Raw genomic sequence first — 57,671 nt, 5'->3', positions numbered from 1 at the left:
GCTAGTTACAGTTATCATGGTTATGTGCCTGGTCGCTTTGAGCTGCCACAAGTGGTGGAACAACCAGGACTGGGGACGAACGCAGAAGCCGCGTCTTATGCCTTGTGGACGACTTACGAAAAGTTTTTTTCTGACTCTCACGAATTTGATGGCTTAAAACTGCTGGCGTTATTTACTCACGGCCCAGGCCAAATCCATTCAAACTTCCCAGTTAATTCTCTTGCGGATCTTAAAGATAAAAAGATCCGTATTGGCGGCGGTGTACAAAGCATTATTGCGGAGAAATTTCACGTGACAACCGTGGGGGCACCTGCGCCAAAAGTCTATGAAATGATGCAACAAGGGGTTATTGATGGGGCGTTTTTACCTGCGGTAGAGCAGAAAGTCTTGCGTCTTTCTGAAGTCACTAAGTATTTGACCATTTTCCCAGATGGCCTTTACATGGGCAGTTTCTCTATGTTCATGAACCCTGATGTTTTTGAAAATCTAGATGAGGACGATCAAAAAGCGATTAATGACGCCTCTGGTGAAGTGTTATCTGTTTTAGCAGGTAAAGCGTGGGATGAAAGTGATGCCGCTGGGATCGAATCGGCGCGTGAAAATGGGGTTACTGTTACAACCTTGTCGGCGAACGATGCGCTTGTTAAGGAGGTTGACGAGACCTTGTCTGATGCCAGTGCCAGCTGGATCAAAGTGGCTGATGACAAAGGTTATGACGGCAAAAAAGCGCTGACATTTCTTCGTGATACCGCCCATCAGTACGCAGATAAGCACGGAGAATAACAATGTGGTTATCTGCGATGGTGAATAAACACCATGGAGAGTTTGGGCTAGCTAAGTGGCTAGCCTTTGTTCTCGAAGTGGTGTCGTCATTGGTGTTATTGGCCTTGATGTTATTGACTTGCTCTGACGTGATTGGTCGCTATGTTTTCAATAATTCTGTCAATGGCACTACTGAACTGACCGAGCTGGCGCTTTGTATTGTGGTATTTTGTCAGTTGCCTATCGTGACGCTGACCAGTGCTCATGTGGTGGTCGATATCCTAGATCGTGTATTGCCCGCCATGTTCATGAGAGTAAGTGGTTTGGTGATTAATTTAGGAATTGCGGCCGGCTTTTTCTTTTTGTCAGAACGAATTTGGTTTCAGGCCGCAAGGTCATTACGCCGTGGTGTTGTGACTGAGTTTTTGCACATCCCAGTGGCCTATTTTATCCAGTTTATTGCCATCATGATGTTGGTAACCGGGCTTATTCTTGTGCTTAAGGCCTTCCATTGCTTGCTTGCAAGAGCGGAGGTCTCTCAATGATCGTTTCTGCTTTTGGTTTTGCCATTCTTCTTGTGCTGATCTTAATTTTTAGAATGCCGATTGCCTTTGCCATGGGCACGGTTGGTATCGTTGGATTTGGTTATCTGCAAGGTTTGAGTTTTGATAATGTATTGGATTTCCGCTGGACTGGGCCTTTGTCTCTGGCGGCCAATCGCATTATCGATACGTCGCAAGAGTACGGCCTGTCGGTCATACCACTGTTCATTTTGATGGGGAACTTTGTCACCAAAGCCAACTTATCGGGAGAGCTCTACAAAGCATCCAATGCCTTTATGGGTCATCGAAAAGGTGGCTTAGCCATGGCAACAATTGTGGCTTGTGGAGGCTTTTCGGCCATTTGTGGGTCCAGTTTGGCGACCTCTGCGACCATGGCGAAAGTCGCTATGCCACCGATGAAAAAGTATGGTTACAGCGACGGTTTAGCCAGTGCTTCTATCGCGGCGGGATCGACACTCGGTATTTTGATTCCACCTAGTGTTATTTTATTGATGTATGGGTTGTTGACTGAGACGAGTATCCGAGAGCTGTTTGCTGCCGGTTTTCTACCTGGCCTGTTGGGCATTCTGTTGTATCTGGTGGCGGTCAGATACGTCGTTTGGCGTCATCCTGAAAAAGGACCCAGCGCAGAGCGGGCGAATTTTGCAGAACGCATGGTGGCGCTTAAAAATGTCTGGGGTGTTTTGATTTTATTCCTGATTGTGATGGGAGGCATTTATCTTGGTGTTTTCACGCCTTCAGAAGCGGCAGGAGTGGGCGCAGGTGGTGCTTTCTTAATTGCCTTAATGCGTAAATCTCTGACAGTCGAAACCGTTTTTCATGCTTTGATTGATACGGGTAGAACCACGGCGATGTTGTTTTCGGTGTTAATTGGCGCCTTAATATTTTCTGATTTTATTACCATTGCTGGTTTGCCCGCAGAGTTACTGGCTTTTGTGCAAAGTTTTAACCTATCGGCCTTTGGTGTCATTTTAATCATTATCGCTATTTATCTTGTGCTAGGAATGGTGTTCGAAAGTTTGTCGATGATTCTTTTGACGGTTCCTATTTTTTACCCCTTGGTACAGAGTCTTGGTTTTGATTTGGTCTGGTTTGGTATCGTAGTGGTTGTGGTGACAGAAATTAGCCTTATTACGCCGCCAGTAGGGATGAATGTCTTTGTGTTGAGCGCTGTGCTGAAAGATGTAAAAGCCGGAACCATCTTTAAAGGCATCACGCCATTTTGGTGTGCGGATATGGTTAGGCTTGCTTTAATCGTGTTCTTTTCATCTGTGGCTCTTTTTTTACCAGAACTGTTATATAGATAACTATTATTTAGGAGATTTTATATGGGTAAGCTGGCTTTTGCTGCAAAAATAACACACGTACCTTCTATGTATCTTTCTGAACTTGATGGTCCTCAAAAAGGCTTTCGTCAGGCTGCGATAGATGGTCACCTTGAAATATCGAAACGTTGTCGTGAACTGGGTGTTGATACCATTATCGTTTTTGATACACATTGGCTGGTAAACGCCAATTATCACATTAATTGTGCACCACACTGGGAAGGGGTTTATACCAGTAATGAACTGCCACATTTCATTAATAACATGCCATATAAACTTGATGGCAACCCTGAGTTGGGGCGAATTATTGCTCAGGTATGTAATGAGCAAGGCGTGGAAACCATGGCGCATGATGCTACTACCTTAGCACCAGAATACGGTGCGTTAGTTCCCATGCGTTATATGAACTCTGATCAGCACTTTAAGTGTATTTCGGTGTCTGCTTTGTTAACGGTTCATTACCTGAATGACTCAGCTCGTTTAGGGTGGGCGATTCGTGAGGCAATTGAAAAACACTATGATGGTACGGTGGCTATTTTAGCGAGTGGTTCGCTATCTCACCGCTTTGCACAAAATGGTCAGGCGCCAGATTTTTCGACAAAAGTATGGAGTCCATTTCTTGAAACATTAGATCATCGCGTGGTTGAAATGTGGCAAAACGCAGAGTGGAAAACATTTTGTGAGATGCTTCCTGAATACGCAGCCAAGGCTCATGGTGAAGGCTTCATGCATGATACAGCCATGCTACTTGGTGCGTTGGGTTGGTCTGATTACGATCAAAAAGTCGAAGTGGTTACCCCGTATTTTGGTAGTTCGGGTACGGGGCAAATTAATGCTATTTTCCCCGTATCGCCTCAAACGGGTGATGCGGTTCCAGGTCCTCAGGCTTCAGTGGAAAATGGTACCTTTGTGTATGGTACTAGCCGTTTGTAATAAAACTTTTTCTTAAAAGCTCCGCTCCTAATGGCTGTTTCGTATTGTCGAACAGCCATTACTTCTGAGCAAAAAATTCTGACTTTCCCAATCATCAGCACGTCATTCTTTGTCCTCTGCGAAAGAGGCCCAAATGTCCCTAAAGGGATATATAAACGATGTTTTTTTGTCGATACGATAAAAAAACATCGTTTTATCTTCTTCTAGGATAAGGCACTTAAATTACCCAGTATAGCGAACGCTAGATCAGTTTTAGTGTTACTCAAAAGAGCAGTGTCGAATGAATAATAAATGCAGTTATTTGGTTTGACCGCTCGCGTTATAACCCCTAGAAGACGTCATTATTAATATAAAAATAAACATTTTTAGAATAGGCAGCATCATGACCGACAATACCAAAATCGATTTTATTTATCTCTCTGAACCAGACATGATCAAAGCTGGTGTAACGGATATGCCAAGTTGCGTAGACACTATGGAGGAGATGTTTAAGCTTTTGTATACGGGAGATTACCGTATGGCTGGGCCTAACAATGACTCTCATGGTGCGATGATTACGTTTCCAGATGAATCGCCTTTTCCAACCATGCCAAAGCCGACCGCAGACCGTCGTTTAATGGCGATGCCGGCTTATTTAGGTGGAAATTTCCAAACATCGGGAGTGAAGTGGTACGGGTCTAATATTGAAAACCGAGAAAAAGGCTTGCCTCGTTCTATATTGATGATGATTTTGAATGATATCGATACTGGAGCGCCTTTGGCTTGTATGTCGGCTAATTTGCTTTCTGCTTACCGAACTGGCGCTATCCCAGGAGTAGGGGCGCGTTATCTGGCTCGTAAAGATTCGAAAGTAATCGGCCTGCTGGGGCCTGGTGTGATGGGAAAAACCACAGTAGCCGCTTTTATTGCGGCTTGTCCGCAAGTCGATACGATCAAGGTGAAAGGACGTGGTCAGAAGAGTTTAGACGACTTTATCGTTTGGGTAAAAGAGACCTTCCCACAAGTAACAACGATTGAGGTTGTCGACAGTGTTGAAGCAGTGGTTCGTGATTCAGATCTTGTGACTTACTGTAATTCTGGCGAGGTCGGTGATCCTTCGACTTACCCAATTGTAAAACGTGAATGGGTAAAACCGGGTGCGTTTTTGGCGATGCCGGCGAGCTGTAGTTTAGATGAAGGCATGGAAAAATCAGATGTACGTAAGGTGCTAGATAACACAGGTTTGTACGAAGCGTGGTACGAAGAAGTGCCAAAACCTGCCCATCATGTGATTCCTTTAGTTGGGGTTCGTTGTATGGACATGATTGCTGAAGGCAAGCTCACTCTTGAGGAGATGGAAGACCTTGGCAAGATTGTTTATGGTGATTCACCGGCTCGTCAGAGTGATGAAGAAATCATTATTTTATCTGTTGGCGGCATGCCAGTAGAAGATGTGGCTTGGGCTACCGTGGTGTATCGCAATGCTATTGAAAAAGGCATTGGGGTATCACTGAACCTATGGGATGTACCAGCGTTACGTTAAGTCTCTCTATTTTCAGGGCATGTTTACGGTAATAAATACAGATTTGCCAGATGCCCTGATTGTTCAAAGTAATTATTTTAATCTAGGTAAATCTCATGACAAAAATTGTAAAAGTGAAAACCGGTTCAAAATTCGAAGACATAGCAAGTTACTCTCGTGTGGTTGCCGTAGATAATTGGATTTATGTATCCAATACTGCGGGTCGTAACCCAGAAACACAAGAGATCCCTGATGATGTAATTGAACAAACAGAGCAAGTGTTTAATAACATCGAGCGAGCATTGGCGTCGGTCGACGCGACCTTGGCCGATGTGGTGATGTCTCGTGTCTTTATTCAAGATCCAGCTCATATTCACGATGTGATGGGCTATATTGGTAAGAAGTTTAAGGGGGTGAATCCTGCTTCTACTGCGACTTGTCCGCCATTAGGCTCAACGGTTTATAAGGTGGAAATTGAAGTCACAGCCTATCGCGGTGCCTCTACTGCCGATGTTGAAGAAATTCTTATCGGTCAATAATTGGTTATTCAGAGAGGTGAGATGTTAGTCTGATCTCTCTGTGTCTTTAGGAAAAAAGTTATGACAAAAACACTCGAAAAGGTTGAAACTCAAGATCAACTTCCTGATTCAGCAAGCGTTGTCATCATTGGCGGTGGGATTGTTGGCGTGACCGCCGCTCTGGCTTTAGCCGAACGAAATATCTCTGTCGTGCTTTTGGAAAAAGGGCATATTGCTGGTGAACAATCTTCCAGAAATTTAGGCTGGATTCGCAAAACGAACCGTCATTTGCATGATGTGCCTTTGGCACAGGCCGCAGATAAACTTTGGGCTGAAATGCCAGACCGAGTCGGATGCGATGTCGGTTATAAACAAGCGGGTATTATGTTTCTAGCGAAGACAGAAGCACAACTTACTATGCATAAGGACTGGTTGAAGTCGGTTGAATCTCTTTCCTTGGATTCCAGAATAGTGACACCTGAAGAGGTTGACGAGTTAGTGCCTGGTGGAAAGGGGGATTGGCTCGGTGGTATTTATACCCCTTCAGATGGGGTGGCAGAACCTTCTATTGCCGCCACGGCCATAGCCAATGCCGCCATGAAAAAAGGGGCTGTTATCGTACAACAGTGTGCTGTTCGAACCTTGTCTACGGAAGGTGGAAAAATCAGTGGCGTGGTCACCGAGAAAGGGGAAATTCGCTGTGAGCAGGTTTTACTTGCTGGTGGTGCTTGGTCACGACGCTTCTTGGGAAACCTCGGTATTTCGTTTCCAACCTTGCCGCTAATTTGCTCTGTTTTGCGAACCAAACCTATGGAAGGTCCAACCAACATTGCAGTTGGTGGGCCGGATTTTTCTTTTCGTAAACATCAAGATGGCGGCTATATCATCACGCAACGTGGCAAGTTGGATGCTCCCATCACTCTAGATCACTTACTTGTGGGCCATAAGTACCTTGATCAACTTCGTACGCAAAGGAGTTTTTTAAATGTGTCGATGGGAAGCTACTTCTTTAAAGATCTAGGGTTATCTCGTCGCTGGAACGGAAAGAGTCGTACCCCATTTGAAAAAGTCAGAACCAATGATCCGCAACACAATCCCGACTTAAATCAGCAGGCTTTAAACAATCTTAGACAGGCTTGGCCAATCTTCGAGAAAGCGGAAATTGCAGAAGCATGGGCAGGAATCATTGATGTGACACCGGACTCTAACCCAGTAATAGATCATGTGACATCTATTCCCGGTCTGACGGTGGCGACGGGTTTTTCTGGGCATGGCTTTGGCACCGGCCCCGCAGCGGGACAATTAGCGGCTGATCTAATTGCAAAGGTAGAGCCAATTATTGATCCGTCCGCTTATCGATTTGATCGTCTTTAATGGGACTTGGTTAATTTAAAAAATGAAATGTCTATAAAGGATCTTACATGGATCGAATCAATGCATTTAGTGTAATGGCTAAGCCGAGTAGTTCAGTTTGTAACATAGATTGCACTTATTGTTTTTATTTAGAAAAAGAACACCTTTATCCAAATAGAAAAAAGCAATGGCGTATGAATGGATCTACATTGGAACACTATATACGTGATCACATTCAATCTCAGCAATCCGATACGATTGATTTCATTTGGCAAGGAGGGGAACCTACGCTTTTAGGGATAGATTTTTTCCGGCAAGTTGTTGAGTTTCAAAAGCAATACCAAGGTTATAAGACCATTTCCAACTCCTTGCAAACCAATGGCACTCTACTTGATGATGAATGGGCTGTTTTTTTAAAAGAGAACCAGTTTTTAGTAGGTGTCTCGATTGATGGTGACCGCATAAGTAATGACACTTATCGCTTGTCTCGAAAAGGTAAAAGTACTTTTGACGATACACTTAGAGGGATTGAGCTACTAAAAAAACACCGCGTAGATTTTAATACATTAACAGTAATTAATGCTGAAAATGTAAAGCGACCACTTAATGTGTATGCCTTTTTGAAGCGTATTGGCAGCCAATATATGCAATTTATCCCGTTAGTTGAGCGAGAGGCTATCGTCCCAGATAAAGATGGTTTAATGCTTATTCAACCCACTTTTGAGGGTGAAGCAAACCTTGCTAAGTGGTCTGTTCCAGCCAAAGCCTACGGTAAATTTCTTAATACAATTTTTGATTACTGGGTTCATAGCGATTTAGGCAAAGTGTTTGTGATGAATTTTGAACAAACCATGAGCCAATTAACAGGGCGATCTGGCTCCTGTGTGTTTAGTGAAACTTGCGGCAACAGTTTAGCCATGGAATCTAATGGGGATGTATATTCTTGTGATCACTATGTTTATTCGGATCATAAACTTGGCAATATAAGTGAAAAATCATTAATTGATTTAGTTAATTTGCCGCAAAATCTTCAGTTCGGCCAAGATAAGTTATTAAACATTAGCCGTGATTGTTATCAGTGTGAAGTCCGTTCGGTCTGCCATGGTGGTTGCCCTAAACATAGGTTTGAAGAATCAAGTGATGGTGTGTTAAATCGGAACTATTTGTGTGATGGTTTCAAATCACATTTTACACATGTCGTACCAAAAATGTCTCGAATAATTGATCTTCTGGGGAAACAGGTTCCAATTAAAAAAATAAGATATGAAATAAAGAAGACATTTTATCGTTAAGTTTTTATAAGTTTTCTCTTCTATTAAAATGATGCATAACCTACTTTATTGAGTTATTGGCTAATATGGCTCTACTTGATATTAAGTATGAATAACTGTATTTAAAGAAAATAGGGTGATAAGTAGTATGGAATTAGAGAATAGGTCTGTTGCCCGTGCTGTTACATTAATTGAATATATATCCAACGCTTCTGAGCCCGTCACCTTGCATCAAATAGCTATTCGTACAAAACTCGATAAAGCAACTATTAAACGCTTAATAAACACTTTGTTGTCACGTAATTGGATTTATAGACGAATCAATGATGGCTGTTACTGTTTGGGCTATAAGCTGGCTGGAATTGGAGCAAGCTTGTCTAAAAATGGTGTTTTAGCTCAATTAGCGGCTCCTGAAATGCATAAAATATTTCAAAAAACGGGCTGTCCATCAGATCTGGCGGTATTTGATGGGCAATGCATGGAGATAATAGAGAGCACTAGACGGTTAAGTGATTGTATTGAACACAAAGGCATATTGGGTTTACGTGTTAATCTATTTGATTCAGCCATAGGGCGTGCTTATTTAGCAGCCATAGATCCTCTCTCTCTCGATAACGTGTTTGCCTATTTTGGTGGTAAATTTAAAAGTGATATTGGAATCAAGTACAACGAAGCCAGTATTAAGAAACTTTTATCTCATGTTCAATTGAATGGTTATGCTGTCCGTGAACCTCTTTATAATGGCGGTATAGATGACCATGAGACAGAAATTTCCGAATCAATTGCGGTGCCTATTACTCTCCAGGGAAAAGTGGTTGCTTGTATGAATTTAGTTTACCTAAATATTCATAATGATGAATTATTAAGGTTGAAGAAATTTAATATGCTAAAAAATAGTGCTGACAATATATCTAAAACTCTTCAAGTCTATTCAGAATCTTTAATGCTAAAGTAAATTTCACTCTGTGAAATGTCTGCTTGTCCAATATTTTATAAAAACATATGCTGATTTTGTAATAAATGTGCATTTTTTATTATTTAAATTGGAGGCAAGGTTGATAAATTTAAGAAAGAAATATATAGCATCTGTCGTTTTATTAGCGACATCCAGCATTATGGCATCAGCTGCAACCGTACCGCAGCAACCAAATATATTGTTGGTGGTGGCTGATGACTTGGGTTATTCCGATCTTGGTAGTTTTGGTGGTGAAATTAAAACACCTAATTTAGATTCATTAGCTGAATCAGGTGTAAAACTTACGAATTTTCATACTGCTCCTGCTTGTTCACCTACCCGAGCCGCATTGATAACGGGTGTTGACCCTCATATTGCAGGTTTAGGCAATATGGCTGAATTACTAGCACCAAATCAAAAAGGCGAACCTGGTTACGAAGGACATATTAATAGTAAAGTGGTTACGGTTGCAGAAATACTGAAAGATGCAGGCTATCGTACCTACTATACTGGAAAATGGCATCTGGGCATGTCTAAAGACAGTAACCCACAAACTCGTGGTTTTGATAACAGTTTTGCCCTTCTATCTGGTGGAGCAAGTCATTTCAGTGATATGAAGCCAGCTTATGCCCCAACGCCAGAAGTGAAAGCTCCCTATACGGATGATGGGGTTATGATCAAAAAACTCCCTGAATCTTTTCAATATTCCTCTCAATATTATTCCGATAAATTGATTTCTTATTTAAAAGAAAATCAACATTCTGAGCAGCCATTTTTTGCCATGTTGAACTTTACGGCGCCGCATTGGCCGTTACAAGCGCCGGATGAGGCAATAGCAAAATATAAAGGTGTGTATGATGCAGGCTATGATGTGCTGTATAAGCAACGGTTAGCAGCACAGAAAAAGCTGGGGATTTTACCTAAAAATGCAGAAGGGGCTGAACGTCCTCCTAAAGGAATGGCTTGGGAGAATTTAACCCCAGAACAGCGTAAAACGGAAAGTAAAGCGATGGAAGTTTATGCTGCTATGGTGGATGAGATGGATGTTTATACCGGTAAAGTTATCGACTATTTAAAAGACAGCGGACAGTACTCAAATACTCTAATTGTTTTTATATCGGATAATGGCCCAGAAGGTCATGATATTGATGAAGTATTTTCAAGCGAATTGTATCCTAAAATCCGCCATGTGATTGATAGTACGAATGACTTTAGCTATGAGCAAATGGGTCGCCCTGGTTCTTATACATTTTTAGGGCCCAATTGGGCTTGGGCTTCATCGCCAGCTTTCCGTATGCATAAAGGTTTTCCTACGGAAGGTGGAACTCGTTCAGTTGCTATAGTGAAGATGCCTAATACAAAGGGTGAAGGTCGTATTGTTGACTCTTATGCCAATGTTGTGGATTTAGCGCCAACGATTTTAGAATTTGCTAATGTATCTGCACCTAAGGGCTCATACAAGGGGAAAAAAGTAGAAGAGATGTCCGGTCAATCTTTCTTACCTGTTTTAACCGATAGGGCGACAGGTGAGGATGATCGTATTGTCGGTGGGGAGTTATTTGGTAAATATTTCGTACGCAAAGGAGATTGGAAGCTCGTTCTAATGCCTACCCCTTGGGGGACTGGTGAGGAACAGTTATATGATCTGTCTAGTGATCTTGCTGAAAAGTATGACTTATCAAAAAAATATCCTGAAGTGCTTGTAGAAATGAAAACCTACTGGAAGGAGTATGTTGCCAAAAATAACGTCATTCTTCCTGATTGGGTTGATGGCTACTAATTTAGCATCGTAATGTGGTTGATTTAAATCCTTGAATATCAGAAGGGCGAATCGCAAGGATGGATTCGCCCTTATTGGTCTCTTAGCTCGGCAGCCATGTCACCAATGATGGATAAAGGGCGACGATGGTAAGCGTTAATAGTTGCAGCAATACAAAAGGGATGGCGCCTTTGTAAATCTCTGCCATGCTGATGTTGCTCGCGGCACTTCGTATGTAAAACAGAGCCATGCCAACAGGGGGAGTCAGGAAGGATGTTTGCAAACACAGCGCCATTAGAATCGCGACCCAGACCGGATCAAAGCCAAAATTGACCAAAATTGGCATGACCAGAGGGGCGATGATCAAAACGATTTCCATCCAATCTAAGAAAAAACCCAATAAAAATATGATGAAAATAACACAGAACAACACACCTTCTGGGCTCAAAGGTAAAGCATAAAGCGCTTCTTCAATGACTTCATCACCACCGTAACCCCGTAAAACGACAGAGAAACAGGAGGCACCAAAGATAAGTGCGTATAAAAAGGCAACAGATCGACCTGTTTGATAACAGACGATACGTAAATCCTGCCATTTTAATCGACCAGAGCTCCAAGCTAAAAAGGTGGCACCAGCGGCACCAATTCCAGACGCTTCGGTCGGTGAAGCAATACCAGCAATGATAGACCCTAATACCGTCAGAACTAATATTAGTGGCGCAAATAAGGCTTTAGAAATATCTAAAATAATGTCGAACTTACTTATACCGCTGTCTTCTTCTGAGACAAGTTTCGGCATATTGGAAGGTTTAAGCAAAGCATAAATAAAGATAAAAAGTACAAAGCTGGTGGCGAGTAACAGCCCAGGAATGATGGCTCCCATAAACAGATCACCAACAGGAATTCGTAACTGATCTCCCATTACAACCAACATGATCGAAGGTGGCACCAGAATACCAAGGCAGCCTGTTGCGCCGACCGTTCCGGCACTAATCCATTTGGCGTAGCCTGCTTTAAACATAGTGGGTAAAGCGATGGTGGAAAGCAAGACCACAGAGGCGCCAATAATCCCAGTCGAAGCGGCCAGTACAACACCAATCAAAACCACGGCGATAGCCAAACCGCCAGGAGTTTTACCTAAAACACGACGCATGGCTCCAATTAAACGCTCGGCAATGCCAGAGCGATCCAGCATGAATCCCATAAAAATAAACATCGACATGGGAATGAGAGAGTAGCTTGAAATGGTGGAGAATGTTCGATTGGCGACAAAGCCAATAGTACGTAATTCTGCTACGTCGTAGATATCAAATGAAACAAGAATGCTGCCTAACGTGGCAAATAATACACCGACACCACCTAAAATAAAGGCCACCGGAAAGCCTGAAAAGAGAATGAGCATAAAGATGGAAAACAGGAGGAAAACGAATAACTCACTCATGGTGCGTCCCTTTGTTCACTGAAGTTGATGGGGCGGGTATACTGTTTGGTTGAATTAAAAAAGCGATATTGCGCAGTAGAATAGCAGCACCTTGAAGTGCTAAAAGGCTTAAGCCAAGCGCCATAACACCTTTGATAAGGTAGCGGGCGGGTAAGCCAGAAGGCATTGGCGAGCCTTCCCGTAATGACCAAGAATAACTCGTCATTTCCCATGCATGCCATGCGACAAGAATGACGTAAGGGAAAAACAAAAATAAGATACCAAGAATCTCGACCCAAGCCTGGCGCTTAGGGCTGAATCTGCAATGAAAAATATCAACGCGAATGTGTTCGTCAACTTGGTAAGTGTAAGCCAAGCAGGACATGACCACTATGGCGTTTAGATGCCATTGCACTTCTTCTAATTCGACCAAGCCGATACTGAACACGTAGCGTAATATCACATTGACCAAGATAGTCATGATAAGAATAGGCAGAATAAGAGAGCCCGCTTTACCAATGGCAACGGACAAGGCTTCTATTTTTTTAGCAATGGAGTTTATGCTGAGCATAAAGAAATACTCCGGTTCTATATGATGAGGATGGGGTAGCAAGTGTTAAAGATAAAGCCGAGAATCATTGAGTGTGATTCTCGGCTTTATTCGGTCTTAATTGCCTTTATATTCTGTCCATAAAGACACTTTTTTACGATAGTTATTGAGTGAATCTAAGGTGCGTTTGAAGTCTGCATCTTTGCTTGCTTCTTCACTCATGACTTCTTCTGTGCCTTTTTTGAAGGCGGCTAGAACGGCTGGAGGGAATGATTTAATTTCAGTGCCAGCGGCTTTGAATTTCTTAATAGCTTCAGCGTTGGCGATAGTGGTAGAAGAGACGGTCCATAGTTGAGTCTCACGGCAGGTATCTTCTATTAGACCTTGCTGTGCAGCACTCATAGAGTCCCATTTACGTTTATTAATAATGAGCTCATTGATCGCTGCAGGTTGATGCCAGCCGGGCAAATAATAATATTTGGCTACTTTTTCAAATCCCATCGCTGCATCAATGGCAGGCATAGAAAACTCTGTTCCATCGATGACGCCTCGCTCTAGATTAGGGTAAATATCACCACCACCAAGTAACACGACCGATGCGCCAGCTTTCTTCATCACTTCGCCAGCAAGTCCTGCAAAACGAATTTTTTTACCTTTTAAATCATCTGGAGTGTTGATTTCGAAGTTATACCAACCACCTGCTTCAGAATCCATTAAGCCACATGGCACAGTGACAACGCCTTGTTTGGCGTAAATGTCACGCCAAATCTCTAAGCCGCCGCCGTTATAAATCCAATCTAAATATTCTAATGCGGATGGGCCAAATGGTACGCCGCCAAAAAGCTGTAGAGCAGGGAATCGTCCGGCAACGTAGAGTGGTGATGTATAGCCAGCGTCCAGTGTTCCTTGTTGAACGGCATCAAAGATTTCGAGAGGTGGAACCAGTTTTCCAGCTGAGTAAAGTTTTACTCTCATGTCTTTTGAGGTGACTTTGAGTCTGTCAGCTAGATGTTGGGCACTTTGTCCACTGGCAGGTAGTGTAAGCGGCCAAGCGCTTTGTATATCTAGACGGACGGAGGAAGCCGATGCTTCGATGGATCCCATTACGGCAATGGATGAAAGAAATGCAGTTACTAATGGCTTGTAAGACATTGAGTGTCTCCTTGTTGGTGCTCACTATCTAGAGATAGTTTGAGCTGCATTTGGCGGTTTGATCCGCAATAATTTTTATTTGAACTTTAATTCGACTCACCTGGGAGGGAGTTATAATGCATTTTTATAGAAACACATTTTTAATTGAATGTTCAAGTAAATATTCATCCATTCAAGTATTGTGCCAAGCTCTGTTTTGTCGATTTTGTTGCTTAGAAAGAGGTGCAAAGACGTCTTTTTAATCCTCCTTGATAGCGTGGTTTTCACTTTAACTTTTTGATTTTTATTATTTTTATTTTCAGTTCTTGATGTGTTTTTTTGAGGGAGGGATGAGGGGGCGGCGTGACACTTTTTTGTGTAAAAAAATGTTTTTTTTAATATATTTCTAATTGCAAAAATGTAAGCGCACCGTATTTGAGCGATAAACTTACAGGAAATAACTTTGGTGCGTTAGGGGTGGGGATTTAGGGAATGGGATAAAGCGTTCTGTTTTTTGATTTTAGTGCTCTGGCAAATTGTGGAAAAGCTCTTCCAGCAATTTATTGAGTCTTTGTATTTTGGCTTCTGTCATGCCTTTAAAACTTTGTTTGAATAAATCTTTGGTGGCAAAACGAATATCTTCAACTGCAGAGATGCCCTTTTCAGTAATCATGACTTCTGTGACGCGTCCATCATCACTTCTTACCCTTGTATCAACAAGACCATCTTGTTTCATGCGTTGAATTATTTTTGTCACGGTGGGCAGCTTTGCAATAGCGTGCACGGCAATTTGCGAGACACTGCAGGTGCCTTCTTCTTTTAATGTGAAGAGAATTCGCCATCTAGGGATGTCAAGATTGACTTTTTTTAATGCTTTTTCGACAGCAGCACTGTAACGACCATGAACTTGATTTAACCAATAAAAGGGAAAATCTTCTTTATGGAAGTCTTCACTTGCAGGGTTAAAACGTTGACTTCGTGGTGTTCTTGGCTTGCTGCTCATTAAGAGTCCTTGCTTTTTATTGGCGTGAGAATGTACAAAAAATGACGTTTTTAGTCAATTGAATTATCAATCGTTTATATCAATAATGATTCTCAATTGCAACAAGAGGTAAGCTGTATAATTGAAAATAGCCAGCTTGTGGCTGGCTATTTTGAGGTTATTACCAGCAAGGGCCTTTCTCGGCTACCATTTTACGAACCATGGCATTGTAAAACTTGTCGGCAAAGCCGCTGTCTTTAATGAGCATTTGTGTTAGATCTGCACATTTTTTTTGTATGTCTTGTTCGAGAGGTACGTCTTCACCACCTAGCGACCCAGACGTTACTTGAATTTCCGCGGCGCGTTGTACTGTCCAGAGAAGGAAGAAGGTGCGCTCTATGTCAAACTCACCGACAGCAATGCCGTGATTTCGTAAGACGAGAATATGCTTTTGTCCTAGGCTCTCCAACATGCGGCTTTTTTCATCATCAAATAAAGTAATGCCTTCAAAATCATGATAACCCACTCGTCCATAGAGTTGTGCACCGTAAAAGCTATCATGGCTGAATCCTTGTTTTTTCATGGCCACGGCAGATACTTCGTTGGTGTGAGTGTGGATGACGCAGTGTATGTCTTCTCGGGCTGCATGAATGGCTCCGTGAAGAGCAAAACCAGCTGGGTTGCCATCGTAAGGCGAATCATCCAATTTGTGGCCGTTAACATCGACTTTGATTAGATTCTCTGGGGTGATTTCTGTGTAATTCAGTCCAAATGGATTAACCAGGTATTCACCTTCAATGTGGGGAAGGCGAGCCGAAATATGATTGAAAATCGTTTCTGTCCAGCCGAAAAAGTCTATTAAGTGGTAGCAGTGAGCTAGTTTTACGCGAAGTGCCCATTCTTCTTCGCTAATGTGGGTGGGGCGTTTTGTTGAGTTGCTCATGAATGTGTTCCTTTCATTTTGTTGGTATTAAGGATTTGCTTGGGGGTGTGAGGCAATAAAGTGGGTGAGATCCAGCAACTGTTGTGTGGCCGTCATTGGAATGCTTACTTTGTTTGCCAGTTCTAAGACGGCGTAGCCGATTGCGTCAAGCTCTAGGGGTTGGCCTGCTTCGTAATCTTGCAACATAGAGGTTTTAACTGCACCCATGCCCGCTCCTAGCTCCATGAAGGTATGTGGATCAAAACGAATTCGGCCACCATAGGCTGCGGCAACCAATAAAACTTCATCGAGTACTTTGCGCACGAGAGGTTTTAAGCGCGTGTCGCTATAGAGCTGCTCAAGTGTCCCTTTGGTTACAACGGAAAGTGGGTTAGAGGTGATGTTAGCGGCGACTTTGGTCCATATCTGGTCGCGGATATTGTCTGTGGCTCGTGCCTCAATCCCGGCGTCTTCAATGACTTTTCGGACCTGTTCGAGCCGTTCACTTATCTCGTGATTGAGTTCGCCAAATACAATGAGGTGAGGATTGGTGGAAGTGACGACGCCCGGTGAGTTTCTATACGCAGTAATAAACACCACGCAACCAATGAGGTGATTGTAAGGTAGCAATTTGCTAACACTGCCTTCAGGGTCGATGGCTTGAATGGTGTCTCCCGAAAATCGCCCCTCAATGCCTTGGAAATACCACCATGGAATACCGTTTACTACTGGAATAACAATGGTTTTTTCATGCACCATAGGAGTGATCAGCTTTAACATGGTTGGTAAGGCGGGGGCTTTGCTGCAAATAAAAATAAGATCTTGCGGGCCAATATCTTCTGCTGAGTCGGAGGCCATGACGTTGACTTGGTGTTCACCGTCTATGTCTGTGAGATGAATGCCTTTCTTTTGCAGAGTTTCAAGAGTAGCGCCTCTAGCAAGCACGTTTACATTTTGACCTGATTTGGTTAAGCGGGCGGCAAGTGTGCATCCAATAGCGCCAGCGCCGGCAATACAGATGTTCATAATTCATTTTCCCATTAAAAAATGAGAGAGCCTCAAAAAATGAGGACTCTCCCCAAGGTTGGTAAATTTTTGTCTTTTGTGTCTCTTTAACTGGAAAGCAATTCTTGGTGCTTACTTGCTAATCCTAAGTAGGCTTCGATTACTTTGGGGTCATTGGCAAGTTCTGCGGCGGGGCCTTGCATGGCAATTTGCCCCCCTTCTAGAACATAGGCGTAATCTGCAACTTTTAGAGCGGCACGGGCGTTTTGCTCTACCAGTAGTATTGAAACGCCTTGGCTGCGTAAATCGGCAAAAATACGAAAAATTTCACGTGTAATTAATGGTGCTAATCCTAAGCTGGGTTCATCTAGCATCAGAAGTTTTGGTTTGCTCATCATGGCGCGACCAATCGCCAGCATTTGTCGTTCGCCACCAGATAGGGTGCCTGCTTGTTGTTGGCGACGTTCCCATAACCGGGGGAAGAGCTCATAAATTTCGCTCAACGTTTGGTCGTAACTTTTATCTCCACGACGATAACGTTGGAACGCGCCAAGTAATAGGTTGTCCTGAACGGTCATGGTGGCGAAAAGTTCGCGGTTTTCTGGAACTAATCCGAGGCCATGACCAACCAGTGTTTCAACATTTGGGCTGATAAAATCTTGGCCGTTAAAATGAATCGTGCCTTTCGAAGGTAAAATTCCCATGATAGCCGACAAAAGTGTGGTTTTGCCGGCGCCATTAGGGCCGATAACCGTGACCAAATTTCCTTCTTTGAGGGTTAGGTCGATACCGGTAAGGGCTTCCACTTTGCCATAGGCAACATGAAGGTCGCTGACATCTAATAGGTTTTTCTCTGTCGATTGTGTCATTATTCTGCGCCTCCCAAGTAGGCTTCTAGGACCGCGGGATTGGTTTGAATTTCTTCAGGTAAGCCTTCCGCAATCTTTTCACCAAATTCCATTACTACAATTCGATCAGCAAGATTCATCACAAAGTCCATATCATGCTCAACCAATAGAATGGCAAGTCCTTCTTGTCTGAGTTTCTTGAGTAGTTCGGCAAGGGCTTGTTTTTCCTTGTGGCGAAGTCCAGCTGCGGGTTCATCGAGTAGTAGCACACATGGATCGGCACAAAGTGCGCGGGCTATTTCAAGAATGCGTTGCTGGCCGAGAGAGAGGCTGCCTGCTTCGGTGTAGAGATGCTCGCCTAGACCCACTCGTTCAAGTTGGTATTGTGCTTCTTTTAGTAAGCGCTGCTCTTCTTCGCGTTCAATGTGAAGTGCTGAGCTGATAATGCCTTTATGGCCACGCATATGAGCACCCAATGCGACGTTCTCTAACACTGTCATTGTGGTGAGTAGTTTGACGTGCTGGAAGGTACGGCTCATGCCCATATGTGCCACTTCGCGAGAGCTTTTGCCTTTCAAACTTTGGTTCAAAAATAGGACGTCACCGTCGCTTGGCGTATCGACCGCAGAAAGTTGGTTAAACATGGTGCTTTTGCCCGCGCCATTTGGACCGATTAGCGCTAGCACTTCACCGGCATGTAGTTGTAGATTCATTTGGTTGTTGGCAACCAAACCACCAAAGCGGCGAGTGACATTGCAGGCTTCAAGTATCAATTTGCCTTTTTCTGGTAACTCGCGACGATCGAGATCTTTAGCAGAGGAGGCTATTTTTATATGGTTCTGGTTGCGCCATGAGGCGGGGGTAAGTTTGACTAATAGTGGCCAAATGCCGCCGGGTGAACGCTGCATCATGAACACAATTAGCAGCCCTAGAACAATGGCTTCGTATTGGCCATTGCCGCCCATAATAAGTGGCAGCCAATCCTGCAGCCATTGCTTTAGCATGGTTAGAATGCCGGCGCCAAGTAGTGCGCCCCAGACACTACCTACTCCGCCAACCAATGCCATAAATAGGTAGTCAATACCCATACTAAGGCCAAAAGGGGTTGGATTGACAAAGCGTTGTGTGTGCGCGTAAAGCCAGCCTGAAATAGCGGCAAAAAGAGCGGAAATTAAGAAGATAATCATTTTTGAGCGGAAGGTATTGACCCCCATAGACTCCGCCATTAATTGACCGCCTTTTAAAGCGCGAATGGCACGACCTTCACGAGAGTTTAGTAGGTTGCTGGTTATCCAAACTGCGACCAACAAAATGGCCCAAATTAGGTAATAAATTTTTTCACCCTTGTCTAAAAGCACGCCAAATAGGCTCAAAGAAGGCAAGCCGCTGATGCCTGTGTGGCCGCCCATGGAACTCATGGTGCCAAATAGGTAATACAGCGAAATTCCCCAAGCAATGGTGCCTAGTGGTAAATAGTGTCCTGATAATTTGAGGGTTAGGGCGCCAAGGAATAAAGCCACAGCTGCGGTTAATAACAAACCGATCAGCAATCCAATCCAAGGCGATCCTGCCGACCAAGCGAGCCAGCTTGGTAATTGTTCTGTGGTGGTTAGGTAGGCGGTGGAGTACGCGCCCAGGCCAACAAAAGCCGCTTGACCAAAGCTGGTCATGCCGCCAACCCCTGTTAGCAATACTAAGCCCAATACAACCAGGGCATATAGACCAATATAGTTGAGTAGAGTGATCTGAAATGTGGGTAGCACTTGAGGTGCTATGGCCAGTATGACTAAGCCAATAATAATTAAATTACGCGATTTCATTTATTCTTCATCCTCTACGCTGTGGCTATTCATCGAGCGCCAGATTAAGAATGGAATAATCAGGGTGAAAACGATGATTTCTTTGTAATTACTTGCCCAAAACATGGAAAAGGCTTCAATCATGCCTACTGCAACGGCACCAATGGCTGCAATCGGGTAGCTGACAAGGCCGCCAATGATGGCGCCAACGAAACCTTTTAGACTGATAATGAAGCCAGAGTCGTAATAAAGGGTGGTGATTGGGGCGATCAAAATCCCCGATGCGCTGCCGATGAAGGCGGCCAAAGCAAAAGTGGCTTTGCCTGCAAAGACAGGAGAAATGCCCTGTAAGCGAGCCCCCATCCGATTAACTGCCGTGGCACGAAGTGCTTTGCCGTAGAGAGTGCGTTCAAAGGCGATGAACAAGGTCACAATCAGGAAGATGGAAACCAAAATGACCCATAATGTCTGGCTTTTCAGCATCACAGCGCCTAAGCGGAAGCCAGAATCAGAGAAAGGTTGTGTACGAGCCCCTTCTGGGCCAAACAAGAGTAATCCGATACCCACCATGGCAACGTGAAGGGCAATGGAAACGATGAGCAATACCAGTGCCGGAGCATCTGCTAAGGGTTGGAAAAACAAACGATACATAATAGGGCCAATGGGCACGATCAAACACAGTGTTAATGCTATTTGGGCGATCATTGGGATTTCTGATAATGAAACATTATTTAGCAAGGCGATTATGACCACGGCATAGCCAAGCTTAAGAGCGATCATTTTCATTTTGTTTCGATCAATGTGATATTTGATTTGTTGGTATAAATCAAGTGCGCAATCGATTAAAACCAGACCTAATAATAGCCATTCCAATTTTGGTGTTTTGCCCATTTGCATCGCTGCCATGGTGAGCGCACCAAATGTTACGAATTCTCCTAATGGGATGAGAAGTATTCGTGTGACCGTAAAAACCAGCAAAATTGACAGGGCCAATAAGGCGTAAATAGCCCCATTGGTTAGGCCATCCTGTCCAAGCAGTGTGGCAATCTGAAAGTTCATTTAGTGTGATTCCTTTTGTTCTCATCGATTTTTATGGCTTCGTGGCCGTCATTTTTTTAATTGTATTTTGGTGGGGGGAGGGCTGGAATTTGTGTGTGCCCATCCCCCTTATAAATCAGCTGTTATTTTAATAATGCCCATTTGCCATCTTTAACTGTGATTAAAACGCGACCGCGTTCATCAAAGCCGCTGTGGTCTTCTGCCGTCATGTTGTAAACGCCCTGTGTTGCTGGCATTTCTTTGGTTTTTTCCAGTGCGTCACGCAGTGCGCTGCGGAATTCGGCTGAACCGGGCTTGCCTGATTTAAGTGCGCTTGGGATGGCGTTTTCAAGAAGTAGACCGGCATCGAGCACATTGGCGCCGAAAGTAGCGGGTGTTTCGCCATGCAGTTTTTTGTAGTCTTCGATGTATTTTGCGGCGATTTCTTTGGAAGGGCTGTTTGGTACTTCATCTAATACCAGCATAGAGCTTGCGGCTAGGATAGTGCCTTCAACAGCTCTGCCGCCAAGACGCAGGAAGGGGTCCAATGCAGCGCCATGTGTTTGGTAAATTGTACCGCCGTAACCTTGGTCCTTTAGAGTGGTTTGCGGCATGACGGATGAACTACCTGGAGCGGCAATCAATACAGCATCTGGGTTGGCCATTAGGACTTTCAAGCTCTGGCCCGTCATAGATGTGTCTTGGCGTTGGAATTTTTCGTTCGCAACAATCTGAATGCCTGACTTTTGAGTGAGGTCTTTCATTACTTTGGCCCAGTTTTCACCATAGGGATCGGCTGTGCCGATAAGGCCAATGGTTTTAACACCGGTTGATTTCATGTGTTCGACTAGCGCTTCGGCAATCAGATCGTCGTTTTGTGTGGTTTTAAACACCCATTTCTTTTGTTCTGTCATAGGTAATACCACTGCCGCTGTGCCAACAGGAGCTAGCATTGGTGTTCCGGATTCCGCTGCGAATTGAATGACACTCATCGCGTTGCCTGAGCCACTTGGCCCTATGATTGCGTCTACATGCTCCTCATCAATTAATTTTTTGAATGCTTTCACTGTTGCGGTCGGGTCGCTGCCGTCATCTAAAGGGAGGTAGGTGATTTTTTCACCGCCAGCCGAGGTGGGAAGAAGTGGAATAGTATTTTTTTGAGGGATACCCACTAGCGCGATTGGCCCAGTGCTGGAGCTGATTACGCCAATTTTTATATCGGCGTTTGCTAGTGGTGCGAGCAATGAAGAGCTTAGAAATAATGCAGATATTACTTTTTTAGGTGTCATAAGATTTTCCTATATGTAGTGAACACTATGTGATGTTTACAGCGCTTTCTATCCCTTGGAGATGCCTTTTGCATTTCTTCAGCGGGTAATTATTTTTCTATTTATTTTTATTGAATTTACACATTTCCATACCTTATTCCGAAATTAGCCTGCCATTGTTTTTTGTAAAAAACAACACAAAAAAACAAACAAAAAAATCCAAAAAAGCGCTTTTTAGGCTTGTTTTAATTTTTTGCAATGAGGTGGTGTGGGGTTTTTCTATGCTATTTATTTACTGCCAAAAATCGCTTTTTTTACTTATTTATTGTTTTAAATCATCCGTTTAGTCGTTTTTTTGGCGTTTTTGTTGAAATGATTTTTATTTGTTGTTCGGTTTTTAATCTGTTATTTTGTTGATAATTAACTTGAAAAATTAGTTGACAAGTAAAGTAATTAATACGACCTTATTAGTATTCTTTATACATTGATTCAATGTTTTTGAGTGATGCAATACTGGACGTTAGATGTTGTTGTTCGACGGAGAAAGAGAAGTTCTTAATCTTTTTATTAATGCAGTAAAAAATAATAAGAACCTTCGGCTGAACGGTGCACTCGTTCTATAGAGTCAGTAACTAAGTCTGCATTAGAGGAGTTAATTATGAGTCTGAATAACAAAGGTACGCTTAACCAAGAAAAAGCCTCAGGATCAGTTTTTGATGCATTGGGGACTGAAGATTTTCAAAAGGTAATGGACGACATTAGGGATCGTGCTCGTAAAGGCGAGTTCGATGATCAGCAGTTCATTAGCCAAGATGTGATTGAACAGTTTCGACGTTTAGGTATTTATCGTGCCTTGGTTTCTAAGAAATTTGGCGGTGACGAAATCACAGCCGCTCAATTCTGCGAAGTAGTAGAAGAAATTTCTAAGGCTGACGGCTCTGCGGGCTGGGTGGCGAGCTTCGGTATTGGTGCGATTTACCTATCTGCACTGCCGGTCGCGACTCTAGAGAAAATCTATGCAGATTCACCTGACGTTGTGTTTGCTGGGGGGATTTTTCCACCTCAAGCCGCTGAGCTTAGTGCTGGCAATTACAATGTGAAAGGTCGTTGGAGCTGGTCTAGTGGCTCTAAAGGTGCCGACTTAATTGGTGTGGGCATTTTACCGAAAGACGGTGAAGGTGAAACCATCGGCGCGCCTCGTATGGCTGTGATGCCTTCAAGCAAATTAAAAATTGAACATAACTGGGATGTAACCGGTATGGCTGGTACAGGTAGTCATGATTTGGTTGTAAACAATGTTGATGTTCCTGAAGACTGGACGTGTATTCGTGGCGGTGCGTCTAGCTTAGAAGGTCCAATATTCCGTTATCCATCACTTTCTTTAGCCACTCAAGTATTGTCGGTTGTTGGCTTAGGTATCGCACGAGCAGCATTGGATGAGCTTAAAGCAATGGCTTATGGTCGTGTTTCCGTAACGGGAGCGCCTAATATCGGTGAGCGTCCTCTCACTCAGGCGGAAGTGGCGAAAGCGGATGCTGATTTGCGTGCAGCGCGTTGTTTTTTCTACGATGCCATCAATGATGCTTGGCAGACACTAGAGAAGAACGAAGAGCTGTCTGTAGAGCAAATTAATTTATTACGTCTTTCTTCAACACATGCTTCACGTGTTGGCGCGGACGTTGCCCGTAAAGTGCAAATGGTATCCGGTATGACGGGTGTTTATAAAACCAGCCCGTTGTCGCGTTTTGTGAATGATGCACAAGTGGTTACTCAACACGCTTTTATGGGTGACATTACTTGGCAAAATGCCGGAGCTATCTTCTTTGGGCATAAACCATTACCAGGTTATATATAAGAAATTGGTCTGATCTGTTTTTTTAGAACTTTTTGAATATTGGAGAAAAGATTATGAGCGAGAAAAAACCATTACGCGTACTGTTTTGCATGGGTATTAACCAAAACTTTATGGACGCTGCACGCGAAGAGCAATTAGACGTTTGGGCGGCATTTGGTGAAATGTGGAATGGCATTCATGACATGGATGGCGTTGAAGTGATCGGCAATATGGATGATGACCAAAGCATGGTTGGTCCTTCTGCTGGCTACCCTTGGACAACCTATCTGTTGGCTGATGTTAAAGACTACGACACTGTGGTTGCCTGCTGTAACTTGCTCCGTACGACAGCGGTAGGCGATACGCCATACAAACTTTGGCGTTACGTGAAAATCGAATCTCGTATCGGCCGTGAATTGATTGTACAACGCGCCTAAGACCTAACGACAAATAACAAGGGTACAAGTATGAAGGACACGAATGAACTAGAAGCGATATTGGCACGAGTTGACGCTTTGGAAAGTGATCGCGCGATTCGTGCTTGTATCAATCGCTATATGGATCTGTGTGACCACTTAAATCCATCTACACCTATGGATGAACTGGGTGATCTGTTCACCGAAGACGCTAAGTGGGAAGGCAAGGGAGCCCGTTACGCGAAGAGCTTTGGTGGTTATGAAGGCCGTGAAGCTATTGTCGCGATGTTGTCCAAATATACCGTAGAGCCTGCGCATTTTTCGTTAAACGTGCATTACCTGTCATCCGAAGTGATTCGGGTGGAGGGTGACAAGGCTTTTGGTAGTTGGAACATGATTCAAGTATCGAGCTTTAGTGCGGGTGGTTCGCATTTGAACAGTGCTCGTTTAAGCGTGTCGTTCCGCCGTGATGACGGTGTATGGAGAATGGCGCATTTTCAATCAGAGAATCTGTTCAGTCGCCCTGTATCAGATTGGAATGATGACGCCACATTGCCTGTGCCGAAATAAGCTGACACGAAAGCGATAGGGTCTATGTCTAAAAGATTAAAGAGAGAAAGAAGATGAGTGAATTAATTGAATTGAAAAATATCAGTCAAAAAGCGGCGGATATGGTTGAAGAGGGTCGTGTTCACAAAGCGTTGTATTCAGACCCAGAAATCTTTGAAGAAGAATTAGATAAAGTGTTCCAAAACACTTGGGTCTATATCGGTCACGAAAGTGAAGTGCCAGATGCTGGCAGCTTTAAAACCGCTTTCGTTGGTCGTCATCCGGTGATCTTAAGTCGTGACCGTAAAAAGAACATACATGTTTTGTTGAACCGCTGTCGTCACCGTGGTGCAACGGTATGTGAAGGCCGTAAAGGTAAAACCAAAGCCTTTACTTGCCCATACCATGGCTGGGGTTACGGTCTAGACGGTGGTTTGCGTGCGATTCCGAAAGCGGAAGAATACGAAGGTGTGTTGGATAAAAACGACCTGCCTCTAGAAAGCTTGCGTCATGAGTCCTATCAGGGGCTGGTTTTTGCGACTTTTAAAAGCGACATTGAGCCACTAGAAGATTTCTTGGGCGGGGCGAAAAAATGGATCGACTTGTTTATTAAACAAGGCGGCGGCTACCCATTAAAAGTATTGGGCGAGCATCGCTTTAACTTCCCAGGTAACTGGAAAATCCAGCTTGAAAACACCACAGATGCTTACCATTTCCCAATTATCCATAAGTCATTTATCAGCTCATTGGATGATGCCACAGCGGATATTTTCGACTTCCTAGATGGTGACGGTTTTGTTGAAGATTTGGGTCACGGTCACAGTGTTATGGTGATGATCCCTGACTTGGTGGATTTAGAAGCGGACTTGGATCAACCAATTCCAGCGCGTTTTGAAGAGCTGGCACAAGCGTTACGTGATGAAGGTCAAGACGAGGAACAAGTGAAACGTCTTGTACGTGCCGCTCATGGTACAGGTTTTAACTTGAACTTATTCCCTAACGTATCTTGTTCAATGGCGTTCTTCCGCGTATTGCGTCCGGTTAGTGCTGAGGTAACAGAAATTCAACACGTTGCTTTAGGTGGCGAAGGGGCTCCAGCACCCTTTAACCGCAAGCGTATGCGTCTACACGAACACTTTCAAGGACCTATGGGCTTCGGAACACCTGATGATGGTGAAGCGTGGGAGCGTGTTCAGAAAGGATCAATGGCGGGTAAAGATGGCTGGATTTTGGTTAACCGCGGTATGGGGAATTTACATACATCACCTGATGGTAATGTCGCGGGTGCTGTGTGTTCTGAAACAGGCATGCGCGGAGCGTACCAAAAATACAAGCAAATGATGGCCGCCGAAGGGGAGAAATAAGATGACAATTAATACAGACCTGCTTAGTAAAGTAACGGCGTTTATTTGGCATGAAGCTGATTTGTTGGATCACAAAGAATACCAAGACTGGTTGTCTCTTTGGGATAAGAATGGCTTATACATTGTACCAACTGACAACAATGAAACGGACTATGAAAACACCTTGAACCTAGCATTGGATGATGCCGATATGCGTCGTATGCGTGTGGCTCGTTTAGAAAGTGGTGAGTCTGTGTCGGCTGGTTCGGTCAGCGGTACGGTTCGTATGGTATCTCGTATGCGTATCTTGGAAGAAACGGCAGACTACGTGGCAGTGCGTTGTGCGATGACATTGAATGAGTTGCGTCACGGTAATCTCGTGTCCTACCCAGCGGATTTGGAATATCGCTTAAAGCCAACCGCTGACGGTTTTATGATTGATCGTAAGGTAGTCAAACTGATGCACGCTGACGGTTTCTTACGCACAGTAAGTTTCATCTTTTAACGGTCTTTGATGACCCAAAAAGAGGGCGAAATAATGTCTCAATCTACACAATCAAACGTGGCACTAGTAACTGGTGCCGCGCAAGGACTTGGATTTCATATCGCATCACGTTTGTATGCGGCAGGTTTTCGTGTGGTATTGACCGATGCTAATGGTGAGGCGGCTAAATCAGCCGCACTTTCCCTTGATCCAGAAGGGAAAAGTGCCATTGCTTGCGAGTTGAATATTGCTAAGAAGTCCGATTTCGAAAAGGCACTGACGTTTGCTTTGGCTGAGTTTGGTGCCTTGCATGTGTTGGTCAATAACGCGGCAGTAACAAAAGCCACTCCAGTTATGGATATTTCCCCTGAAGAATTTAACGAAGTGGTGAATATCAATCTTGGTGGTGTGTTTGTTGGCTGTCAGGTGATGGGTAAACACATGGCGGAACAAGGCTATGGCCGTATCATCAATATGTCGTCTTTGGCAGGCCAAAATGGAGGCACTTCAACCGGTGCTCATTACGCGGCTTCCAAAGGGGGGATTTTGACGGTAACCAAAGTCTTTGCCAAAGAGCTTGCTAGCAAGGGTGTGACGGTGAATGCCATTGCTCCTGGTCCAATTGATTCGCCAATGGTTACCGCGCTGGTGCCAGAAGAGCGTTTGCCAACCTTGCTAGGGGCGATTCCTGTTGGCCAACTAGGTGATGCGGACTTTATTGGTGATATGGTCGTGCAATTTGCTCGTCCAGAAGCCTACTTCACCACCGGAACAACGTGGGATGTCAATGGCGGTTTGTTTATGCGATAAGCAGCCTTGCCTGCTTATCGAGTTTTATTTGAGTTATGTCTGTGAACCAGGGTCCCGACTTCGGCCTGGGTCGGGAGGAGAGTTGCATGTCTGAAACATTATTGAAAGTCGTTGTTCGTAAACGAGAAAACCACACTGACGGTGTGATGGCTTTAGAGCTTGCGAGCCTCAATGGTGAGGCATTGCCAGCTTTTGAGGCCGGAGCACATGTAGATGTGCATTTAAGTGATGACCTAATCCGTCAGTATTCTCTCTGTAGTAACCCTGCGGACACCAGTGCTTATCGCTTAGGTATTTTAAAAGATCCAAACTCTCGTGGTGGATCTGTTGCTGCCCATCTGAATTTACAAGAAGGCACCGAGTTAACTATTGGTATTCCGCGTAACCATTTTCCATTAGAGAAAAGTGCGAAACGCTCTATCTTGATTGGTGGCGGTATCGGAATCACGCCGATGATTGCAATGGCGTATTCCTTGGAAGCGGAAGGTAAAGCATTTGAATTGCATTATTGTAGTCGTTCGCCTGAAACAAGTGGTTTCCTTGATGAGCTAGCGTCTTGTTCATTCGCAAACCATGTTGATCTGCATTTTGATTCTGAAGATCAGCGCTTGGATTTGGAAACGGTTTTGAAAGACGCTGATGCTGACACTCATCTTTATGTTTGTGGTCCAAATGGCTTTATGGATTGGGTGATTAGTACCGCGAAAGATCTCGGGATGGCCGACAGCAACGTACATAAAGAGTTTTTTAACGTCGAAGTTGAAACTGGCGGTGCAAGCTTTGAAGTCGTTGCTGAGCAAAGTGGTGTTACGGTACAGGTAGGTGAAAACGAAAGCATTGCTGACGCACTTAAAGCCGCTGGCGTAAAAGTGAAAGTTTCCTGTGAGCAGGGAACATGTGGCACTTGCCTTTGTGATGTGATTGAAGGCATTCCTGAACACCGTGATGTTTACTTGACGGAAGAAGAGAAAGAAGACAATGACCAAATTACTTTGTGTTGTTCTCGTTCACTTTCTCCTCGCCTTGTCCTCGATATTTAATACTCCCTAAAAAAGGGTAGGAGAATACCATGATAGATACAAAATTATTCCGCGATGGCATGTCTATGCTGGGTGGCGCCGTGTCCGTGATCACTACTGATGGCGAAGCTGGACGTTTTGGTTTTACTGCAACGGCGGTAACCAGTGTGACGGATGAGCCACCAACTTTGTTGGTGTGTATGAATCGTAACTCATTCGCTAACCCACACTTTAAAAAGAATGCCGTGTTGTGTGTGAACGTATTGCAAAGTCATCATCAAGGTGTTTCTTGGGATTTTGCTAACCGTGAATTAAACAGTGAAGAGCGTTTTGCTAAACACCAATGGACAACGCTAAAAACGGGCGCTCCGGCATTGGATGAAGCCTTGGTTAGCTTTGACTGCGAAATCCACGAAAGCCATGAAATTGGTTCTCATACTGTATTTTATTGCCGTGTGAAAGATGCAAAAGTGGGTACAGATGGCCAAGGTTTGGTGTATTTCAACCGAGCATACCATTGCTTGAATGAGCAATCTGTTGCGCAAACTAAGTAATCTAGATAGGGCAATCAATATCGCATAGGTTATAAAGCTCAGCTGTTTTCTAAGGAGAGAGTGTGCGTAGGTTTTATAAAGGCGCAGATGTTTCTAGAGTGCAAAGTGTCGCCGAAATGACTGCGCTTGCTCGCTATCGATTGCCTGATTTTGCTTGGGAGTACTTGGCTGGTGGGGCTGAAAATGAGCAGACTTTAAGCTGTAACGAGAGTGATTTCGCTAAGATTCGGCTGACTTCCCATACTTTAGTCGCCAATTATCCTCCAGAATTAACTCGTTCTTTGGTCGGTTCAGCAAGTGCATTGCCTATGATGATCGGTCCAACTGGGTTTAATGGCATGCTTTGGCCGCAGGCCGATGTCGCTTTGGCAAAAGCCGCTAACACAAAAAAGATTCCTTTTTGTTTGAGTACTGTGTCGAACGCGTCCATGGAGCAAGTGCGTGAAGCGGCTCAGGAGCTTGATTTCTGGTTCCAGCTTTATGGATTAAAAAATACTCAACTTAATGATGATCTACTGGCGCGAGCCAAAGCGGTTGGCGTAAGTACTTTAGTCATTACTTCTGATGCTTTTGTCGTGGGAAATCGCGAATGGGATCGACGTAATTTTGCTAGGCCTCGTCAATTAACTTGGCGCAATAAAGCCAACGTTATGCTGCATCCGAACTGGATTCGTCGAGTCATGTTTCCTTATGGGTTACCGACCATGGGTAATTTAAACCCTTATTTACCGACCCATGAACAAAGTGCATTGGGCGCGATGAAATTTATCCAAGAGCAGCTTGATACTTTATTTAATTGGGAAAATGTCGCCAGGATTAGAGATCAATGGCATGGCAAATTGATTCTAAAAGGCGTACTACACCCTGATGATGCGAAGCAAGCTGTGAAGTTAGGGGTTGATGGCATTGTGGTCAGTAATCATGGTGGCCGACAGCTTGATGGCGCCTTGTCTTCCATCGAATCTTTGCCAGCTATTGTGAAAGCCGTAGGCGGTGACATAGACATATTATTAGATAGTGGCATTCGTCGCGGCAGCGATGTAGTGAAAGCCACCGCTCTAGGTGCACAAGGTGTGATGCTTGGGCGTGCGACGTTATTTGGTGTTGCTGCTGGTGGTCAGATCGGTGTTTCAAGAGTATTGGATATTTTGCAAGAAGAGTTGTCTCGCAGTCTCAATTTAATGGGCGTTCAGCGCTTAGATGAACTGAGTCATGCGCACCTTTATTTACCCTAAAAATACAACACGAGTAGGCAGTTTATTTATGAATAAGAACATGGATTTAAATGAAATGGGCTTGTGCCAAATGCTTCGCGCTATTGAAGAGGGAGTTTGCACCACCGAAGCGCTCATTCACGCTTGTTTCGATCGTATAGAAGCCCGTGAATTGGAAGTGGGAGCATGGCAAAAGAAGCGTACTCGTGATGAATACCTTGCTTATTATCAAGCGAATAAAGCCTTCTTTGATGCGAGCTTGTTAAAAGGCCTGCCATTGGGTGTGAAAGACATTATTGATACCGAGGAAATGCCCACGGAAATGGGGTCTCCTATTCATACAGGGCGACAGCCGGTTGAAGATGCGACTTGTGTGGCGTTAATTCGTGCCGCGGGTGGCATAGTATTAGGTAAAACGGTTACGACTGAGTTTGCTTATTTCAAACCAGGCAAGACGAAGAATCCTGCCGACTTAGAGCGTACACCCGGTGGTTCGTCTAGTGGCTCAGCGGCTGCGATTGCTGATGGCATGGTGCCAATGGCGCTGGGTTCGCAAACGGCCGCTTCGGTGATTCGTCCAGCGGCTTACTGTGGTGCTATCGGGTATGTGGGAAGTCGAGGTGAATTTTCACTGCGTGGTGGCCAACCATTGGCCCAATCCCTTGATTCGTTGGGGCTGTTTGCGCGAAATGTTGAAGATATTCAGTTATTAAGAGCGATTTTGTTACGCCAACCTACTTCCATTAAAGCTAGCACTGCCGTTGCACCTAAATGTGTGTTGGTATGTCACGGTGAGTTAGTGGGGGTGACCTCTGCTGCCATGGAAAACGCTACACAACGCGCTGTCGACTTGCTTGAATCACAGGGTGTCAAAGTCATTGTGTTAGAAGCTGGTGATCGCATAAAAGACATGGTGGAGCACCACATTAATATCATGGCGTGGGAAGTATGCCGTAACTTAGCGATTGAGTCTTTTCAAAAAAATCAGCTAAGTGATCCTTTGGCTGCGTTAATGGAGCAGGGCTTGAAAATGGATCGCTCTACCTATGTTGCTTCTTTGGATGCCGCTCAGGCTTGCCGTGATTGGTTATGGAGTTATGCGCCAGAGGCTCAAGCCATCTTGGCTCCGGCTGCCCCAGATATTGCGCCATTAGGTCATGCTGCAACAGGTGCACCTCATATGAGTCGCCCTTGGCAAGCTATGGGCTTACCTGTTATTAACGTTCCTGGCATGAAAGATGCAAACGGTATTCCATTGGGATTACAACTTATTGGCAAGGTGCGTGAAGATGATGATTTATTACACCACGCTCGCTGGTTCAAAGAATTGTTAAATTAAGTAGCTTTGCTTGAATAATAAGTGTGGTTTATCCGATTTTATGCTATCTAATTAATAGGGACGCTAAACTTATGTCATATTTCTGCACAGAAATACTGGTTTATGCGTCCTTGTTTAGATCAATATTTCGATAAGGTCTTAATCTTATTTATAGTAGTTATAAGGAATATTAGGAGAATCGCTCGGATAGCAAACTTTGTACGTAATTTTTTCTGTCATTTGGATATGGCAAAAAGATTATTAAAAAGGGTTTTTTTATGAGCCATCGTTCTATACCGATTCAATATTGTTTTTCTTCCGATTTTGAAGATTACAAAGAGTGCATTGTTAACTACAAAAACATATCTGTATTGTACTACCAGTTCCGAGCATCTTCCGATCATACCGTGGTAGTTGCAGATGGTTGTGCGGATATTCAGTTTTGTTGTGATAAAGACAATGCTTCATCTACGATTTGGGGATCTGTTCTAGCCCCTCAATACATTAATTTTAATGCCGGTAAAACTTACTATGGCATTAGGTTATCTACCTCTGTTAGCAGAAGATTGTCTTTTTTTCGTTATTCCGAATTGATCAATAAAGGCGTTTCTTTATCTGGTTTAAATTACTTTGGTAAAGAGTTGTCTGAGAAGATTACACTGGCCGATAGTTTTAAAGAGCGCATTTTGTTAACTCAGAAATGGTTAACTGTTTTTGGTTTTTTTGAGCCAAAGAAGATGGATTTTATTGATTACAGTATTAATAAAATATTAGAGGACAGAGGGAATCTAAAGATATCAGAGCTAGCTGAATATATTGGTTCAAGTGAACGTCTAATTAGAGATAAGTTCACCAGTGCTGTAGGTATGTCGCCTAAACAATATAGTCGGATTGTACGTTTTCAAAATCTAATCGAGTTGATTCTTTTTAATGAACGTCAAAACTCATTTTCTCTTAATGACCTAATACTATCTTCTTATTATGATGAATCTCATTTGTCTAAAGAGGTGAAGTTTTTTACAGATATGACACCTAAACAATTTATTAAAGAAACTTCAAATGTAGTTCTTAAGCGAAACACTATTGTTAATACACTCTATTAAAAAATTCTGGTCGCCTAACTTAGTTAGGCGACCAGTTTATTTTATGACAATATGCACTGAATGTTAGTGTTAGCTAACAAGCCTTCTTCACCAAACTCCACACCAAGACCTGATGATTTAATACCACCAAAAGGTGAGTTAGGTTGAACCGCGCCGTGTTTATTGATCCAAACACTACCACACTCTAATTTTGCTGCAATGCTAGCGGCTTTAGCTTTGTCTGTTGACCAAACGGATCCACCTAAACCAGAGTCATTGTCATTCGCCATGGCAATGGCTTCCTCAACGGTATCGTAAGGAATGATTGGCAAAGCAGGACCAAACTGTTCGTTTTGTACCAATGGGTTTTGGTTGTCTTCAATCGCAACTAAAGTGATTGGGAAGAAAAGGCCTTTTGGATTGTCTAAAGGACCACCAAGTAGCACTTTGCCACCTTGCTCAACGGATTGTTTAACAAGACGGTTAACGATATCAAACTGCATCTGGTTCTGAACGGGACCAAGTTCTGCGCCTTCTTCAAAGCCATCGCCCACTTTAATGCTTTTTGCAAAATTGGTTAATGAAGTACAGACTTGGTCATAAATGGATCTATGAACGTATAGGCGTTTCATAGCAGCACAGGTTTGACCATTGTTAATGAATGCACCCCAGAATAATCCTGGAGCAATGGCTTCTGGGTCGCAATCTGGTAATACAATACCAGCATCATTGCCACCTAGTTCAAGCGTTAGGTGTTTCAGAGTATCCGCTGCAGAAGACATGACTTTTTTGCCTGTTGCAGTAGAGCCGGTGAATACCACTTTATTAATTTCAGGATGATTGGACAGTGCAGCACCTAATTCATCACCGCCGGTAACGCTATTGATCACACCTTTAGGTAATACTGAGTTCATTAACTCTATCATGCGTAGTGTTGATAGCGGTGTATAAGGCGATGGTTTACAGATTACTGTATTACCAGTTAGCAAGGCTGGAATAATGTGCCAAATAGCAATTAGCACAGGCCAGTTCCATGGGGTTATGGAAGCAACTACACCCAATGGACGGCGGTGCAATTCTACTCGACCGTTTTCGTCGTCTTGTAATACTTTAACAGGCGTCTCTAGGGTTGCTGTGTAGCGCGCCCAGGCAATCGCTCCACCAATCTCAAACATAGAGCCAAGTGATGCGCCAATTGGTTTACCTTGCTCTTTGGTGATAATCTTAGCGATCTCTTCGCTATTTTGCTCTAGTACATCAGCAATTTTATTGATGTAGTTCTGACGCTCTGAGTGGGTTAGAGAAGACCATTGTGGGAAGGCATCACGAGCACTTTGAATGATGCTGTTTAATTGTTCTAACGTCGCTTTTGGGGCTTCTGCAACTAGCTCTGATGTAGATGGGTTGAAGACCTTGAATGTATCAAGAGTAGTGATTGCTTGGCCATTACTAATTAAATGATAGTTTTTCATTTTTAAACTCCACTGCGTGATTTTTATTTTTATTCAATTACGTTCATCTCGATGATCAATTAATTTAAGTTGATTGATCTTTTTAAGTATTGCAAAAATCAGACATTCTTAAATATTTCTTCATACTCGATAAGCCTTAATGGAAACGGATTTTCTCTATGTAAGCGCTGTTTTTTAAATGATTGATATAGCTGTTTGGTGTGGTGTTAAGTAATGATTTGAATTCTCGCGAGAAGTGAGATTGATCATTGAAACCAAGGTTGTAGGCTATATCAGATGGTTTTATTTGGGTGTTTAGGTTGATGTTGTAAAGAGCATACTGGCAACGAACAATGCGGCAGAAAGCTTTTGGTGTGATGCCTGTATCACTGATAAATTGCCGTTGAATGGTTCGGCTTGTGTAGCCAGTAAGTGCCTCAATATTTTGTATCTGCACGTTGCCTTTTAAATGGAAAATATGAGCTATCACTTGTTGAGTGAGGGCAGAGTGTTTTCTGATTCCATATTTAATGAGGAAGTCTGAAAAAATTGTCACCTGATTCGTAAAGGAATCCTGACTCACTATTTTTTCAAATAGATCACTTATTTTATGGGTAGCCTCATTAAAGTTAGGTCTTTGGTTAACTAATTCTGAAGCGGAAATATCAAGAAAACTTGGAATGGAGGCGGGCGACATTCTAACGCCAAAGTAGCGATGTTTATTAATAAAGTCGACACTTTGTGCTTCGAGTGTTGTGCCACAAACGATAGCCGACGGTTTTGTGCTGTCGCAATCGAATAAAATATCAATACAGCCATCTGGGATGGCATTAATCACATCCACTGATGTTTGTGCTTCAAAGCTGTAGAAATGAGATATAAAGGGTACTCGTGAAATTTTCACCGAATACTCTCCAGCTGAACAAAATACAAACCAGGGCTGTTTAGACCGAATATTCGCAATGCTAAATTCTTCATGTATGCTGTTCATAGCAGCTCCTTATTATTTTCTTTTAATTGAAGTATATGGAGCTGAGTTTGTATTGTAAGAATCGGCGGATTTACATGATTTTATCGAAAAGGTAACTTTGCACAGAATCCATACAGCTTTTAATGCTCGCTATTTCTTTTGTTACTTCTTGATCTGCCTCGATAATTTTATCCAAGGGCAATTCCTTATCCTCTGTTAACGCGGCCATAATTTTTTTGATATTTTCCATTTTTTCATGGATTTCCATAAAGCTCTGATTGGACCTAAAATCAAACTCGTTGTCAGTACCTTTGTAGTACCAGTCTGCAAAATGCGTATCTAACAAATTGTTATCATTAGAGTTTGTGTTGTTTTCTAAGAGGTTGATTAGGCAGTTTGATTTCCACTGATTGAGTTCAAGGATGGAGGAAGAGGTATGGGCAAATGCCATCGAAAGATAACCCGATGTCATGAGGCTTTTTGTATTGATGGCCGTGTTTGAAAAAGATGCCTTTAAGTCTAGGAAGCTGGAATGCGTTTCTTCTACAGAAAGACGTAATTTCTCTATTTGTTGACCAACTTGAGAGGTTCGATCATCAATTCGAATCACCAGAGTGGAAATGTTTTCGCTAGATTGTTGGGCTTTATTGGCAAGCGATCGAACTTCGTCGGCGACCACGGCAAATCCGCGACCATGTTCACCGGCTCGTGCTGCTTCAATAGCGGCATTTAGAGCGAGTAAATTGGTTTGTCCTGAAATGCTTTGTATGGTCTCAATGAAGCCTTTTATTTCGCCTGTGATGTCTTTCAAGGCGTTAATTTCTGCTTGACTCTGTTGGGCTTTAAGAGCCGTTTCTGTCATTTTCTCCGTGAGGTTTTGAATCTGTAGGGTATTTTGTTCGATGCTTTCATTAGTGCCTTCAGAAGCACTCATAGGTTCAAACAATTCATCTGAGATCTTGTTGATTTCAGCTAATGTGGTGTCAATGATCGATTTTTGGTTACTTATGAGTACAAGGGTTTGGTTATCAAGGGAACTGTCATGAACGACCTGTTCTGTTTTCTGTGTGCGTATTGAATGAATTTCGTTTTCTAACAGCCTATTCTGCTTGTGCGACTCTGCTAACTCTTTTTCTAATTCTGCAATGCGTTTTTTATTATTATTAAACATAATCAACCTACTACAACGGGAATCTCTCTTTCGGTGTTTCAAGGGCTAACACCCCTGAAACACCGAAAGCAAAAGGTTTAATCCATATCTGGCTCAAACAAACCGCGTTTCATATACAGTTTTACCCATAAAGCGGCAATGATGCCTACCACTAACAGCATGCTACCGGTGATAGAAAAGACCGTGTTTGTCATTTCAGGAGAAGGTGAATTGTTTAGAGCAACATAAATCATTGCGATAATGCCGATGATTTGTGGCAATGGGTAGAAAGGCGTTTTATAAGGACGCTTAAAGTCAGGGTAGCGATGACGAAGCACCATAACGTTAATGTGCGTCACAATGTAAGCCAATAACCAGCTTGTTGTTGCTGCAATCACTAGGGTGATTAGGTAATCAATGCTGAATGCCAAGTATGGAATCGCCATGAATACCGCTAGCATGATGATGCCAACCCAAGGCGTGTTGTATCGATTAAGAGACTTTAGTTGTGGAAATACCTGCTTTTGCATCGCCATACCGTGCAGCATTCTTGGAATAGCGGCTAGCAAGGTGTTCACGGAGCTACAAGCCGCTGTTAAACCGATGATAGTCGCAATCAATAGCCCGCTTTTACCAAATACGGCTTGAGCATAGTCTAGGTATGGAATTGGTGAAGAGGTTAGTGCCGCAGCGTCCATATATAGACTTGCGCCATAGATGAACAATAAGAACACCGCCAAAATTAACAATAGTGACCAGTGCATTGCACGAGGAATATTCTTTTCTGGATTTTTAACTTCATTGACCATTGGGCAAATGAATTCAACGCCTACCATCAACCACATCGCCAGAGCAATTAGGCCAATAAAGCTACCATCCATGACACCGCCCATTCCCCAATTTACTGTTCCGCCAGTAAGCTGTGGATGCGGTTCACTCGCGCCAGTGACGGCAGCAAGACCAAGAATGATAAGCGCGCTGATCAAAGCGAACGCGAGCAAGTTTTGTACACGGGAAAATACATCTGCACCGACTAAGTTGGTAATGGTGAGTACCACTAGGATGAGTATCGGTGCGGATTTTTCTATGTATCCACTCGGAAATAATTGTCCAAGCATGGCATCGACAAGGAATAATTCAACAGGGACAGCCAGTGTGGCCACAATGACATAACCGGAAAACACCGCGACGATGGCAGGGAAGTGACCTATAGCCTTTTGGGTATAGGTCGCAAGAGTACCTTCTTGTGGAAACATCAAGGACAATTCGGCAAAGCTCATAGCGTTAAACTGCGCAATCAGAAACGCGGCTAACAATGCGGCGACAAAAGTGGTTCCACCAATACCAATACCCTGTAGGCCAGAGATCATACCGCCTTGGGCTATTACTAGCCCAATGCAGATGCCCATCATACTAATTAAGCCGAGTTTTTTGGTACCGGATAGATAAGCTTCATTTGATTTATTATTTTCGCTCATTTTGAAGTTCCTTCGATAGGTTATTTTTTTTATTAAAGACGATCGAACCGATATGGTCGTGGATCGATAAGGGGGCTTGAATTTAAAACAATGTCCGCGGCTAACTGTCCTGCTGCTGGGCCTGTACCAAAACCATGGCCTGAAAAGCCGGTGGCTATAGTCAGTCCAGGAAGGTCGGCGACACGATCAATCACAGGATTTGAGTCAGGAGTAATGTCAATGACACCCGCCCATGCTTCTTCCTGTTCTGCTTGATTGAAAACTGGCCATGCATTCCGTAGGTTGGTCATCGCTTCGTTGTTTAAACTCGGGTTGTGTTTAGGGTTTAACGTTCTGATATCTTCGAAAGGCGTTTTACTTTCAGCGTGCCATTTTCGTTTCATGGCAAGGTCTTTAAAGAAATGGCTTCCGAATGAAATGCGTAAAAAGCTTCGTTGAGCACGTAGCTGTGATAAATAACGCCAACCGATGGTGAGATGATCAAGGGTAATTGGTGCATCTAAGGCGCCACGTTGGGTCACAATGAAGCCACCATCTTTATGTTTTCTGAATGAAAAGTCAGGGCCGCCAACCGCAATATCCGTTGGTCCTTCCATTGGCTTGGTACGCATTACAGAACAAATTAAAGGAAGAGTAGGTAGTGTTATACCGTGGTTTCCTAAAAAGCGTCTTGACCAAGCGCCGCTCGCAAGCAGTACTTGTTCGCAACGAATTTCACCTTTTTCAGTGACAACTCCGCTGACTTTGCCTCCCGACGTAGAGAGCATTCGAACCGCGCAATCTTGGACAATAATAGCGCCTTTAGCGATGGCGGCTTTGGCAATGGTTGAGGCGGCAATTGATGGCTCTGCACGACCATCAGACGGTGTATAGATACCACCTTTCCAATTGCCTTTTCCGCCAGGAACCTTATCGTCAATTTCTTTCGGCGTTAGCATTCTAGAGTCAAGATCTAAGGATTCGACGGATTTAAGCCAATTTTCATGCATGCTCATTTGTTCATCAGAGCTGGCTAGAAAGAGTATGCCTTCTTGTTTATAGCCTAAATCATGGCCAACACGATTGGGCATGTCTTTCCATAATTTATCCGCCGCCATGGCCATAGGGACATCTTCAAAATGACGGCTGGTCTTGCGTATCCAACCCAAATTTCTAGAAGATTGCTCGCCGGCAATATGTCCTTTTTCGATTAGAACGACCGGGACATTTCGCTCAGCTAGGGTTAATGCTGCTGTGACGCCAACAATCCCGCCACCGATGATGACAACGGTTGTTGAGGTTGGAAGGTCGTTTGGCGTATCGAATTTTTCGAGAGTGATTGTCATATCGCAATTCCCGTTATCAAACTATTGAGAAATTGTTATCTGCTCAACATCCATCGTTGATGCATTGCGATAAGCCGTTACTTCGATTTCTACTTTATAAACGTTTGAGCCTAAAGGCGGACAAGTAACGGTTGTAGCAGGGTCAATGCCTTTGAATTTAGAGCCAATGTAAGTCATCACCGCGTGCGTGTCTTCTGGGTTTTGGATGAAAACACGAGACATCACCACATCGCCTAGGCAAGAATCAACAGAGGCTAAAGCCGCTTCGATGTTTTTAAATACTTGCCCAGTCTGCTCAATAATGTCTTCTGGAATTTCCTTTGTTTCTGGACTGCGTCCTGCCGTGTTGGAAACATAGATCCAATTATCAACCGCAACAACACGGGAGTAGCTGCCAATTTCTTCGAATTTTGAGCCAGTTTTTACTTTCTTTAAGCTTGTCATTTTTGTCTCTCAATAGTGTTCAAGTGCAGTGCCACCTGCCGTCAGGTGGCACGCTAGAATTAGAATAATTCTGGTGTTTCCCAGAGATTTAATTTCACGCCAATGTTGTTTGCTAAGGCATTACGGTAAATTTGTGTACCCCAAGCAACATCTTCAACAGGTAGGCCACCTACGGATAGAATGATGATTTCTTCTTCATTTGTGCGGCCAGGTGCATCACCTGCGGTAATTTTGCCAAGGTCTTCAAGTTGGTCTGCGGTCATTTCGCCTGCGGCAATCATGTCCATAAAGCGCACACCAATGACTGGGATATATTTATGTGCTGGTTTAGGCACTTCTTCAAACCATGCTTCGTATAGACCAGGGTTATCCACCACTTTTCTGACATCGTCTTGTTCCATTGCCTCATCGAGACGACAGTAAGCAGGCATTGAAAGGTAAGCGCCCGGTTTAACCCATTCGCGTTTTACTTCAGGGTAGGCGGACACATCACCCGTTTCACCAGAGTTACAGTAAGTCACGATGTCTGCATCGCGTACGACATCTTCTAGTGTGTCAACGATATGAATGTTAGAGATTTGTGGATAGGTGTCTTTTAACCAAGTAATGAAATTATCAAGACTTTTTTGGCTACGGCCTTTGATTTTAATGGTATCCAGATTAGGGCATACCGCCATAAAAGCCGCGACGGATGTTTTGCCCATTACACCTGGGCCAAGCAAACCGATGACTTTGGAATCTTTACGAGCCAAGTGACGAGCACCCACACCAGGAACGGCACCAGTACGGTAAGCAGACAGTAAGTTTGCAGACATGTGAGCTAAAGGCGCGCCAGTGTCAGCATCGTTCAAGGTAAACATCAAGATAGAACGAGGTAAGCCTTTTTCACGGTTGGCAATGTTGGAGCCATACCATTTCACACCACATGTTTGAAAGTTACCGCCTAAATACGCTGGCATTGCCATTAACCGGCGATCAGGCGAGTGCTTTGGCATGGTTTCAAATTCAGGCTCTTCAGGGAAGGTGATCATTGCCCCATGTGAGTCACTGTTTGGACCCGCCATACGGTAATCGCCTTTGTAGAGAAGTTGAAACATCTCTTCCATGGTGTCAACACAGCCTGCCATATCGGTTACACCAGCTTTAATCATGTCTGGTTCAGAAAGGTAGATAAAATCGATTTTTGTAGAGTCAGTCATAGAGTACCCCAAGAAGGTTAGTTGTTATTTTTTGCCTCCACCCGATGTAGATATCCCAAAAATAAGTACAACTTATTTGGCAAAAATCTTTATCAGGATTGGTCTTAACATTCATGCTAGACCTGATGGTTTATCGAGTATTGGATTTTTGCGACATAGGTATAAAGTTAATTAATAACTTTGCATCTATGATTGTTGTTGAAGAAAACGCGATAGATGCATGCATTTTTAACGAAAATTTAGGTTTTTTGGCGCTTTTTAAAGTGGCTTTTATCTTGTGATGAAGTTTTTTCTCATACGAGCGTAAAGCAAATAAATTTTATAGAGAGTCTATTTTTGTCGAGCTTTACCGTCTTTTTGATAATCGAAAGCTGTGTCTAGTTTGTCATGGCGAATGGAGTACAGGGCTTGATTCATTATTGTGACTGACAGGCTGCAAGGTATGGCTGATACATAATAATGTGGTTGCATGAGTCACATTAGGATTGGCTGTGTCGCCACTGACTTGGAGACATCCCTTTTACTCGTTTAAAGGCTCGCGACAGTTGTGATGCGTCTGAAAAGCCCCAGCGATAAGCCACTTCTGTTATCGATAATGGTTGTTTCATTGCATCCGCCGTCAGCATGTCTTCACAGCATTTTTCAATGCGCATTTGTAAAATAAATTGAGCTATGCTGAAATTTTCTTCTGAAAAGAGTCGGTAAAGGGATCTTTTCGACATATTCATGGCTTTTGCTATATGGTCTGGGCTCAGGCTCTCTTCTGTTAAAAGGCGCAATATGTGTTGTTTAGCTCGCTCTTTCATCGAAGAGGTTGAATCATTATTCGTATGCTCAAGAGAAGGTTTGATTAGCGCACTAATGGCGTATTGCAGCGCTTCACCATCTTCCTGAAAAGAGGGAGTTTGGTCATCGGTATTGGCCAATTGACGTAGCATGGTCAGCAGCATTTGACTGCTGGAACGGTTCTGAGCAATTTTGGTTATTCTGTGTTGTGCGTGTGTAGAGCATAAGCTATCAACATAAGCTTTTGGTAAGTGTACGGACATTTGTTGTATTAGCCCTTGGGGGTGCATGTCGTAAGGCAAAGATGAATCGATAAGGGCGATTTCGCCTGGTAACAAGAGGTCTTTATTATCTGACCAAGAAAAGCCCATAGTGCCTTTTTTTTGAAGGATGACAAAATAGTGTTTGTCGTCTTGGCAGGTAGATTTAGAACGGATTATCTTTTCTGCGTTCGTTTCGATATGAGCAACACCTAAACCGTTATGATTATCCAGTCTCATATTGCCGATAAAAGGGATGTTGCGATGTGGCTGAGTGTCAAAGTTGCCACAAATAGAATGGACAGAATGTTCCCAGCGATCTAAGTCGAGCATTTCTTTCTCCCATTATGCAGGGCTCTTTGGTTCTCGACTTGTTGATGATAAGAGCCTTAAGAGTCATGCGAATTTAGTTGAAATGTAAACTTTTTAGCAAGTATTGTTCCAACTAAATTCGCACTATGTCAAGCTCTAATCGTTTGCAGGTTTCTCCCTAGTTTTAGTAGCACATAATGACGGATTTGACTTCGGTATAGTCATTGATGAACTCACGACCAAACTCTCGGCCGACACCAGATTGTTTTGTGCCCCCAAATGGTACAGAAGGGTCAAGAATAGAGTGCATATTGACCCAAACTGTACCAGATTCAATTTTCGGTATCATTCGCATGGCTTGAGATAAGTTGTTGGTCCAGATACTGCTGCTTAAGCCAAATGGCGTGTTATTGATTAAATCAATAAGCTCTTCTTCGTCTTCATAAGGCATAAAGCTGATAATGGGGCCAAATGTCTCTTCTTGCATGAGCGTTTCATCGACACTGGACGCTTGCACTATCGTGGGTTCCACAAAGAAACCTTTCCCCGAAATGGCTTTACCACCGTGTAACACGCGGCTTTCTTTGTGAGCAACCTCTAAGTATTCGCATACTTTATTGAATTGCGGTTCGTTAGAGAGAGGGCCGAAATAAACGCTTTCATCAAGTGGGGAGCCAATTTTGGCCTCGCTTAACGTTTGCGCGAGTTTAGTGGTTAATTCGTCAATGCGAGAGGAGTGTACATAAACACGTTCTGGTGCGGCACAGACTTGACCCTGGTGAATGTAACCTAACTGAAAAAGCCCGCCCACAACCCGATCAATATCCGCGTCTTTTAAAATTGCCGCGGTGTTTTTACCACCTAATTCTAACGTGCAGCGAGTTAAGTCAGCGGAAGCGGCTGCGCTAATTTTCTTGCCGGTCGCGACTGAGCCGGTAAATGAGACTTTGCGTACTTTAGGGTGCTGAATAAGCTGACCACCCACATCGCCTTTGCCATTGACTATGTTTAGAACACCATCTGGTACGCCCGCTTCTTTTGCTAGCTCAGCAATGCGTAAAATAGTCAGCGGTGTGAACTCACTTGGTTTAAGGACAATAGTACAACCCGTGCAAAGTGCCGCACCGATCTTCCAGCAGGCAATCATCACTGAGAAATTCCAAGGTAAAATACCGGCGACAACGCCAATGGCTTCTCTGCGAGTGAAAGCACTGTATTCTTCACCTTGCATAGAAGGGAATGAAGGCGTCATGGTTTCACCATTTATTTTAGTGCTCCAACCTGCGAAGTAGCGTAAAAACATCGCACTTTGTTGTACTTCAAACATGCGTGAAAGGTGGATAGATTTACCACTGCACAAGGTTTCTAGTTGAGCAATTTCTTCCCCATTTTGCTCAATCAAATCCGCCAATTTATTGAGCACAACACCGCGAGTATAAGGTGATGTTTTCCCCCAAGCGCCTTTAAAGGCTTGATAGGAGGACTCGATTGCAGTGTCGACCTCTTGAGTGGTTGCACTGTGGATGTTAGCAATAACGGCTTCTGTAGAAGGGTTAATAACATTAAAGGTGCTATCGCCAGAGGCGTTTTTTTGACCATTAATGAATTGGCCATGGTCTTGTTTCAAAAAAGCTTGTGTGGCGTCTAATAATGAAATGTCGGACATAATCTTGTCGCTCCTTAATTGGAAGAATGTAGTGTGAAGTGCGCGCCACGCTCACCAATCATCATGGCAACGGCGTTGGTGTTACCACTTGGTATTTGTGGGCAAATAGAGAGATCCATGACACGAAGGTTTTTGGTGCCGTGAACCTTGAGTTCTAAATCCGTGACGGAGTCACTTCGAGACGTGCCCAGTTTGCAGGTCCCGCCAGGGTGATAGACGGTTTTGATGTTTTGACGTACAAAGGTTTCCAATGCGTCTGTGTCATCGATGGCAATGTTATTTGGCTCGACTACTTTTTTGATGATGTTTTTTAAAGCGGGCTGTTCCATGGCTTTTAGTCCCATTTGAACCGCGCGAATTTGATTTTTTACATCATCAGGGTGAGACAAAATTTGAGCGTCAATCTCGACTAAGTCGCTTGGATTATTGGATTTTAGGCGGACTTCTCCACGGGACTTTGAACGTAGATGACCGACCTTGATTGAAACACCATGACCTTCTGCTTCGGGCTTTTCACCAGGAGTATTGTCAAAATTATCAAGCAGAGGAAGGAAGTGGAATTGAATGTCAGGGCGACCCACATTCTCGCTATCAATAAAGGCACCGCCTTCCAGAATGTTGCTGGTGAGTAAGCCTGAGCGAGTCGTCATCCACTGCATCATATGTTTCACGGCCGATAAGCCTTTATCTTCATTGAAAATACTGATGTCTTCTTTGGTCGTGGCGTTGATCGACATGTGCTGGTGGTCGTGGAAGTTCTTACCCACAGGAAGGTCTATCTTAGGTTCAATGCCCATGGCTTTAAGATGTTCCACCGGGCCAATGCCAGACAGCATAAGAATTTTCGGGCTGCCAAAAGCGCCTGAACTAATAATGACTTCTTTACGCGCTTTTGCGGTTATCGCTTCACCACCTTTTATTGAATAGACAACACCCGAGGCAACATCGCCTTCGATATTTACCTTGTGAACAAGCGCATCGGTCATAACCGTGAGGTTAGGATTATTAATGACGGATTTAAGGTAGGTTTGCGAAGTGCTGGCACGTTCGCCATTTTTTGTGGTGGTTTGATAAAAGCCGGTGCCTTCTTGAGATGCGCCATTAAAGTCATTAGTGTAAGGTAAGCCCATTTGCTGGCAGGCACGAATGCAAGCTTGTGTTAACGGGTGACGATATCTGTTTTCACTGACGGGAACGGCCCCCGTCTCGCCATGATACTTGTCACCAAGGCTTTCATTGGCTTCGGCACGTTTAAAAAATGGTAATACATCCTCATAGCCCCAGCCTTCACATCCCCAGATAGCCTTCCAGTCATCGTAGTCTTGTTTTTGACCGCGAATATAGATCATGCCATTCACAGAGCTGCCACCGCCTAATACTTTACCTTGTGCGATGAGCATTTCACGGTTATCACACTCAGTTTGTGGCACTGTCATATAAGGCCAAGATTTTTGCTGGAAAACCTTCACAACCGTGGCGGGTATTTTGTGAAATAGACTGCTGTCTTTTTCGCCAGCTTCGAGCAGAAGCACGGATCCAGCGTTGGCTTCGATAAGACGTGCTGCAACCACACAACCCGCTGATCCTGCACCTGCAATAATGTAATCAAACTCTTTCATTTTATGTTCCTCTCTATAATCTTTTTTTATGTTTCCTCATTAAACGCATTTGCCTTGATTTGTTGCATGGCAATCGGTGCCAAAGAAATGGCATTTTTTGCCAATTATTAAGTGCTATAAGAAAGATCGTTTGCTAGAGAAGGGAAAGAGAAACATTCTGACAAGAGCGAGATCATTTTATAATGGAATTGAGAGTAAGGATTTTTGCTATGGTGCTTTTACTGACTGGGCGTATCTAAATCGATCAAGGTTGTCTCATTAATTAGTATGAAATTGATTATGATTAGGTTTGCAAAAGCCATTACGACAGGGTTAATAGTTTTGTCGGAAACATGTTGTAGAGGGTCCTGCGCTTTAAGCGATACTTTGCCAACGCAGATAAAAGGCAACTAGAGCATAGACTAAGTCACCGCATGCGGTTGCAATAAAGTAGGGGGGCAATCTGTGTTGGTTGTAAATAATAAAGTCTTGTAGTATCAGTGAATAAGAATCTCAATATCAGAAATAACGAGTTGTGGATCAATGTGTAAGTGCGCATGCGTATAATTAAACGGTTATATTTTCAAAGGAGTTGAGTCGTGGATTTAGAGCTAGATCACATTTTTATACTTACTGATAAACCAAAAGAAGCGGGTGATCTTTTGGTTTCGATGGGGCTCGATGAAAGTTTTAGTCGTGATCACAAGGGGCAGGGAACTTCAAATCGTCGATTTGCGTTTTCTAATGGAATGCTCGAAATACTATACGTACGTGATAGTGAAGAATCTAATAATGGTCCAGCTAAAAATTTGAGATTTCCTCAACGGATACAGACAGAAAATGCATCACCGTTTGGAATCGTTCTGACTCGAACTAACGACGCAAAAATGGGAATGCCGTTTAACGGGTGGACATATCAACCAGATTATTTTGAGCCACCCAATGCGTTTCATGTTGGAGATAACTCTGAAATATTAGAAGAGCCTTTGTGCATTTATGTTCCTTTTGTTGGTCCAGTTAGTAGGACTGAAGAAATAGGGACGTTTAAATCTATCAGTAACGTTCAAGTATCTGTGCCACTAGGAAAAATGTCAGATACGCTGTTTACACTACAAACGGCCGATAGACTGGATATTAAGCTTGGCAATGAGCATATGGTAATGCTTACGTTGGATAATGGACGTAGTGGATTGTCTAAAGACTTACGCCCAGTTTTGCCATTAGTCATCAATTGGTAGGCACCTAAATATAACAAGCGCATGTGTCGGACTAGTTTTGCGCAGTACTTCAAATTAGTCGAAAATACGAGCGTGATTCAAGCAAAGGAGAAAAAACGAATGGAAGACAAGCAACATTGCCCCATATGTAAAAGTGAGACACAGTATAATCCAAGATATCCAAACTACATCTGTTCTTCTTGTGCGGAAACCCCTTTGAGTGAGGATGGTAGGTCTCTACAATTCCACAATGTGTCTTTATCTGGTGGGTTCGAGGCAAGATATATTGATACTGGAGAGGTTCGTGATAGCCATATTTGTTTTGTAGCAGGTAAAAAGTGTTGGGCGGATGAAGCGCGATTTGGCGGTATCGTAATTCAACCAGTAGGTGATTAAAGAGCCTAACAATAGGCTCCATTCTAATATGGCTACGCTAATTTCTCCGAAACTTCATTTCAACCAAAATGCAAAAGAGCTTTGCGTTAGGCGTCTAGGAAGTATTAATGCTATCTGAAAGTGAAATCGATAAGAGGTTTCCAGTATGGAACGCCTTATCTGATCTCTTCTTGGATACAGAGCTGGACGCGATCACTTACCGATATATTGCCAAAGTTGTTGTTGAGTCCGGTTATGAACCACAAGAAATTCATGACATTCTATGGAAGGAGGTTCTACCAGCTGTTGGAGATAACCTTCGTATTGTTGCTGGAGAGTGGGCTGGTTTTAATCCTGAATGGTTAAAAGAAAGAATTTTGTCTGTCATGAGCCAAGACTCCTTTACCATGACTGATTGGGGACTTATATCCGTTGATTCGCTCATAGATATGACGAAACAAGAATGGGCAAAGGTCTGTTGCCATATGCCAAGTAGTATAAGTGAGCCGTTATTGGAGGCATGTGGCGAAATTTCTGCCAATAAAAAACGAGAGTCTAGAACGTGGTGGCGTTTGTGGTAAAAGCATCTAATAAATTGTTTAAGTACACTCTTTTCGTAAAAAGCGTGGCTTTCTCGGGACCATTTATACTGCGTTGCGGTTGTCCCTTAGCAAAGTGTTACGGGTAGTAGGAATAGACAATGGATCTGCTTGAGCAAGCGCTAAATTTGGATACTTCCATTACAGAAGACGAGGGGAATTTGTTGGCGGCGAAAATAATGCAATTGGATTGCGCATTTAAAAAAGAACAAGTCTATGATGTGGCAACGGCGTTGTGGAATATCGGTCAGCATAGATATTCAGGTGTGGGGTTCTCAAGTGAAGTCAGCGATATTATCGCTTTGTGGGTGGAAAGGAACTTTGATGAAAATACATCCTATACAGACCGTATGATCGACGTGATATACGAGCTTACTTCAAGTAACTCAGATGTTGTGGTTAGAAATCTAATAAAAAGAACGAAAAACGAAAATATAAAAGAGGGTTTAATTGAGGCTTTTGCATACAAAGGTACATAGCAATTTTGTCAAACACCGTTTCTGTGTTCCTCTGGACGTGTTCTTGCAAAACACTTTGTTTATAAAAACGTGAGTGTCTGTGCGTCTCTATGTTAGCTTCCGCTGGTGAAAAGCTGAGTGTTATAGCGGAGTGGGTAAATCGGCAGGTTTGGTTCATCAGTCTATGGAGCTCAAACTTCAGCCTGTGATTGCGGCAGTATGTCAATATAAGCACAAATTCAGCGCTTTATTTTATTTATATCTATCCCAACTAATTGATTTTTCGGCATCTTAATATATTCACTTTTTTATCACTGAAAAGGCTAAAAAATAGGCTGACAAGCGAATTATTTGACTGTACAGTTGCGCCAAATTTTAGGATCAAAATTGATCATTTTTAGCATGATATAAAGAGAATTTATTGTTATGACATTTAGTGTTTGGTTAGCTATCGCGCCCTTGTTAATGTTGCTGTCTTTAGGGCCAGGCCCAAATAATTTTACTGCTATGCATAATGGAATCCAGGTTGGGGCAACGAATGCCGTGATCGCTGTTGTTGGACGAAATCTGGCTTTTGGCATCTTGATGTTAATTTCTGCGCTAGGTTTAGGGGCCATTATCGTTTCTTCTACCTTTTGGTTTAGTGTGATTAAGTGGTTTGGTGTCGCTTATTTGTTTTATGTTGGTATTAAAACATGGCGCAGTGCCGCTATTGTTCTTGAAGAGCATGAAAGTGAAGTGGGGACTAAAGCTAAGCGAGATCATCTAGCGAGAATGCGCCAAGAGTTTTTAGTGGCAATTGGTAACCCTAAAGCCGTATTACTTTTTACAGCTATTTTTCCTCAGATGCTTGATCTTAATCAGCCTGTACCTATGCAGTTTTTCTGGATGGGATTAACGTTTTGCTGTACGGAGTTTATTGCGGCTTATGTTTATGCCATGAGTGGTAAGCAAATTCGCCGCTTGATTCGAAGTTCTAAAGGAATGAAAAACCTTAATCGCGGTATGGGCAGTGTGTTTGTTTTGGCGAGTGCTTTTCTTGCAACGGCGACACGTTCTTAAAAAAATAAGCAATTTTAAATGTACATGAAAAAAGGTGGCTCAATGGCCACCTTTTTTCATTCTAATAGTAGAACAGTGCTTAGCTGTGTTCTTTCAAGAACTCTTCGCTTAGGTACAACTCTTCGTTACTGTTTACTTTCACATCGCGGTCTAGAATCATTTTAGCAATTGCTTGCGCTTCTTCTAGAGAATGCATTTCGTATGTGCCACATTGGTATTCATTAAGCTCTGGAATATCTGCCTTAGCTTTTACCTTCAGTACGTCTTCCATTGCGGCTTTCCAAGAAGCGGCTACGCTATCTTCAGAAGGTGTACCAATTAGGCTCATGTAAAAACCAGTACGGCAACCCATTGGTGAGATGTCAATAATCTCGACATTGTCACTGTTTAGGTGTTCACGCATAAAACCTGCAAATAAATGCTCTAGTGTGTGAATGCCTTTTTCGGAAAGAATTTCTTCGTTTGGTACGCAAAAACGCAAATCAAATACTGTGATGTCATCGCCTTTTGGGGTCGACATGGATTTAGCGACACGGACTGCTGGTGCATGCATGCGTGTATGATCTACACGAAAGCTGTCTAATAATGGCATAAAGTCTCTCCTACTGAACTCAACAAAATTATTGTTGCTTTATAAACGGGGATATTAGTTGGCGTTATTGTACATGAAGTTTCGGTCCTTTGATTGGTCTTTTTGGTGTGCGTAAATATTCGTAGCTGAGTGCTAGGCAAAAAGCGATAACTGCGAATAACATGCTTTGGCCAATAAAAAATACCATCAAGCCACAGCTAATTAGGGCTATAGCGGCCAATAACTGGGCGGCCCGATTGACTAATTTAAAAGCGGCAATGCAGGTTAAAGTATAAATCAATAAAAAACTGCCATTGGTCATTTCAATGAACCAAGACATTTTCCAGCCCGACACTTCGGAAAGCACGATGGAAAGGAGGGTAATAAACCCCACTAAAAACACGGCTTTATCTGGGGCGCCATTTTTATTCAGTCCGATAAAGGTTTTAGGTAAGGCTCCTTGTTGGGCCATAGATTGCACCATGCGAGAGAAACCTAAAATGTAAATGGCGACGTTAGCGAAGGCGATAATATAAGCTCCAAGTGCAAAAAATCGACTACTGGTTTCGCCTATTAGCTTACTCACTAACAATGCTAGGGATTGGCTGTTTGTCACTTCATCGCCATATGTATGATGCCAAGCAATGAGCAGGACTAAGCTTAAGTAGGCAAGAATAACGATGGTGATGCCACCTAGTAATGCGATTGGAAAATCTCTGGTTGGGTTTTTGAATTCGGCCCCCATATGAGCCATGACTTCAATCCCTAAAAAGCACCAGAATATAACGCCTGTGGCATACAGTGTTTGTTGCCACTCAACCATGGTTGTTGGAGATTCAATAATTGGACCAGTGTCTGAAATATCACCAATCAAGCAAAGCCATACAATGGCAATAATCATCACTATAACGACACCTGTTTGGAATTTAGCAGAGGTTTTCATACCAACAATAGCAAAGAAAAGCATGCCAGCTAGGGTTAAGAGGCTAAAAGCGAGAATCCATTGATCAGACGTTTGAAATATAATGGTTAAATAGGCTGCTGCAACTTTAATGGCGACGGCAGGACCTACTAATAATATGCTTAAAAATAACCATCCAACGGCTTTTTCATATCGCGAGCCAAAAGCTCGACCTAGATAGTGAGATGCTCCGCCAGCAGAAGGGTACTTTGATCCAAGTAAAGCAAATACAAAGGCTATAGGAATAATCATAGCGGCGGTAATTAGCCAAGCATAGAAAGCAAAAGAGCCTGCTTCTGCAACAGACATAGCTGGTAATATCATTAGGCCAGTTCCAATAAAGGTGGTTACTGTCATGGCGATACCTTGGAGAGGGCCGAGAGTTTTTTGGTATTGAGTCATTTGTTTGCCTGTACTTGTTAGATTCAGTGGCTGTTATTTATCTTCGCCAAGGATAAAATACTTATATTCGTTATACGCTATGCAAGTTGACCCCATTAAGGCGCATTTTGCCGGAATGACCGTCAAGTTGAATAATTAATAATAAAGGGGGTGTGAGTGGCGGATCATTATGATCAAAAAATATTGGCTTTACTGGTAGATGATGCTCGACTTTCTGTCTCAGATATCAGTCGCCAGGTTAATTTATCTCGTTCTGCGGTGACTGAGCGCATTCGTCGTATGGAAGATAACAAAACGATTACGGGGTATCATGCACACACTTCCGTTTCAAAAGAAGAAGGTGTGAGTGCCTATATTGCTTTGACCTTTAGGCCTTTATCTTGTGAACAGGTATTGCCCTTGATTAGTAGTATTCCAGAAGTGAAACTGGCCCACTCGATTAGTGGAGATCTTGATTTGCTGTTATTGGTTCAGACTTCTTCAATGGACAGGTTGAATGAAATACGGGAAAAAATGGAGACTTGGCCAAATCTACATAAAGTGGTGACACATATGTGTCTTGCTAAACGCCTAGATCGCTGGTGATTATTACTGGAGCTTGTCGCTGCGTGGTTGTAAATACGTCATTTATTTGATTGAGTGAAATTTTAGATAATTTACTCTTCTCACCAAAAATGGAGTGGTCTTCTGAAAGTTTTAAATCTAAAGGAAAGGTGGTCTAGTAAAGCTAGGTCTTATGATGATCTATTCATTTTAGCTGTTCTTGGTGCTTTGTGTGGATTGTTAAGCGGCCTATTAATGGCGTTTTTTTATGCTGTTATCTATTTGCCTTCACGATATTGGATTGGTGAAGACTTTGACTCTTTTGAATCCTTGCCAGTTGAATGGCGTGTTGGTTTAGTGTTGGCTGGTAGTGTTGTTTTAGCAATAATTTTTAGTCTGCTGCCGTCTAGGCTCCATAAGGTTGGGGTACCTTATGTGGTGGAGAGACTGAATTATCACAATGGTAATCTGCCTATTTGGAATGCTGTTGTACAGTTCTTCTCAGCCGCAATCGGTTTAATCAGTGGGCTTTCTATTGGTAAAGAAGGACCAGCAGTACACCTTGGAGCCACTCTCGGAGGCTATTTAGCAGAAAAGGCTAAATTGCCTCAATATGGTGTTGAAACATTGTTGGCTTGTGGTGTCGCCGGGGCTATTTCTGCGGTGTTTCAAACACCTTTAGCTGGTGTTTTGTTTGCTTTTGAGGTGATTTTTTTAGAATACAGGCAGCAGTATGTTTTGCCTGTTTTGCTCTCTTCGGTTATTGCGACTTTGATAAGTCATAACCTGATTGGCCCTTTAGATGTTTTTAGTATTGAAAGTATTTCGTCGGTTTCTCTTTCTCTGGATCTTTTTTATGCCTGCTTTGCTTTGGTCGCATTTATTGTTTTTTTATCAGCTTTGTTTTTGCATACACAAAAAAGCCTTTGGCGTTTGAGTGGGTTGTCCGTTTGGGCGCGTTTTTTATTCGTTGCGCTGGTGACATCTGTGTTAGCAATTTACTTGCCTGAAGTGTTAGGTAGTGGGTACTTATCTCTTACTCGCTTGTTATCTGGTGATTTGATCGTCTATTCATTGTTCTTGTTGATCATTGTAAAAACAGTTTTGACAGCCTTTACTATTGGCTTAGGAATACCTGGAGGTATGATCGGACCTACTTTTATTATTGGTGGCTTGGCAGGTATTCAGGTGGCATTAATATTTGATAACAATGAAGCGGACATGGTTCTATTTGCTTTGTTAGGTATGGCTGCCATGATGGCAGCTTGCTTTCAGGCACCTCTAACAGCACTGGTGGCTATTATAGAAATGACCCATTCTTCCTCAGTGATTGTTCCAGCATTATTTGTGGTTGTATTGGCCTGTTTGTTGATGAGAGTTTTTTTTCATCAAGAATCTGTTTTTGTTGAACGGTTGAGTTATATGGGGATGTCTTCGACGGTAAGCCCATTTCAGCGTTATTTACGACATCATACGGTCAAACCTGTTGCTGAAGATGTTTTGTTCCTTCCCCAATATGTGCCCATTGAGCAGGTAAAAGATTTAGCGTCGAGTATGATAGACTACGTTGTATTCAAGATAGGTAATGAACATCATCTTGTTCGGCGGGTGGCTATATTGGATGCGTTGAGTAAGTTAGATCAGGGGCCTCAATTATGGTTGGCTGCAGAGGGGGACAGTGTGAAGATGGATTTATCTTTAGCTTTAGAGTCTACGTTTGTCCCGGTGATTGATGAACCTTCTTCGCTAGAACAAATGCTTGGTTGGTTTCAAAAGCATGGCTTGCCAGAAGTTTTGGTGACGGTAACGGCTTCTTCGTTTAGTTTGGTTTCTCGTAACCGTCTTGATCAATTTTTGTTAAAAAGTGATCAATAGTAGGGTTTAGTCGGTATTTGTTTATTAGTTCTTAGGTTTCTTTTTTTATAGTCAGTAATGCTTCTTACATTTTGAAGGTTGCTTGCTTTTGTACATTATTAGTTATGGGGTTTGAATAAATATGAGTCGTTCAGAAAATCTATACGCACGTGCCCAACATCGTATTCCTGGCGGAGTGAATTCTCCAGTACGAGCTTTCAACGGTGTCGGTGGTACTCCTGTATTTTTCCAGCGAGGGGAAGGGGCTTATATTTATGATGAAGATAAAAAACGCTATATAGATTATGTTGGTTCTTGGGGGCCTATGATTCTTGGGCATTCTCACCCTGATGTGCTAGATGCCGTTAGACAACAACTTGATTTTGGCTTGAGCTTTGGTGCGCCAACAGAGGTAGAAATCACCATGGCAGAGAAAGTCTGTGAGCTTGTTCCTTCTATGGATATGGTTCGTATGGTGAATTCTGGAACTGAAGCAACAATGAGTGCGATCCGTTTAGCTCGAGGTTATACAGGACGGGACAAAATCGTTAAATTCGAAGGGTGTTATCATGGGCACTCCGATTCTTTGCTTGTTAAAGCGGGTTCTGGCGCATTAACCCTTGGAGTGCCTAACTCTCCAGGTGTGCCGGCTGATTTAGCGCAGCATACTATTACTCTTCAATATAATGATATCGAAGAGGTCACTCGCTGTTTTGCTGAAATAGGTGATCAAATTGCCTGTATTATTGTCGAACCAGTAGCGGGTAATATGAATTGTATTTTGCCGGTTGAAGGTTTCCTTGAAACGTTGCGTAAAGTGTGTGATGAATCCGGCGCTGTGTTGATTTTTGATGAGGTTATGACAGGGTTTCGAGTTGCACTGGGTGGGGCTCAAGATCACTTTGGTATCGTGCCTGATTTAACAACATTAGGCAAAGTAATTGGCGCGGGTATGCCTGTCGGTGCTTTTGGCGGCAAACGTGAAATCATGGAGTGTATTTCTCCGTTAGGTCCAGTGTATCAAGCTGGTACTTTGTCGGGTAATCCTGTTGCAATGGTGGCTGGTTTAGCGGTTCTGAATAAAATATCTGAAGAAGGTTTTCATCAAGCTTTAGGTTCTAAAGCGAGTCGCTTGGTATCTGGATTAAAAAAAGCAGCAGATGAGGCTAACGTTCCGTTTTGTGTGGTAAGTGTAGGTGGTATGTTCGGTTTCTTTTTTACTGAAGCTGAAGCTGTCCAGACGTTTACTGATGTCCAAAAGTGTGATTTGGATAAATTTAAAGCGTTCTTCCATTATATGTTAGACGAAGGTATATATTTTGCCCCTGCCGCTTTCGAAGCTGGGTTCATTTCCCAAGCACATACAGAAGAAGATATTGATTACACCATAGAAGCAGCTAAACGCTCTTTTGCGAAGCTAGCATAAATACCTGTGAAAATTAGGAAGGTTTATAACGTGTCTAACGACGATGAAACAAAATCACCCATTGATGAGATAGAAGATTTAGACCTTGGTGATGAAAAGAAACAGCCACATAAGGGAGTGTACTTACTCCCGAACCTGTTTACTACCGCCGCATTGTTCTCTGGTTTTTACTCAATAATTGCAGCTATGAATGGAGATTATATTAATGCGGCTGTCGCAATTTTTATCTCTATGGTATTTGATGGTTTGGATGGGCGCGTAGCTCGCTTGACTCATACACAAAGTGCGTTTGGTGCGGAGTATGATTCTCTTGCGGATATGGTGTCCTTTGGGATTGCTCCAGCCTTAGTTGTATTTACCTGGTCCTTAGCTCCATTGGGTAAAGTGGGCTGGGTTGCGGCATTTATCTACGCTGTTGGTGCTGCTCTTCGTTTAGCTCGATTTAATACTATGCTGGGTGTGGAAGAAAAGCGCTATTTTACTGGCTTGCCTAGTCCAGCGGCTGCTGCAATTGTTGCCGGTATTATTTGGGCGGCAAATGATACAGGTGTATCTGGGGAAAGCTTGGCTACTTTAATGGCTGTCATTGTTCCAGTTACTGGCTTGTTGATGGTTAGTAATGTGAAGTACCGAAGCTTCAAAGATTTAAATTTAAAAGGACGAGTTCCTTTTGTTGTTTTGTTAATCGCTGTACTTGCGTTGGTATTGATTGCTCTAGAACCTGCTTTACTCATGATGGGAGTCTTTTGTTTGTATGGTTTATGGGGATTACTTGGTGTTGTGTTTAAACGGTTTCGTTAATTGAAGTTAGGTTTATTAACGAAGTTTTGAACTAGCTGCGTGATCCTCTGTCAATATCTTTAATTATTGAAGGGGACACGCAATGCTCATTTTTAATAAAAAAACTTCTGACTGTTCTGAGTCTGAAGTAACGGATCAATCTGTCTATCTCAATCGTCGCCAGTTTATGAAGGCCACAGGTAGTATTGCTCTGGGGGTTGGGGCAATAGGTCAAGTGAATGCCGAACTTCAAGAAGGAAACCCTCTCTCGCCGCCTCCCGCTCTTAAGTCAACATTTCAAAATATTGTTGAGACACCTTATGGAGTAAATGAAAAAGTGTCGCCTTATGATGTTGCGACTTCCTATAATAATTTTTACGAATTTGGTTATGGGAAAAGTGACCCTAAGGATCGATCTTCAGACTTCAAAACAACTCCCTGGACTATAACCGTAGAAGGTGAAGCTGGGAAAACAGGCGTTTTTGACCTTGATGACATTATTAAAGAGTCGATGTTGGAGGAACGTATATATCGTCTTCGTTGTGTAGAAGCGTGGTCGATGGTGATTCCTTGGCTTGGAGTGTCTCTTTCCACTGTGCTCAAACGCTTTGAGCCTACATCAAAAGCCAAGTATGTTTACTTTGAAACTTTATATGATCCAACGCAAATGCCTGGTCAAAAAGGTGGTGGTTTAGATTGGCCTTATCGAGAAGGGTTGAGAATTGATGAGGCAATGAACCCTCTTGCTATGTTTACTGTGGGTATGTATGGGAGTGTATTGCCTAATCAAAATGGTGCCCCTGTTCGGTTGGTTATACCATGGAAATATGGCTTTAAAAGTATTAAGTCCATCGTGAAAATTCGCTTTGTTGAAACAATGCCTGAAACGACATGGAGCATGTTGGCGCCAAGTGAATATGGTTTTTATGCCAATGTGAATCCCCATGTAGATCATCCTCGTTGGTCGCAAGGTCAAGAACGTAGGCTTCCGGGTGGTGTGCTGTTTCCTAATGTCATTGAAACAAAGATGTTTAATGGCTACGAGGAAGAAGTGGCAAGTCTTTATAAGGGTATGGATCTGAAAAGGAACTATTAACGTGTCGACATTTTGGGATAGAAAAGAAAAGCCGTATATTTTTATTCTGTTTTGTTTGCCGTTTCTTTGGATGTTTATCTCTTTATTGATGGGGCAATATTTTCCCGACCCAGGTAAGCTATTGATGAGGTTAAGTGGAATATGGGCTTCTGTTTGTGTGGTTGCTGTTATGGCAATGACGCCAATTGGAAAATTAAAACCCTTTAGGTCTATCAATCGATATCGTCGTTTCATTGGGCTGACTGCCTTTTTTTATGGTCTGCTTCACCTCATCATTTATCTAGTCTTATTTGCAGGATTGAGTTGGAATTGGATTAGTTCTGACTTGATTGAAAAGCCATATATTTATGTGGGATTTACCGCTCTCGTTATTATGGCGGTTTTGGCGATAACAAGCACAAAGTCGATGATTCGTAGATTAGGTAAAAGGTGGAAGCCTCTCCATCGCTTGATGTATCTTTCAGCTATTGGGGTTATTGCTCATCTGTGGTGGCAAGTTAAAGATGATGTCTCTCTGGCTGTCTATTTCACTGTGTTTTTAGTGCCGCTCTTGATAGTAAAAATACCGACACTTCCAACTTATAAAAAATATTTTAAGAAAACTTAAAAAAGTACTTGCGCTAAAAGTTTTAGACGGTATTATACGCCCCCACTGACACGGACAACGAAGCAAACAAGAGTTTGCCACTTACTAAGGTAAGACGTTGAACGAAGGATCAGACGCTCTTTAAAATAGATAATCAGATAATTTGTGTGGGCGCTCGCTGGAGGCTTCAGAAGATCCTTTTGGATCAAAAAAATTGAAGTCTTGCGAAACGTCTAACACGTCAATTCGCTTTATGTTGGCTTGTTGTTCTTNGGGNCAGTGAGTCGATTAAGTTATTGTTAGTGTAATAGATTTTGAGTAAGCAAACTTTTTAACTGAAGAGTTTGATCATGGCTCAGATTGAACGCTGGCGGCAGGCTTAACACATGCAAGTCGAGCGGTAACATTTCTAGCTTGCTAGAAGATGACGAGCGGCGGACGGGTGAGTAACGCGTAGGAATCTGCCTAGTAGAGGGGGACAACATGTGGAAACGCATGCTAATACCGCATACGCCCTNAGGGGGAAAGGAGGGGATCTTCGGACCTTCCGCTATTAGATGAGCCTGCGTAAGATTA

General features: G+C 43.1%; 54 protein-coding genes and 1 other annotated feature (1 of these 55 running past the window's edge). Of the genes, 32 read left to right on the top strand and 22 right to left on the bottom strand.

Translation table 11 applies throughout. The features are described 5' to 3' along the window. From C0J08_RS14250 to C0J08_RS14205, 10 genes are all read left to right on the top strand, one after another. Positions 1-783 carry the 3' portion of a TRAP transporter substrate-binding protein gene (locus C0J08_RS14250; RefSeq protein WP_212652602.1) on the top strand. It extends 240 nt beyond the left edge of the window, so only the last 783 of its 1,023 coding nucleotides appear in the window; its start codon lies off the left edge, out of view; the stop codon is at positions 781-783. Positions 784-785: 2 nt separating this feature from the next. Continuing rightward, positions 786-1,307, top strand: a complete 522-nt coding sequence (locus C0J08_RS14245; RefSeq protein ID WP_212652601.1) for a TRAP transporter small permease — start codon at positions 786-788, stop codon at positions 1,305-1,307. Then, positions 1,304-2,632 (top strand): TRAP transporter large permease, encoded by a 1,329-nt coding sequence (locus C0J08_RS14240; protein ID WP_212652600.1) that lies wholly within the window; start codon positions 1,304-1,306, stop codon positions 2,630-2,632. The genes C0J08_RS14245 and C0J08_RS14240 overlap by 4 nt, the downstream gene beginning before the upstream one ends. A 21-nt stretch (positions 2,633-2,653) precedes the next feature. Next, a complete protein-coding gene (gene hpaD, locus C0J08_RS14235; protein ID WP_212652599.1) occupies positions 2,654-3,583 on the top strand; it encodes a 3,4-dihydroxyphenylacetate 2,3-dioxygenase in 930 nt (309 codons plus the stop codon). 382 nt (positions 3,584-3,965) lie between these two features. Beyond that, positions 3,966-5,105 carry an ornithine cyclodeaminase family protein gene (locus tag C0J08_RS14230; RefSeq protein ID WP_212652598.1) on the top strand — a complete coding sequence of 380 codons (1,140 nt, stop codon included), beginning with the start codon at positions 3,966-3,968 and terminating at the stop codon, positions 5,103-5,105. Positions 5,106-5,200: 95 nt separating this feature from the next. Next, positions 5,201-5,623, top strand: coding sequence for a RidA family protein (locus tag C0J08_RS14225; RefSeq protein ID WP_212652597.1), 423 nt, complete (start codon positions 5,201-5,203; stop codon positions 5,621-5,623). A gap of 60 nt (positions 5,624-5,683) precedes the next feature. After that, positions 5,684-6,976: an NAD(P)/FAD-dependent oxidoreductase gene (locus C0J08_RS14220; protein WP_212652596.1), complete on the top strand. Its 1,293-nt coding sequence runs from the start codon at positions 5,684-5,686 to the stop codon at positions 6,974-6,976. Between the two features lie 47 nt (positions 6,977-7,023). Beyond that, positions 7,024-8,247: an anaerobic sulfatase maturase gene (locus C0J08_RS14215; RefSeq protein ID WP_212652595.1), complete on the top strand. Its 1,224-nt coding sequence runs from the start codon at positions 7,024-7,026 to the stop codon at positions 8,245-8,247. Between the two features lie 127 nt (positions 8,248-8,374). After that, positions 8,375-9,181: an IclR family transcriptional regulator gene (locus C0J08_RS14210; RefSeq protein WP_212652594.1), complete on the top strand. Its 807-nt coding sequence runs from the start codon at positions 8,375-8,377 to the stop codon at positions 9,179-9,181. Positions 9,182-9,281: 100 nt separating this feature from the next. Then, positions 9,282-10,961, top strand: a complete 1,680-nt coding sequence (locus tag C0J08_RS14205) for an arylsulfatase (protein WP_249344308.1) — start codon at positions 9,282-9,284, stop codon at positions 10,959-10,961. 82 nt (positions 10,962-11,043) lie between these two features. Here C0J08_RS14205 and C0J08_RS14200 read toward each other — a convergent pair whose 3' ends face one another. The 10 genes from C0J08_RS14200 to C0J08_RS14155 form a co-directional block, all read right to left on the bottom strand. Continuing rightward, the gene (locus C0J08_RS14200; RefSeq protein ID WP_212652593.1) at positions 11,044-12,381 is read right to left on the bottom strand and encodes a TRAP transporter large permease; all 1,338 of its coding nucleotides are present in this window, start codon (positions 12,379-12,381) and stop codon (positions 11,044-11,046) included. Then, a complete protein-coding gene (locus tag C0J08_RS14195) occupies positions 12,374-12,931 on the bottom strand; it encodes a TRAP transporter small permease subunit (RefSeq protein WP_212652592.1) in 558 nt (185 codons plus the stop codon). The genes C0J08_RS14200 and C0J08_RS14195 overlap by 8 nt, the downstream gene beginning before the upstream one ends. 96 nt (positions 12,932-13,027) lie before the next feature. Beyond that, positions 13,028-14,062: a TRAP transporter substrate-binding protein gene (locus tag C0J08_RS14190; protein ID WP_212652591.1), complete on the bottom strand. Its 1,035-nt coding sequence runs from the start codon at positions 14,060-14,062 to the stop codon at positions 13,028-13,030. A 499-nt stretch (positions 14,063-14,561) separates the two neighbouring features. Further along, complete coding sequence (locus C0J08_RS14185) at positions 14,562-15,044, bottom strand: MarR family winged helix-turn-helix transcriptional regulator (RefSeq protein ID WP_212652590.1); 483 nt, start codon at positions 15,042-15,044, stop codon at positions 14,562-14,564. A 160-nt stretch (positions 15,045-15,204) separates the two neighbouring features. Next, positions 15,205-15,966 (bottom strand): class II aldolase/adducin family protein, encoded by a 762-nt coding sequence (locus C0J08_RS14180; RefSeq protein ID WP_212652589.1) that lies wholly within the window; start codon positions 15,964-15,966, stop codon positions 15,205-15,207. Positions 15,967-15,993: 27 nt separating this feature from the next. Beyond that, entirely contained in the window at positions 15,994-16,971 is a 978-nt protein-coding gene (locus C0J08_RS14175; RefSeq protein WP_212652588.1) for a ketopantoate reductase family protein, read from the bottom strand. 86 nt (positions 16,972-17,057) lie between these two features. After that, complete coding sequence (locus tag C0J08_RS14170; RefSeq protein WP_212652587.1) at positions 17,058-17,819, bottom strand: ABC transporter ATP-binding protein; 762 nt, start codon at positions 17,817-17,819, stop codon at positions 17,058-17,060. Continuing rightward, on the bottom strand, positions 17,819-19,618 hold the full coding sequence (locus tag C0J08_RS14165) for a branched-chain amino acid ABC transporter ATP-binding protein/permease (RefSeq protein ID WP_212652586.1): 1,800 nt from the start codon (positions 19,616-19,618) through the stop codon (positions 17,819-17,821). The genes C0J08_RS14170 and C0J08_RS14165 overlap by 1 nt, the downstream gene beginning before the upstream one ends. Beyond that, positions 19,619-20,656: a branched-chain amino acid ABC transporter permease gene (locus C0J08_RS14160; RefSeq protein ID WP_212652585.1), complete on the bottom strand. Its 1,038-nt coding sequence runs from the start codon at positions 20,654-20,656 to the stop codon at positions 19,619-19,621. 122 nt (positions 20,657-20,778) lie between these two features. Beyond that, entirely contained in the window at positions 20,779-21,924 is a 1,146-nt protein-coding gene (locus tag C0J08_RS14155) for an ABC transporter substrate-binding protein (protein WP_212652584.1), read from the bottom strand. A gap of 637 nt (positions 21,925-22,561) precedes the next feature. On the opposite strand from C0J08_RS14155, the gene C0J08_RS14150 reads away from it, so the two are divergent. The 11 genes from C0J08_RS14150 (at position 22,562) to C0J08_RS14100 (ending at position 32,547) form a co-directional block, all read left to right on the top strand. Further along, the gene (locus tag C0J08_RS14150) at positions 22,562-23,758 is read left to right on the top strand and encodes an acyl-CoA dehydrogenase family protein (RefSeq protein WP_212652583.1); all 1,197 of its coding nucleotides are present in this window, start codon (positions 22,562-22,564) and stop codon (positions 23,756-23,758) included. Between the two features lie 53 nt (positions 23,759-23,811). After that, positions 23,812-24,174 (top strand): IacB protein, encoded by a 363-nt coding sequence (locus C0J08_RS14145; RefSeq protein WP_212652582.1) that lies wholly within the window; start codon positions 23,812-23,814, stop codon positions 24,172-24,174. A 30-nt stretch (positions 24,175-24,204) separates the two neighbouring features. Then, positions 24,205-24,723, top strand: coding sequence for a nuclear transport factor 2 family protein (locus tag C0J08_RS14140; RefSeq protein ID WP_212652581.1), 519 nt, complete (start codon positions 24,205-24,207; stop codon positions 24,721-24,723). Positions 24,724-24,776: 53 nt separating this feature from the next. Continuing rightward, on the top strand, positions 24,777-26,066 hold the full coding sequence (locus C0J08_RS14135) for an aromatic ring-hydroxylating oxygenase subunit alpha (RefSeq protein WP_212652580.1): 1,290 nt from the start codon (positions 24,777-24,779) through the stop codon (positions 26,064-26,066). A 1-nt stretch (position 26,067) separates the two neighbouring features. Beyond that, complete coding sequence (locus tag C0J08_RS14130; protein WP_212652579.1) at positions 26,068-26,550, top strand: aromatic-ring-hydroxylating dioxygenase subunit beta; 483 nt, start codon at positions 26,068-26,070, stop codon at positions 26,548-26,550. A 33-nt stretch (positions 26,551-26,583) separates the two neighbouring features. Further along, entirely contained in the window at positions 26,584-27,339 is a 756-nt protein-coding gene (locus tag C0J08_RS14125; protein WP_212652578.1) for an SDR family NAD(P)-dependent oxidoreductase, read from the top strand. Between the two features lie 86 nt (positions 27,340-27,425). After that, positions 27,426-28,379, top strand: a complete 954-nt coding sequence (locus C0J08_RS14120; RefSeq protein ID WP_212652577.1) for a PDR/VanB family oxidoreductase — start codon at positions 27,426-27,428, stop codon at positions 28,377-28,379. Between the two features lie 29 nt (positions 28,380-28,408). Next, positions 28,409-28,912: a flavin reductase gene (locus C0J08_RS14115; protein ID WP_212652576.1), complete on the top strand. Its 504-nt coding sequence runs from the start codon at positions 28,409-28,411 to the stop codon at positions 28,910-28,912. 62 nt (positions 28,913-28,974) lie between these two features. After that, positions 28,975-30,147, top strand: a complete 1,173-nt coding sequence (locus tag C0J08_RS14110) for an alpha-hydroxy acid oxidase (protein WP_212652575.1) — start codon at positions 28,975-28,977, stop codon at positions 30,145-30,147. Between the two features lie 28 nt (positions 30,148-30,175). After that, entirely contained in the window at positions 30,176-31,465 is a 1,290-nt protein-coding gene (locus tag C0J08_RS14105; RefSeq protein ID WP_212652574.1) for an amidase, read from the top strand. 257 nt (positions 31,466-31,722) lie between these two features. Beyond that, the gene (locus C0J08_RS14100; RefSeq protein WP_212652573.1) at positions 31,723-32,547 is read left to right on the top strand and encodes a helix-turn-helix domain-containing protein; all 825 of its coding nucleotides are present in this window, start codon (positions 31,723-31,725) and stop codon (positions 32,545-32,547) included. Positions 32,548-32,588: 41 nt separating this feature from the next. Here C0J08_RS14100 and C0J08_RS14095 read toward each other — a convergent pair whose 3' ends face one another. The 10 genes from C0J08_RS14095 to C0J08_RS14050 form a co-directional block, all read right to left on the bottom strand. Further along, on the bottom strand, positions 32,589-33,998 hold the full coding sequence (locus tag C0J08_RS14095) for an aldehyde dehydrogenase family protein (RefSeq protein WP_212652572.1): 1,410 nt from the start codon (positions 33,996-33,998) through the stop codon (positions 32,589-32,591). Positions 33,999-34,134: 136 nt separating this feature from the next. Beyond that, a complete protein-coding gene (locus C0J08_RS14090; protein WP_212652571.1) occupies positions 34,135-34,968 on the bottom strand; it encodes a helix-turn-helix domain-containing protein in 834 nt (277 codons plus the stop codon). A 70-nt stretch (positions 34,969-35,038) separates the two neighbouring features. Beyond that, positions 35,039-36,118 carry a methyl-accepting chemotaxis protein gene (locus C0J08_RS14085; protein ID WP_212652570.1) on the bottom strand — a complete coding sequence of 360 codons (1,080 nt, stop codon included), beginning with the start codon at positions 36,116-36,118 and terminating at the stop codon, positions 35,039-35,041. Between the two features lie 77 nt (positions 36,119-36,195). Further along, on the bottom strand, positions 36,196-37,575 hold the full coding sequence (locus C0J08_RS14080) for an APC family permease (RefSeq protein WP_212652569.1): 1,380 nt from the start codon (positions 37,573-37,575) through the stop codon (positions 36,196-36,198). 32 nt (positions 37,576-37,607) lie between these two features. Further along, positions 37,608-38,900, bottom strand: a complete 1,293-nt coding sequence (locus C0J08_RS14075) for an NAD(P)/FAD-dependent oxidoreductase (protein ID WP_212652568.1) — start codon at positions 38,898-38,900, stop codon at positions 37,608-37,610. A gap of 21 nt (positions 38,901-38,921) precedes the next feature. Beyond that, complete coding sequence (locus C0J08_RS14070) at positions 38,922-39,344, bottom strand: RidA family protein (protein ID WP_212652567.1); 423 nt, start codon at positions 39,342-39,344, stop codon at positions 38,922-38,924. A gap of 59 nt (positions 39,345-39,403) precedes the next feature. Then, complete coding sequence (locus C0J08_RS14065; protein ID WP_212652566.1) at positions 39,404-40,543, bottom strand: ornithine cyclodeaminase family protein; 1,140 nt, start codon at positions 40,541-40,543, stop codon at positions 39,404-39,406. Between the two features lie 479 nt (positions 40,544-41,022). Beyond that, the gene (gene feaR / locus C0J08_RS14060; RefSeq protein ID WP_212652565.1) at positions 41,023-41,922 is read right to left on the bottom strand and encodes a transcriptional regulator FeaR; all 900 of its coding nucleotides are present in this window, start codon (positions 41,920-41,922) and stop codon (positions 41,023-41,025) included. 163 nt (positions 41,923-42,085) lie between these two features. After that, entirely contained in the window at positions 42,086-43,567 is a 1,482-nt protein-coding gene (locus C0J08_RS14055; RefSeq protein ID WP_212652564.1) for an NAD-dependent phenylacetaldehyde dehydrogenase, read from the bottom strand. 14 nt (positions 43,568-43,581) lie between these two features. Continuing rightward, positions 43,582-45,186, bottom strand: a complete 1,605-nt coding sequence (locus tag C0J08_RS14050) for a GMC family oxidoreductase (protein ID WP_212652563.1) — start codon at positions 45,184-45,186, stop codon at positions 43,582-43,584. A 578-nt stretch (positions 45,187-45,764) separates the two neighbouring features. On the opposite strand from C0J08_RS14050, the gene C0J08_RS14045 reads away from it, so the two are divergent. The 5 genes from C0J08_RS14045 (at position 45,765) to C0J08_RS14025 (ending at position 48,876) form a co-directional block, all read left to right on the top strand. Next, positions 45,765-46,403: a hypothetical protein gene (locus C0J08_RS14045; protein WP_212652562.1), complete on the top strand. Its 639-nt coding sequence runs from the start codon at positions 45,765-45,767 to the stop codon at positions 46,401-46,403. A gap of 99 nt (positions 46,404-46,502) precedes the next feature. Further along, a complete protein-coding gene (locus tag C0J08_RS14040; RefSeq protein ID WP_212652561.1) occupies positions 46,503-46,778 on the top strand; it encodes a hypothetical protein in 276 nt (91 codons plus the stop codon). A gap of 107 nt (positions 46,779-46,885) precedes the next feature. Beyond that, positions 46,886-47,338 carry a DUF7079 family protein gene (locus tag C0J08_RS14035; RefSeq protein ID WP_212652560.1) on the top strand — a complete coding sequence of 151 codons (453 nt, stop codon included), beginning with the start codon at positions 46,886-46,888 and terminating at the stop codon, positions 47,336-47,338. 119 nt (positions 47,339-47,457) lie between these two features. Continuing rightward, positions 47,458-47,835, top strand: a complete 378-nt coding sequence (locus C0J08_RS14030) for a hypothetical protein (protein ID WP_212652559.1) — start codon at positions 47,458-47,460, stop codon at positions 47,833-47,835. Between the two features lie 405 nt (positions 47,836-48,240). After that, a complete protein-coding gene (locus C0J08_RS14025; protein WP_212652558.1) occupies positions 48,241-48,876 on the top strand; it encodes a LysE family translocator in 636 nt (211 codons plus the stop codon). A 79-nt stretch (positions 48,877-48,955) separates the two neighbouring features. On the opposite strand, the gene luxS is transcribed toward C0J08_RS14025, so the two are convergent. After that, a complete protein-coding gene (gene luxS, locus C0J08_RS14020; RefSeq protein WP_212652557.1) occupies positions 48,956-49,468 on the bottom strand; it encodes an S-ribosylhomocysteine lyase in 513 nt (170 codons plus the stop codon). A gap of 64 nt (positions 49,469-49,532) precedes the next feature. Continuing rightward, positions 49,533-50,810 carry an L-methionine/branched-chain amino acid transporter gene (gene yjeH / locus C0J08_RS14015; RefSeq protein WP_212652556.1) on the bottom strand — a complete coding sequence of 426 codons (1,278 nt, stop codon included), beginning with the start codon at positions 50,808-50,810 and terminating at the stop codon, positions 49,533-49,535. A 156-nt stretch (positions 50,811-50,966) separates the two neighbouring features. Here yjeH and C0J08_RS14010 point away from each other — a divergent pair, with 156 nt between their 5' ends. From C0J08_RS14010 to msrQ, 6 genes are all read left to right on the top strand, one after another. After that, positions 50,967-51,395 carry an Lrp/AsnC family transcriptional regulator gene (locus C0J08_RS14010; protein ID WP_212652555.1) on the top strand — a complete coding sequence of 143 codons (429 nt, stop codon included), beginning with the start codon at positions 50,967-50,969 and terminating at the stop codon, positions 51,393-51,395. Positions 51,396-51,608: 213 nt separating this feature from the next. Next, a complete protein-coding gene (locus C0J08_RS14005) occupies positions 51,609-53,228 on the top strand; it encodes a chloride channel protein (protein WP_249344305.1) in 1,620 nt (539 codons plus the stop codon). A gap of 121 nt (positions 53,229-53,349) precedes the next feature. Then, a complete protein-coding gene (hemL, locus tag C0J08_RS14000) occupies positions 53,350-54,633 on the top strand; it encodes a glutamate-1-semialdehyde 2,1-aminomutase (protein WP_212652554.1) in 1,284 nt (427 codons plus the stop codon). Positions 54,634-54,663: 30 nt separating this feature from the next. Continuing rightward, the gene (gene pssA / locus C0J08_RS13995; protein ID WP_212652553.1) at positions 54,664-55,434 is read left to right on the top strand and encodes a CDP-diacylglycerol--serine O-phosphatidyltransferase; all 771 of its coding nucleotides are present in this window, start codon (positions 54,664-54,666) and stop codon (positions 55,432-55,434) included. 82 nt (positions 55,435-55,516) lie between these two features. After that, positions 55,517-56,509, top strand: coding sequence for a protein-methionine-sulfoxide reductase catalytic subunit MsrP (gene msrP, locus C0J08_RS13990; protein ID WP_212652552.1), 993 nt, complete (start codon positions 55,517-55,519; stop codon positions 56,507-56,509). Position 56,510: 1 nt separating this feature from the next. Next, positions 56,511-57,116 (top strand): protein-methionine-sulfoxide reductase heme-binding subunit MsrQ, encoded by a 606-nt coding sequence (gene msrQ / locus C0J08_RS13985; RefSeq protein ID WP_249344303.1) that lies wholly within the window; start codon positions 56,511-56,513, stop codon positions 57,114-57,116. A 430-nt stretch (positions 57,117-57,546) separates the two neighbouring features. Further along, positions 57,547-57,664: a sequence feature (16S ribosomal RNA rRNA prediction is too short), on the top strand. Positions 57,665-57,671: the final 7 nt, after the last annotated feature.

Source organism: Marinomonas sp. CT5 (assembly GCF_018336975.1).
Classification (GTDB): domain Bacteria; phylum Pseudomonadota; class Gammaproteobacteria; order Pseudomonadales; family Marinomonadaceae; genus Marinomonas.
Note: the sequence above shows the minus strand (reverse complement) of the source record. Positions and strands in the feature narration are given on the sequence as shown.

Bases quoted from the DNA above. Each gene is read 5' to 3' on its own strand.
- C0J08_RS14220 (WP_212652596.1), top strand. From the start codon at position 5,684: ATGACAAAAACACTCGAAAAGGTTGAAACTCAAGATCAACTTCCTGAT.
- C0J08_RS14215 (WP_212652595.1), top strand. From the start codon at position 7,024: ATGGATCGAATCAATGCATTTAGTGTAATGGCTAAGCCGAGTAGTTCA.
- C0J08_RS14140 (WP_212652581.1), top strand. From the start codon at position 24,205: ATGAAGGACACGAATGAACTAGAAGCGATATTGGCACGAGTTGACGCT.
- C0J08_RS14130 (WP_212652579.1), top strand. From the start codon at position 26,068: ATGACAATTAATACAGACCTGCTTAGTAAAGTAACGGCGTTTATTTGG.
- hpaD (WP_212652599.1), top strand. From the start codon at position 2,654: ATGGGTAAGCTGGCTTTTGCTGCAAAAATAACACACGTACCTTCTATG.
- C0J08_RS14040 (WP_212652561.1), top strand. From the start codon at position 46,503: ATGGAAGACAAGCAACATTGCCCCATATGTAAAAGTGAGACACAGTAT.
- C0J08_RS14145 (WP_212652582.1), top strand. From the start codon at position 23,812: ATGAGCGAGAAAAAACCATTACGCGTACTGTTTTGCATGGGTATTAAC.
- C0J08_RS14195 (WP_212652592.1), bottom strand. From the start codon at position 12,931: ATGCTCAGCATAAACTCCATTGCTAAAAAAATAGAAGCCTTGTCCGTT.
- C0J08_RS14185 (WP_212652590.1), bottom strand. From the start codon at position 15,044: ATGAGCAGCAAGCCAAGAACACCACGAAGTCAACGTTTTAACCCTGCA.
- feaR (WP_212652565.1), bottom strand. From the start codon at position 41,922: ATGCTCGACTTAGATCGCTGGGAACATTCTGTCCATTCTATTTGTGGC.
- luxS (WP_212652557.1), bottom strand. From the start codon at position 49,468: ATGCCATTATTAGACAGCTTTCGTGTAGATCATACACGCATGCATGCA.
- C0J08_RS14170 (WP_212652587.1), bottom strand. From the start codon at position 17,819: ATGACACAATCGACAGAGAAAAACCTATTAGATGTCAGCGACCTTCAT.
- C0J08_RS14230 (WP_212652598.1), top strand. From the start codon at position 3,966: ATGACCGACAATACCAAAATCGATTTTATTTATCTCTCTGAACCAGAC.
- msrP (WP_212652552.1), top strand. From the start codon at position 55,517: ATGCTCATTTTTAATAAAAAAACTTCTGACTGTTCTGAGTCTGAAGTA.
- C0J08_RS14055 (WP_212652564.1), bottom strand. From the start codon at position 43,567: ATGTCCGACATTTCATTATTAGACGCCACACAAGCTTTTTTGAAACAA.
- C0J08_RS14165 (WP_212652586.1), bottom strand. From the start codon at position 19,618: ATGAAATCGCGTAATTTAATTATTATTGGCTTAGTCATACTGGCCATA.
- C0J08_RS14135 (WP_212652580.1), top strand. From the start codon at position 24,777: ATGAGTGAATTAATTGAATTGAAAAATATCAGTCAAAAAGCGGCGGAT.
- C0J08_RS14125 (WP_212652578.1), top strand. From the start codon at position 26,584: ATGTCTCAATCTACACAATCAAACGTGGCACTAGTAACTGGTGCCGCG.
- C0J08_RS14115 (WP_212652576.1), top strand. From the start codon at position 28,409: ATGATAGATACAAAATTATTCCGCGATGGCATGTCTATGCTGGGTGGC.
- C0J08_RS14245 (WP_212652601.1), top strand. From the start codon at position 786: ATGTGGTTATCTGCGATGGTGAATAAACACCATGGAGAGTTTGGGCTA.
- C0J08_RS14200 (WP_212652593.1), bottom strand. From the start codon at position 12,381: ATGAGTGAGTTATTCGTTTTCCTCCTGTTTTCCATCTTTATGCTCATT.
- C0J08_RS14175 (WP_212652588.1), bottom strand. From the start codon at position 16,971: ATGAACATCTGTATTGCCGGCGCTGGCGCTATTGGATGCACACTTGCC.
- C0J08_RS14105 (WP_212652574.1), top strand. From the start codon at position 30,176: ATGAATAAGAACATGGATTTAAATGAAATGGGCTTGTGCCAAATGCTT.
- C0J08_RS14050 (WP_212652563.1), bottom strand. From the start codon at position 45,186: ATGAAAGAGTTTGATTACATTATTGCAGGTGCAGGATCAGCGGGTTGT.
- C0J08_RS14080 (WP_212652569.1), bottom strand. From the start codon at position 37,575: ATGAGCGAAAATAATAAATCAAATGAAGCTTATCTATCCGGTACCAAA.
- C0J08_RS14240 (WP_212652600.1), top strand. From the start codon at position 1,304: ATGATCGTTTCTGCTTTTGGTTTTGCCATTCTTCTTGTGCTGATCTTA.
- C0J08_RS14070 (WP_212652567.1), bottom strand. From the start codon at position 39,344: ATGACAAGCTTAAAGAAAGTAAAAACTGGCTCAAAATTCGAAGAAATT.
- C0J08_RS14005 (WP_249344305.1), top strand. From the start codon at position 51,609: ATGGCGTTTTTTTATGCTGTTATCTATTTGCCTTCACGATATTGGATT.
- C0J08_RS14095 (WP_212652572.1), bottom strand. From the start codon at position 33,998: ATGAAAAACTATCATTTAATTAGTAATGGCCAAGCAATCACTACTCTT.
- C0J08_RS14225 (WP_212652597.1), top strand. From the start codon at position 5,201: ATGACAAAAATTGTAAAAGTGAAAACCGGTTCAAAATTCGAAGACATA.
- C0J08_RS14100 (WP_212652573.1), top strand. From the start codon at position 31,723: ATGAGCCATCGTTCTATACCGATTCAATATTGTTTTTCTTCCGATTTT.
- C0J08_RS14150 (WP_212652583.1), top strand. From the start codon at position 22,562: ATGAGTCTGAATAACAAAGGTACGCTTAACCAAGAAAAAGCCTCAGGA.
- C0J08_RS14085 (WP_212652570.1), bottom strand. From the start codon at position 36,118: ATGTTTAATAATAATAAAAAACGCATTGCAGAATTAGAAAAAGAGTTA.
- C0J08_RS14180 (WP_212652589.1), bottom strand. From the start codon at position 15,966: ATGAGCAACTCAACAAAACGCCCCACCCACATTAGCGAAGAAGAATGG.
- C0J08_RS14210 (WP_212652594.1), top strand. From the start codon at position 8,375: ATGGAATTAGAGAATAGGTCTGTTGCCCGTGCTGTTACATTAATTGAA.
- C0J08_RS14025 (WP_212652558.1), top strand. From the start codon at position 48,241: ATGACATTTAGTGTTTGGTTAGCTATCGCGCCCTTGTTAATGTTGCTG.
- C0J08_RS14030 (WP_212652559.1), top strand. From the start codon at position 47,458: ATGGATCTGCTTGAGCAAGCGCTAAATTTGGATACTTCCATTACAGAA.
- C0J08_RS14155 (WP_212652584.1), bottom strand. From the start codon at position 21,924: ATGACACCTAAAAAAGTAATATCTGCATTATTTCTAAGCTCTTCATTG.
- C0J08_RS14075 (WP_212652568.1), bottom strand. From the start codon at position 38,900: ATGACAATCACTCTCGAAAAATTCGATACGCCAAACGACCTTCCAACC.
- C0J08_RS14065 (WP_212652566.1), bottom strand. From the start codon at position 40,543: ATGACTGACTCTACAAAAATCGATTTTATCTACCTTTCTGAACCAGAC.
- C0J08_RS14035 (WP_212652560.1), top strand. From the start codon at position 46,886: ATGCTATCTGAAAGTGAAATCGATAAGAGGTTTCCAGTATGGAACGCC.
- yjeH (WP_212652556.1), bottom strand. From the start codon at position 50,810: ATGACTCAATACCAAAAAACTCTCGGCCCTCTCCAAGGTATCGCCATG.
- C0J08_RS14120 (WP_212652577.1), top strand. From the start codon at position 27,426: ATGTCTGAAACATTATTGAAAGTCGTTGTTCGTAAACGAGAAAACCAC.
- C0J08_RS14090 (WP_212652571.1), bottom strand. From the start codon at position 34,968: ATGAACAGCATACATGAAGAATTTAGCATTGCGAATATTCGGTCTAAA.
- hemL (WP_212652554.1), top strand. From the start codon at position 53,350: ATGAGTCGTTCAGAAAATCTATACGCACGTGCCCAACATCGTATTCCT.
- C0J08_RS14190 (WP_212652591.1), bottom strand. From the start codon at position 14,062: ATGTCTTACAAGCCATTAGTAACTGCATTTCTTTCATCCATTGCCGTA.
- C0J08_RS14160 (WP_212652585.1), bottom strand. From the start codon at position 20,656: ATGAACTTTCAGATTGCCACACTGCTTGGACAGGATGGCCTAACCAAT.